This window comes from Paenibacillus marchantiophytorum, assembly GCF_014640555.1.
In the GTDB taxonomy this organism is placed as follows: Bacteria; Bacillota; Bacilli; order Paenibacillales; family NBRC-103111; genus Paenibacillus_E; species Paenibacillus_E marchantiophytorum.
The window spans coordinates 1-57,671 of the sequence record NZ_BMHE01000013.1 but is presented as its reverse complement, the minus strand read 5'-3'; the positions used below and the strand labels follow the sequence as shown (position 1 = coordinate 57,671).

Genomic DNA, 57,671 nt, shown 5'->3' with positions numbered 1-57,671 from the left:
TTTGCGAAGTGTTAGAACGCAGACCTCTCATTATGAAGAGGCGGAACGCAAAATAATCGTCACAACGAGTATGTTTATTGGTGACATTACCATTAAAAAGATAGGTTAAGGATGGAGCATGTATAAATTGCGAATGTTCAATATGAAGTGGCAGCTGCTGAATTACTTTCTGATCTCAAGCTTGCTGACGGTTTCGAGTATTTATATCGTAATTGAATACTACAAGGAAGACCTCGCTTACTGGGAGTTCCGGATGTGGTTCCTGATTGCGATTCTCGTCGTCTGCCTCTCGGTTGGCTATGTGGCAACAAGGCGCTGGCAGCGCAAAGTGGATGAATTGCATGTGGCTATGCTCGAATTGTCCAAAGGGAATTTCTCCAGTCGTATTGAGATGGAGCCTGTTGAGCCGTTCTTATATCTCTATGATGCTTTCAATAAAATGGCTTCTTCCGTTGAAGAACGTGTTCAATTGCTTCAGAAGCTGGGCGAGGCGGAAGCCATTCGCGATCAGGAGCTCACGGAGAATGCTGTCATGGAAGAAAGAAGGCGGTTGGCGAGAGATCTGCATGATACCGTCAGCCAAGAACTTTTTGCAATCCATATGTCCGCATCTTCGCTGCCCAAGATTCTGGAACGAAATCCAAGTGCTGCGCCCTCGGTCATGAATCAATTGATTGAAATGTCCCATCATGCCCAGAAGCAGATGCGCGGGCTCATTTCTCAATTAAGACCGATTGAGTTAAATGATATGAGCTTGCAAGAAGCCCTGGAGAAGTGGTTTCCGGAATATTGCCGGAATCATGAGCTGCAGGGCCAACTTGACGTCTCTCTTCATGAATCCATATCAGAAGCCATTGAGCATCAATTTTTTCTTATTATTCAAGAAGGCTTGGCCAATGTCGTTAAGCATGCGTCAGCCAAACAAGTGCGCCTGGCTATCTATGAAAGAGAACATCAATACGTACTTCAACTCCAAGACGATGGGCAAGGTTTCGAGCGAAGAGATATTCCTTCTGCCTCGCACGGTTTATCAACGATGAGGGAACGTGCGCAAAAGCTCGGAGGCGAAGTAGAGATTGACAGCAAGTTAGGTTCAGGAACACGAGTCCGTGTGCGCATTCCGCGGTTTAGCGGGCAAGCAGCTCTTCTATTGAAGGAAAGAGAGGGAGGCAGTCATGAGCAATAACATGAAAGTTATGATTGTAGATGATCACGATATGGTTCGCGTGGGGTTGCGTACTTATATATCCTTAGAACCTGGTTTGGAAGTGGTTGGGGAAGCTTCCAATGGACAAGAAGCTTTTGATAAGTTAGTGCTAGGGCTGTCGGGGCAACTGCCTGATGTGATTTTGATGGATTTGACGATGCCCGTTCTGGACGGGATTGGTGCAACCAAATTGATCTCCGCCAAGTTTCCGCAAATCAAGATTATTATGCTGACCAGCTTTCTAGAGGAAGCCAAAGTACTGGAAGCCGTAGAATCTGGGGCGATCAGCTACATGCTGAAGACAGTCTCATCGGAGCAGTTGATTCATGCGATACAAAGCGCATATCGCGGCATGCCGGTTATGAACTCGGAAGTTTCCTTGGCGCTTACAAGAGGAATCCGGCAGCGCAATGAGATGCCCGCGGAAGAAGGCTTAACTTCACGAGAGAAAGAGGTATTGCTGTTAATAGCCGAGGGGAAAAGCAATAAGGACATTTCCGAGGAACTTTTTATTAGCATCAAAACGGTTAAGACGCATGTCAGCAATCTCTTAATGAAGTGTGAGTTGGAAGATCGGACTCAATTAGCCATCTTTGCCCATCGCAAAGGTTGGGTCTAAGAAAGGAATCAATCGCACATAAAAACTACATTTTGGCACACTCTAAGCGTAAGTAAAATAATATGAGCGCTAAGGGAGTGCCTGAATGAAAACATTATCGTCAACCCTGGAACAGGTTCAAGAATCTTTTGACAGTGTGCGAGATCATTTGCATGAATTTGATTTCGCCTTAGGCGGTGGTTGGGAGTATGATCACGGCTATTTCGACCGTTTTTTGGATGAAGCCCATAAAGTCTGGCTGCGAATTCCTTTTCAAGTCGTAACTGGGAGAATCGATGGAGACACAGAAGCGACGGATGCGATTGTGGAGGTAGGAACCCCGTTCGTATTGAAACATGTTTATAATGAAGGCTTGGACCATGAAGCCGAAGCGGAAACTTACGGAGCGCTCATTGACCAATTCCAAACGCCGCTGGATCCCGATGCCGAAATTGAAGATAAATGGGTGAAAGAAGCCGCCGGACTGCTCAAAAAAGTGGAGCAAGCCTGGCTGCAATAAGAAAGCCCTTTTTTTACCTCCATTTTATTGTTTTTTAATATTCGTTTAAGGTTGTGGGTGCATGATAGAACTACAGACAACGAGAGATTATCCTTCAAGTACATGCACTTATAACTTAACTAAACAAATGGAGGTAAGACCCTATGGAAGATAACAAAAAAGACTACAGCGACTTCTTCAAGCCGCAGAACAACAATAGTACGAACCCTGAGCATGAAACTCGTCATGAAAACAGCTCGCAAGAACCACAGGATCCTAATAAAGAGAGACCTTCCTACTATTACTCCTATGGTCCTTACAAATCAGCTTTTAACGAAAATAATGAAGAAGCTTTGACAACGACTTCGGCTTCCGGTTCGGAAGGAACTTCTAGCGTGGAAGTAACGCCACCTAAGAATTTGCGGCCTTTTAGTTTCGGACCTGATATCAGCCAAGCGCAAGGGCAAGGCCCGTGGGATCCGAATCACGCCAGAAAGCGTACTTCTGTGAAAAGTGTGTTCGCAGCTTTCATGGCAGGCGCATTGGTTGTCGGCGGATTGATGTTTACCGCGGATAAGTTGAACATGTTCTCAGGCAATAATCAACCGCTTGCATCAGGCAGTTCTTCTGTAGCGGCAGCGAATAATTCGAATAGCAATGGCGGCGAAGTGAAAAATGTCGGGCTCGACGTTGTTCGTCCAGGCAATATTGCAGCTATCGCGCAAAACGCGGGTCCTGCGATCGTGAAGGTAGAATCCTTGGTGAAGGCGAAGCAATCTACGCGTAGCGGGGGAGGCAACTCACTTTTCGACGATCCATTCTTCCGTCAATTCTTCGGAGATAACGGTGGCGGCACGACGACTCCCAAGAGTAACCAACAAGATTCAGGAAGCGGTGCACTGCAGCCGGCAGGGATGGGAACGGGCTTTATTTTCGAGAAGTCCGGATATATTTTGACCAATGAGCATGTGGTGGATGGTGCGGATGAAATCCAAGTAACTGTTGAAGGTTACGACAAACCATTTAAGGCCAAATTGTTGGGTAACAGCTACGATTTGGATCTAGCGGTCCTCAAAATCGAAAATAACAAAGAACTTCCGATTCTGCCACTAGGCAAAGCTGAAGATGTGAATGTTGGTGATTGGGTTGTTGCCATTGGTAACCCTTACGGTTTTGACCACACAGTAACCGTTGGTGTGCTTAGTGCCAAAGAACGTCCAATCAGCATTCCAGATACCAAAGGAACTCGCGAATACAAGCATTTGCTTCAAACCGATGCTTCTATTAACCCTGGTAACTCCGGCGGACCTTTGCTTAACCTGAACGGTGAAGTGATTGGCATCAATACAGCAGTAAGCTCGCAAGCACAAGGTATCGGGTTCGCGATTCCTACAAGCACGATTTCTTCTGTCCTTGAGAATCTCAAAAATAATGTCCAAATTCCTAAAGAGCCAGTTCCTTACTTAGGTGTGGGTCTACAAGATATCGGCAAAGACTGGGTAAGTGAATTGAAGCTTACGAATACAGACGGAGCGCTGGTTGGAAGCGTTCAACGCAAAAGCCCAGCATTCCAAGCAGGTCTGCGTCAATATGATGTTATTATCGATATCAATGGTAGCAAAGTGAAAAACTCGCAAGAGTTGATTACCAAGGTTCAAGGTACGAAAGTTGGCGATAAAGTAACGCTCGGTCTAATTCGTGACGGCAAACGCATGGAAGTTCCGGTTACAGTTGGGGACAAAAACACATTAAAAGAGACACCGGCTGAATAAGTTTTACTTACAAAAAAAGGAAGTGGAGTCCCGCGGCCGTAAGCTTGCAGGCTCTGCTTCTTTTTGCATGTGGTTGAATTTGGTACAATGTAAGGAAAGAAGGGGGCTCACCGATGAGAGAAAATATTATGGTTATTGATGATGATGAGAAAATTACGTCCATGCTTAGGCGGGGCCTGGCTTTTGAAGGTTATTCCGTTGAGACGGCAAGCAATGGCGCCGATGGATTGAAGCAAATGCTGAGGACAGAGCCTCATTTATTGATATTAGATGTGATGATGCCTCATATCGATGGTTGGGAAGTTGTGCGCCGTATGCGGGAGGGCGGCAGCGAGGTGCCGATTCTGATGCTGACAGCCAAAGATGAAATTAGTGATCGTGTCAAAGGTTTAGATCTTGGCGCTGATGATTATTTGGTCAAGCCTTTTGCCCTTGAGGAATTGCTTGCACGCGTGCGCGTGCTTCTAAGACGGAGAATGGAGCGGCCGGAGCAGCAGACGAATCGACTGAATTATGAAGATACGATCCTGGACCTCGATACACGGGAAGTTTTTCGCGGGGAGCAGTTAATTGAGTTAACGACGAAGGAGTTTGATTTGCTGCATTTATTTATGCAGAATCCTAAGCGTGTGCTTTCCCGAGATATCATTATGGAGAAAATTTGGGGCTACGATTATAGCGGCGAATCGAATGTACTAGAGGTTTACATAGCGTTGCTGCGCCAAAAAACAGAGGAGTATGGGCATAAACGATTAATCCAAACGGTGCGGGGAGCAGGTTATGTCTTGAGAGGAGAAAATTAAGATGTCTCTTCGTTTTCGACTAACGCTTTGGTATTCAGGGATATTGGCACTGACGATGCTGCTTTTCGGCATTGTTCTTTATTTCTTCTTGAATTACTTTCTGTATGATCAAATTCGGCAGGATGTGAAGCGGGAGGCTGGGAATACGTCACAGCGTATTCAAAAGAGTTTTGCTCTTTCGCAGAAGGGGCTGGTTGTGGATTTGGAGCTGGAAAGCCGAGATTTTTATTCCACGAATACGTTTTTGCAATTATATAATGTAACGCTCAAAACGTTTAAACGATCGGCTAACTTGCAATATTATGATGTGACCTTGCCTTTGGCCGAGGATGTCGCCCCGCGCTTAGAGGATGATGAAGGCTTTTTTGAAAAGACCAAGGTACTCGGGCAAGATTTCCTTATTTATCATCAAGCAATCTTGGGCAAGGTAGATGGCCAAAACCAACTGCTCGGTATTCTGCAAGCGGCGGTGCCCATTGGCAGTTACGAAAGAACGTCTGTGACGCTGCGCAATACGCTCTTTGTGTGGGCTTTCCTGACGATTATTGTTGCGGCATCCTTAGGCTGGTTCCTGTCGCGCAAAGCGCTTCAACCGATTGAACGCGTCATTGATGCAGCCAATCAAATTGGCAGTGGAGACGATTTGGAGAAACGAATCCTGTATGAAGGGCCGCTCGATGAAATTGGCCGCCTCACCCAAACCATTAACGGGATGCTGTCACGGATTCAAATCACGTATTTGGAACTAGATGAGGCTTACCGCGCCCAACGCAGGTTCGTATCGGATGCTTCACATGAGTTGCGAACACCGCTCACGACGATCCGCGGCAATGTGGATCTGTTGGAAAAGATGTGGAAGACGACGTCGGGAAGTACGGAGCTCTCGACACCGGAGCAGATGCAAATGTCGCTGGAGGCGATGCATGATATTGCTGGAGAAGCCCAGCGAATGAGCCGACTGGTGAATGATCTCTTGGCGCTTGCTAGAGCCGATGCCGGCGTACTTATGGAGAAGAAGCCGGTTGAGATGCTGCCGCTGGTGCAAGAAGTCGTTAGAAGAGCGCAACTCCTTGAACATACGGCCGAATGGCATGTCGGCAAATTAGACGAACTCGAGAATGCTATCGTTCAGGGGAATCGAGATTATTTACAGCAACTGCTCTTCATTTTCATTGAAAATGCCTTTAAGTATACACCAGCGGGGATGGTATCGTTCGAAGTATCTCGAACCCATAACTTTATCGGTATCCAAATTGCAGATACGGGCATAGGTATGGATAAAGAAGATATCCCTCATATCTTCGACAGATTTTATCGGGCGGATTTATCGCGGGGGCTTACTGCAGGCACGGGGCTCGGCTTGTCGATCGCCAAATGGATTATTGATGAGCACGGCGGGTCTGTGGAAGTGACCACTCGCAAGGAAGAAGGCAGTACCTTCATGATTTGGTTGCCGGCTAACTTTCCTCTACCTGTGTAATCAGCTATAATAAAAGGAAATATGATTATACAGGTGGGTGGAAGACATGGAAGTACTACGTATATCTCCTAGAGGCTATTGTTATGGTGTTGTTGATGCCATGGCACTAGCGATGCAAACTGCAAAAAACTTAAATCTTCCCAGACCTATTTATATATTAGGCATGATTGTTCACAATGCGCATGTCACGGATTTCTTTAAAGAAGAAGGGGTCATTACCCTTGATGGCGAGAACCGCCTGGAAATACTCGAACAAATCGAGCAGGGAACGGTTATTTTCACCGCTCATGGTGTTTCGCCTGAAGTTCGGCGCCGCGCCCGTGACAAAGGGCTAACTGTCGTGGATGCCACGTGTCCAGATGTGACGAAAACCCATGATTTGATCCGCGAGAAGGTCGCTGATGGCTATGACATCATCTACATCGGAAAGAAAGGCCATCCTGAACCTGAAGGGGCCGTGGGTGTAGCGCCGGAGCATGTTCATCTGATTGAGAAATTAGAAGAAGCCGATGCGCTGAACATCAAAGCGCAGCGCATCATCATTACGAACCAAACAACGATGAGTCAATGGGATATCAAACATATTATGAATCGGTTGCTGGAGCTATTCCCGAAAGCAGAGATTCACAATGAAATTTGTTTGGCTACCCAAGTGAGACAAGAAGCAGTAGCCGAACAAGCGAAGGAAGTCGATCTGGTTATCGTGGTTGGAGATCCCAAAAGCAATAACTCCAATCGCCTGGCACAAGTTTCAGAAGAGATTGCCGGAGTGAGAGCGTATCGAATATCGGACATCTCCGAGCTGAATCGTCATTGGTTAACGAACGTGCGCAAAGTAGGTGTGACTTCCGGGGCTTCTACACCGACACCAATTACCAAAGAAGTCATTACTTACCTTGATGCCTATGATGCAAAAGATGAAACCACTTGGGGAATTACACGTACTATTAATATGAAGAAGCTTATTCCGGCCGTGAAGTCCAAAGCAGCTAGCCGTGAGTAATTCGCAATTATTCCACAGGGCGGGATTGAGACCAGCATGCAGAGCACTCAGAAGGTGAAAATGATGAAAACTCGCTACGATTGGAAAAGCACAAAACGCTGGTTTAGATATAAATATTTAGGTCTCCTAAGGGCCAAAGGCGGTCCATCTAAGGTAGCTCGTGGATTTTCCATTGGCTTGGCCATAGAAATGTTTACTTTGCCGACAGCAGGTTTTGCTTTTGTTCTAATCTTTCCCTTGGTCTATTTACTAAGGGCTAACTTACCAGCGGCTTTAATAGGTTTTGTATTCGGTAAGATCATCTACATTCCGTTCTCGATTCTGAATAAGCAAGTCGGAGATTGGCTGGTGCCTAAGCACTTCAAGGTATATTTGATCCATCATCTGCCGCATATGCTCTCCAATATCATTAGAAGCGGTTTGGACTTGATTGTTGGCGGGATGGTGGTTGGCGCGATTCTTGGTCTCATCGCCTATTTCCCGGTCATGCTCCTGCTCAAGTATCACTCGAATCGCCGTAAGGAAAAACGCAAAATTCGTAAAGAGCAACTCGTTGCTTCGCATACAAAAGAATAGACAATAAATTAACGCTTGACGAATATTCGTCAAGCGTTGTATATTTACTTTAGTGGTTAAAAGCGTAGAAGCATAAAAGCGAACAAGCGTTGAAGTGATACAGTGAATTAACCCATATAACAGAGGAGTGTGTAGAACATGATCGCGATTACATCCCATAACACAACTGATGAGCGTATTCAGGAAATTGTCCAAATTATTGAAAAGCAAGGCGTACAGGCGCACGTTTCCAAAGGTGAAGACCGCACAGTCATCGGCATTATCGGTCAAGCTGATCCTAAGCTTGCTGAACAGCTACGTCAATTATCAGGAGTTGAACAAGTCGTGAAAATTTCGAAGTCCTACAAATTAGCAAGCCGTGACTTTCATCCGGCTGACACAGTGATCAAGATCAAAGGCGTTGAAATCGGAGGCGAACAGCTCGTTGTCATGGGCGGCCCTTGTGCGGTGGAGACTCCCGAGCAAATCGATGAAATCGCACGTTTGGTGAAAGCGGCAGGCGGTCAGGTTCTGCGCGGCGGTGCTTTCAAACCAAGAACAGGTCCTTACAGCTTCCAAGGAGTCGGCGTTGAAGGCTTAATTATGATGGCAGAGGCAGGTAAGAAACATGGCTTGCTGACGATTACTGAAGTCATGACTCCAGAGTACGTAGATGTATGTGCACAATACGCGGATATTCTCCAAGTTGGTACACGGAATATGCAGAACTTCGATCTGCTTCGCAAACTTGGGACTATCCAGACACCTGTCCTTCTGAAACGCGGTTTCAGCTCCACCTACGATGAGTTCCTGAATGCAGCTGAGTATATCCTTGCTGGCGGCAATCCCAATGTGATGCTTTGTGAGCGCGGAATCCGAACATTCGAAACTTACACACGGAATACGTTGGATTTATCGGCGATCCCGGTTCTTAAGCAATTGAGCCATCTTCCTGTCATCTCTGATCCAAGTCACGGCACAGGGCGCAGAGAGCTGGTAGTGCCAATGACCAAAGCATCTGTTGCGGCTGGAGCAGACGGTCTTATTATCGAAATGCATACAGATCCGGATAATTCCATGACAGGCGACGGCGTGCAATCCTTGTTCCCAGACCAATTCGCCAACCTGCTTGTAGACCTTGAGAAGCTGGCACCGCTGCTTGGGAAAAAGTTTGATACGCCGAAAGAAGTTAGTATAGCTTAATAGGAAAATGTTAGAAATAGACTGGTTTCTTCTTAATAGAAGAAACCAGTCTTCCTATTTTTGGATATGCGGCAAGTATGTGAAATAGTGTAAGATTAGCTTACACATAAATAAAAAATACCTGACATAAGTATTGACTGTGTAAGCTGTATCGCTATATAATATGTGCAAGATAACAAGCAAAAGTTGAACATTAATCATGTAAAGTACGTTGAATGTACGGAAATGGGAGGGTTTTTTAAATGTCAGTTCAAAACGTGTTGAACCTTATCAAGGAAAAAAACATCGAGTGGGTAGATTTTCGTTTCGTAGGTCTTTCCGGTAAAGCACAGCATATTTCTTTGCCTGCTACTGAAGTAGACGAAGATACTTTCGTAAATGGGGTAGCTTTTGACGGTTCATCCATCCCAGGATTCCGTGGTATTGAACAATCTGACATGGTCATGATGCCAGATACAGAAACTGCCTACGTTGATCCTTTTACAGCTCATCCAACTTTGATTATCATGAGTAACATCCATACGCCTGAAGGCGAGCGTTATGATCGCGATCCGCGCAGCATTGCTCAAAAAGCAGAAGAATATTTGCAAACAACAGGTGTTGGTACAACAGCATTCTTCGCACCAGAATCCGAGTTCTTCATTTTCGACGACGTTCGTTTCGAAAATGGCATGAACAAATCCTACTTCGAAGTTGATTCCGAAGAAGCAGGTTGGAACACGGGCCGCAAAGAAGAAGGCGGCAACCTTGGTTACAAAGTTCCAGTTAAAGGCGGCTATGTTCCAGTAGCTCCAATGGATTCCCAACAAGACATTCGTTCCGAAATGTGTAACAAGCTTGCTGAAGCAGGTCTTCGCATTGAACGTCATCACCATGAAGTAGCTACAGCTGGTCAAGCTGAAATTAACTTCCGTTTTGACACATTGACGAAAACAGCAGACAACTTGCTCAAATACAAATATATCGTTGCTAACACAGCTAGAGAATATGGTAAAGTAGCAACATTCATGCCTAAACCACTGTTTGGTGACAATGGTAGCGGTATGCACGTTCACATGTCCATTTTCGACGGAAGCGAGCCTTTGTTCTATGAAAAAGGAGCATATGCGAACTTGAGTGAAATGGCAATCAACTATATCGGTGGTATTCTTTACCACGCACCAGCTTTGATCGCTTTGACGAACCCAAGCACAAACTCCTTCAAACGTCTGGTTCCTGGTTACGAAGCGCCGGTTAACCTTGTATTCTCCAAAGGTAACCGTTCCGCAGCAGTTCGTATTCCAATCGCAGCTGTGACACCAAAAGGTTGTCGTATTGAATTCCGTACACCGGACAGCACAGCTAACCCATACCTTGCTTTCGCGGCAATGTTGATGGCTGGTCTTGACGGTATCAAAAAGAAAATCGATCCACGTGCTCTTGGATACGGTCCTTTCGATACAAACATTTATGAAATGTCCGATTCTGAGAAAGCTGAAATCCGCAGCGTTCCAGGTACATTGGATGAGGCGTTGGATGCACTTGCAGCTGATTCCGACTTCTTAATCGAAGGCGGCGTATTCACACAAGATTTCATCGATAACTACATCGAATTGAAACGTGGCGAAGCGAAAGCTGTTGCTATCCGTATTCACCCGCACGAGTACAACCTTTACTTCGATTGCTAATTTTTAGCACTTATACGTAAATAAACAATAAGCTACTTCTTTCATAGATATCTATGGAGGGGGTAGCTTTTTAATAAGAAGGGATGATTCAAGTTGAAAATAACGATCGTTGCAGGAAGTAATCAAAAACTAGCGACAAGCACGAAGCTGGCCCAGTATGTTCAACATCTGGCTGAGCAAGAAGGACATCAAGTGAAGTTCGTTGATTTGTACCAATCTCCGATTCCTTTCTACTCACCGGATGATGCGCATGGTGGTCATGAGGCCCTGGAATCCTTCAAACAAGCTCTTCATGAAGCTGAGGGCATTGTACTTGCAACCCCGGAATATCACAGCGGAATTTCTGGCGTCCTGAAAAATGCGCTTGATCATGTTGGGCAAGATTATTTTAAAAATAAAGCTGTTCTATCGGTAAGCTCGGCAGGCGGGGCTATTGCTGTTAGTTCTTTGACGCAGCTGCAAGCGATTGTGCGCAATCTTCACGGAATTAATTGTCCAGAATGGCTATCTATCGGCGGCGATCAACGGAATAGCTTTCAAACAGGCGCAGCACATAGTGATATCCACCCAGATGTGGATAAGCGGGTTCGCCGTGTCGTAAGTTCATTCCTCGATCTGACCAAACAATTAACGGTAAAGCAATAAAATTATGATCTGACAAAGATAATTGGAATGACAAAGGAGCTAAGCGGCTTACACGCTTAGCTCCTTTTTGTGTGGCATCTACTGCCGCTTTGTAGATTTTCAGGCTTTGAGACAATCTCTTTTTTTGTTTACAGAGTGGTCTTCATCTGTTAATCTATTGTCAACCTAAATTAATAATTTAAGTTGACAATAAAAGCGGGATGGTGAACATTTGTGTCAACACAATACGAACGCCTTGCTGCGATGAATACTTCGCACTTATGGCATCCTTTTACGCAGATGAAAGACTACAACAACGCAGCCCCACTTATTATAGAACGCGGCGAAGGCATTCTGCTCTATGACGTTCAAGGCAAAGCTTATTATGACGGATTCTCGTCCGTTTGGCTCAATGTGCATGGTCATAATGTGCCTGAGCTTAATCAAGCCATTGTCGATCAGTTGGGGCGTGTCGCCCACTCCACACTCCTGGGAATGGCCAATATACCGGCAATTGAACTTGCCGAGAAGCTGGTAGAAATCGCTCCGCAGGGATTAGCCAAAGTGTTTTATTCCGATTCAGGGGCAACGGGCGTTGAGATTGCGCTCAAAATGGCATTTCAATACTGGCACAACCAGGGAGCGAAGAAGAAAACGACGTTTATTACGATGAATCAGGCGTACCACGGCGATACAATTGGTGCGGTTAGTGTCGGCGCTATCCCCCTGTATCATGATGTGTTCCGTCCAATGCTGTTTCCTTCACACACCATTCCATATCCCTATGCCTATCGGCATGAAGGGGGCGCGTTGGCAGCGAAGGAAGCTACGCTAACGGCATTGCGTAATTTGCTAGAAGCGCGGGCGGACGAGATAGCGGCGCTCATTGTCGAGCCCATTGTGCAGGGCGCCAGCGGGATCATCGTTATGCCGCAAGGCTGTTTAAGCGAGATGGCAGCGCTGTGCCGCGAGCATGATGTACTGCTCATCGCGGACGAGGTAGCGACGGGCTTCGGACGAACAGGGGCGATGTTCGCCTGTGATCTCGAGGATGTGTCACCGGATTTGATGGTGATTGGGAAGGGCTTAACCGGCGGTTATTTGCCTGTGGCGGCTACACTGGCAACGAATGCGGTTTACGAGGCATTTTATGCGGATTATCATGAGCAGAAAACTTTTTTTCATGGTCATTCCTATACGGGAAACCCCCTTGGCTGTGCTGTTGCTTTGGCAAGTTTGAAGCTGTTCGACGAGCGAAATATCCTTGAAGGCGTTAAGCGCAAGGCTTCATACGTGGAGAATAAGCTAGCAGCGCTTAAAGAACGGCCGCATGTCGGAGATATCAGGCAGCAAGGACTGATGTTCGGGATCGAGTTGGTACGCGATAAAGCTACGCGCGAGCCGTACGATTGGGCGGAGCGGATTGGCGTTCGCACAAGCCTAAGAGCCAGAGAGCTTGGCATGTTAACCAGGCCGCTTGGCAATGTGATCGTCTTCATTCCCCCGCTTGTTAGCACAGAAGCTGAGCTTGAAGCGATGATCCATATTTTGAGGGATTCAATTATACATGTCACAGAAGGCAGAGATTCATGATGCATCAAGCCAATTTGGAATCAATTCCAGGATTATTTGTAACTGGGACAGACACCAGTGTAGGGAAGACCATCGTGACGGCAGCTATTACGGCTGCACTTCGAGCGGAGGGATTGCATGCAGGTGTTTGGAAGCCAGTGCAATCGGGTGCACGACTGGGCAGTGGCGTAACGGACGCTGAGAGGCTGCTGCAAAGTACGGGAATTGATGAGAAACCGGAGGCGGTGGCGCCTTTTACTTTTGAAGCTCCGCTTACGCCAATGCTTGCCGCAAAGCATGTCGGCGTAACGTTGACTATCCAGGACATTATCGCGGCGGGTGAACCGCTCGCTAAGCGATATGAAGCGCTGCTCATTGAAGGAGCAGGAGGCGTCGCTGTTCCGCTTAACGATCATGCGCTTGTGGTAGATTTGATTGCGGAGCTTCATAGGCCAGTGCTCATTGTTGCCCGTTCCGGCCTCGGGACGATTAACCATACGCTTCTGACGGAAGCCTATCTAAGACAACACGGCATTCCCATTATTGGCGTCATCTTGAATGATGGTGAACGAACGATGCTGCGGGATGACCCGAGCGTTGCAATGAACGCGGAACTTATTGAGCAGTATAGCGGGCTAAAAGTCCTTGGACGTTTTCCCAGCCTGCAAGTCAATGCCAACTCAGATACCCTGATACATACTGTACGAAAAACAATAGATCTGACACCAATTCGGCAGGCTTTGCAGTTCAACCTAAGGTGAACGAAAGAAAGCTCTTTTATAGTAGAAAGATTCAGAGAGGATGAATGAAATGAGTACAATGGCAGCTCATATGGAGTGGCAAACATTGACGAATAAAGCGTTGACAGGCGAGATTATAACCGTAGAGGAAGGTATGGCAGTGCTTGAAGCCGATAACGAGGAAGTCATGCCGTTGCTGCAGGCTGCGTTTCAAGTGAGAAAGCATTACTATGGTAAAAAAGTGAAGCTGAATATGATTATTAATGCTAAAAGCGGCCTTTGTCCCGAGGACTGCGGCTATTGCTCGCAATCGATTGTTTCGACGGCGCCGGTACGTACTTATACTATGCTTGATAAGGATTCGCTGCTTGCTGGCGCACGTGAAGCCATGGCACGCAAAGCGGGGACCTACTGCATAGTGGCTTCCGGAAAAGGGCCGACAGACAAGGAATTGGATCAAGTGGTGAATGCCGTCAGCGAAATTCGTGAAACGATGCCGCTTAAAATTTGCGCATGCTTGGGCATTCTCAAGGATGAGCAAGCTGAACGGCTGGCCAAAGCGGGTGTGCATCGCTATAACCACAATTTAAATACCAGTAAAGCCAACTATCCATCCATTACTACCACACATACCTATGAGCAGCGTATTGATACCGTGGAAAAAGTAAAGCTGCACGGCATGTCTCCCTGCTCTGGTGTCGTTATCGGCATGGGCGAGACGAATCAAGAAATTGTTGAAATGGCTTATGCACTCCGCAGACTTGATGCGGATTCGATTCCAATTAATTTCCTGAATGCCATTCCCGGAACACCACTGGAACATGCAGGCCGCACGTCGTCGATGAAAGCTTTGAAGGTGCTGGCTTTGTTTCGTTTCATTTGTCCATCCAAGGAAATCCGTGTGGCTGGTGGTCGTGAGGTCAATCTACGCAGTCTGCAGCCGCTCGCGTTGTTCGCAGCGAATTCACTATTTGTTGGTGATTACTTGACAACAGCAGGTCAAGATGTTTCGGCAGATCACCAGATGATCGAAGATTTGGGATTTGAAATTGAAATCAATGCTCTCTAAGATGGTGCCGACTATGAATTGGATGGAAGATGAGCTTGAGGCTATGGATAGAGCTTCGATACTGCGTTCCATGCGCGCCAGCAGTCCAGTTCCTGAACGTCCTGGTTATACGATTCGCGGAAATCGCCCGCTGCTTAATCTATCATCCAATGATTATCTGGGACTTTCCCAACATCCCGCCATTATCGCAGTGATGCAAGAGGCATTGCTGACCGAGGGGTGTGGATCAGGGGCATCACGTCTTGTGACTGGCAATCGGGCGGTTTATGAGCGGCTTGAAGAAGCCCTCTCTGAGTGGCAGAACTCGGAAGCAGCCCTTGTTTTTGCGAATGGCTATATGGCGAATACGGGTGTTATCAGTGCAATCGCAGGGCGCGGTGATGTTGTTTTCAGTGATCAGCTCAATCATGCAAGTATCGTGGATGGCATTCAGATGAGCCGTGCAGAACATGCTCGATATCGTCATAACGATATGGCCCATCTGCGCAAGTTATTGAGTAAGTTTCGTGATAGAAGGAGAAAGCTGATCGTGACAGATGCCGTATTTTCCATGGATGGAGATCTTGCGCCCTTACAGGAACTCGTACTGCTCAAGGAGGAGTATGGAGCGATACTGATGGTCGATGAGGCGCACAGCGGAGGGATATACGGGGAGAAGGGCAAGGGATTGTGCCATGCGCTCGGGTTGCAGGACGAAGTGGATATCCATGTTGGAACGTTTAGTAAAGCATTCGGTTTGTACGGAGCCTATGTTTGCGGCAATCGCACGTTGATTCGTTGGCTGACGAATAAGGCCAGGCCGCTCATCTATTCGACAGCGCTGCCGCCATCTCTTGTAGCTGGTATTTCCAAAGCATTGGACATGCTGCAGTCGGAGAATTGGCGCCGTGAACAGCTTCATGAGGCTAATAAACTTTTTCGCGCCTCACTTCACGCGGCGGGTTTCGCTGTAGGTGGCAGCAGTTCGCCAATTGTACCGATAATCGTTGGTGAGAATGACAAGGCTGTGCGATTCAGTGCGGCTCTGGAAGAAAAAGGGATCGCCGCGGTTGCTATACGACCACCTACAGTGCTTGAGGGGACGGCACGAATCCGCTTTTCTCTAACAGCCGCACATACGAAGAAGGAATTAATCGATGCGGCTGTATGCATCCGAAACGTCGGAATTCGATTAGGTGATCTGAGGCAATGATGGTATCGACGAGAGGCACCATTGTATGGCTTGGCGGTTGGAGCATGCCAGTGACAATTTTCGATCGCCTTCGCGAGCTCCTGCCAGAATATCAGCATGTTTCTGTTGATTTTAACGATATAGATTCGCCTGAAAAGATGCTACTGCTTACCGAAACAACGGCTCATCGCTGGAAAGCTGCGGTTGGAGCAACGGATGGAGACCGCGGTTCGCTGTTGGTCGGAGGCTGGTCGTTGGGCGGATTACTGGCGTTGAGGCTAGCCGTGGAAGGGGATGTGGATGGACTCCTGTTGTTTGCAGCTACAGCTCGTTTCACCCGTTCTTATGAAGAGAGGGGCAAGGGATGGCCGGATGCTTATTTGAAGCAAATGATGAAGCAGCTCCTGAGGGACCCTCAAAGTGTTGAAAGCAGCTTTCGCCAGATGTTGTTTACAGAGGCCGAACAGAAGGCTGGTCTTGATCGAAACTTTCCTCCCATTGGCAGCTGGACAACCCCTGCGTTAATTGCTGGTCTTCAAATTCTGCGAAGCGAGGAAGTTCTATCTCGGATGTCGGAGATTACATGTCCGGTTCTGCTGGTTCATGGGCTGGAAGATAAGATTTGTCCCTACAACGCTGCCGCAGAGCTTGCTGCTCAATGGCCGCAAGTAGAATTATTATCACTGCCAGGTTGCGGGCATGCGCCGTTTTGGGGAAGAGAAGTGATGATATCTGAGGAACTGAGGCGTTGGTGGGATGAGCATAAGAACATTGGATATTGAGCGTCAATTTCATCGGAGTGCAGCAGGATCGTATGATGCGCACGCCAAGGTTCAGCGCATTATGGCGGAGCAGCTTGCTTCGTCGCTCCGCGTTAAGGTCGAAGGTAATCTAGAGCCGACAAGCATGCTTGAGATTGGCTGCGGCACGGGCACACTGACCAAGATGCTAGTTGACGAGTGGCCCCGAGCGTCGATTACCGCCATCGATATGGCGCCAGGGATGATCGAAGCGGCGAAGCAGCGGATCTCTGCAAGTCGGTTGGTTAACGGCGGCGGCCAGCCGGATCAAGTGAGTTTTATTCATGCAGATGTAGAAAAATGGTCGGTGGATACCCAAGAAAGTTCGTTCGACCTTATTGTTTCTTGTGCTTGTTTTCAATGGCTTCGCGCTCCAAGACAAACATTAAACCATCTTCGAAGGTTGCTTCGTCCTGGAGGGTTGCTGGTCTTCACAACATTCGGACCGAGAACATTTGACGAGCTGCATCAGTCATTTAATCAAGCGTATCGAGATGGGGGCGTCGAGCCACAAAGGCATGGGCTCACTTTTCAAACGGATACACAGTGGAAAAACTTGCTCTTAGATGCCGGATTTTCAAGTATTCAACAAACAGGAGCGATTCAAAAAGAAACGTATCCATCCGTAAGAGATTTTCTGCTTGCGGTTAAAGCCATGGGGGCTAGCGCTTCGGAAGCAGCCACTGCAACTGGCCTCAGCTCGCGACGGCTGTTCGCCAATATGTATAAGGAATACGAGGAAAGATTCAGCGTGCAAGGAGGCATCTCCGCTACTTACGATCTAATAGGGTTCCAAGCTGGAGTTTCTCAGAGATAATCTGAGAACTCTTTTTTCGTTTCCTCACACTTTTGACATATTTATGTGGTACAGTTTGGAAATTAGGGAGTGGGGAGGGAAATCATGGGCTTACCATGGACGAACAAGGAAGTTGTTCATTTATTGCTTCGTGCCGGATTCGGCGCCACACAAGAAGAGATTGCTGCATGTGTTTCGCATGGCCCCGAGGAGACCGTCCGTCGGTTGATTGCGGGTGAGTCGGTACTTGCTCAAACAACGGCTTTGATCCCCTTCGATCAATTGACCGCAGATGGGAAGAAAGCGCTAGACCCCTTGCAATTGGCCGATCAGCAAATGTATTGGCTTTACCGAATGGTCTATTCGGAGGCTCCGCTTGTTGAGAAGATGACATTGTTCTGGCATGGCCATTTTGCCACAGCGAATTATAAGGTTAATGATGTCACTTTAATGGTTCAGCAGAATACGCTGCTGCGCAAGTATGCTATGGGTAAATTTCAGGAGCTGCTGCTTGCCATTAGTCAGGATCCCGCCATGATGATCTGGTTGGATGTGAACCGGAATAAAAAAGGCAAACCCAATGAAAATTACGCCCGAGAGGTGATGGAGTTATTCACACTCGGTATCGGTCACTATACAGAAAATGATGTTAAAGAAGCAGCGCGCGCCTTTACAGGGTGGACGTACGATAAGAAGGAGAACAAAGTAGCTTTTAATCCTAAGCAGCACGATAATGATGCGAAACAACTGCTGGGTGAGAAGGGGAATTTGGATTCAGCGGATGCCGTGGACATTATTGTCCATCAGAAGACGCTGTCCACTTTCCTTGCAACCAAGCTGCTTAAATACTTTGCGACAGATATACCATCAGAAAGTTGGGTTCAACAAATCGCAGCGCACATTGTCAACAAGGCAACGATTGGAGAGGTACTGCACGAGCTGTTCTTATCCGCTGAATTTTATGAGGAGAAGTATCGAATGGCCTTGATTAAAACACCGGCAGACTATGTGGCTGGCATTCTGAAGGCTCTTCAGCTCAGCGTTTCCAAAGGCCATGCGCAAGCGCTGCGTAAAATGGGGCAGGAACTGTATTCGCCGCCGGACGTTGCAGGCTGGAGAGGCGGAACATCCTGGCTCAACACCAACACCTTATTAGCGCGGTATCAGTTCGCTGAGTCCATTGCCAAGCAGATGAATCTCAAGCTGCTTACTGCGCCAGCATTTACACCGGAGCAAGCGAGCCATCCAGATGAGTGGGTTAAGCTGTGGAGTCAACGACTGGCTATTGCCAATTTGTCAGATAAGACCTTGCAGGGACTTAGTTCTTATGCGGACGATACGATTGTACATACCAAACAAAAAAATACAGGCCTCAGAGGCTTGCTCCAATTAGTATTAATTAGCCCAGAGGCTCAAATGAAGTAATGGGGGTGAAAATATGAAGCTGTCGAGAAGGGATTTTCTAATCAAGGGAACAGCCTTGTTCGCTTCATTAGGGTTGGGTGGCGCCTTATTCACGGAGACCGGCAAGTCCATTCTGGCAACGGGCTTGGATGAGGGGGTCGATGATCCCGTCCTAGTTGTTGTGCAATTAAGCGGGGGAAATGATGGGATCAATACGTTAATTCCTTATGGGCAAGGGGTTTATTACGATTCCAGGCCGACGCTGGCTTATCAGCAGAAGGATGTTTTGGCCTTGGATAATCACGTTGGCCTGCATCCAAGTCTGGTTGGCTTGTCTGCGCTGTATAAGCTTGGCAAATTGGCGGTTATTCAGGGGGTTGGGTACCCAGAGCCGGATCACTCCCATTTCCGATCGATGGAAATTTGGCAAACGGCGGAGCCGCAGAAAATTAGCCGCAGCGGCTGGCTGGCGCGCTATGTAGATTCTTCGCTGCGTGGCAATAATAACCCGCTTAAGGCGGTTCAGATCGGGGCATCCGGAAGCAAGGCTTTTGCATCGGAGAAGGTTAGTTTTCCCGTTATTCAATCGCTTGAAACGTACAACCTCATTGATCCCAAAACGGCGATGCTCGACAAGAATCGGTTAACGAAAGCCTTTTTGGACATGTACAGTACCCAGAATCAAGTGGAACAACTGCGCGTTGTTTCGGGACGCGGCAGCGAGGCTTACAAAAGTGTTGAGGCGATTCAAGCGTTAACGGCAACTTACGCCAATAAAGTAGAATATCCAAAAACGAACTTTGCAAAAGATCTTCAATTAGTTTCCAAACTGTTGGCAGGCAAATCGGGAACCCGAGTTTTTAATGTTCAAATTGGTGGTTTCGATGATCACGCCGATGAAAAAGTGCAGCACGCCAAGGTTTTGACGCAAGTAGACGAAGGGTTGGCAGCTTTCTACAAAGATTTGGAGGCTCAAGGGCTTCAGGATCGTGTGATGGTGATGATGTTTTCGGAATTTGGTCGCCGTGTTAAGGAAAACGGGAGCGGGGGGACCGACCATGGTACTGCGGCTCCCATGTTTGTGATGGGCGGCAAGGTGAATGGCGGTATGTACGGTGCTTACCCAAGTCTAAGCAACCTGGATAATGGTGATCTGAAATATGAGGTAGATTTCCGCTCTGTCTATAGTACGCTGGTTGATAAATGGCTGAAAGGCGATGTTTCCGCCGTACTTGGCCATACCTATGAAACTATGAAATTTATTTGAAACGAAGCCGGGGCGATGCCTCGGTTTTTTGAAATCTAAGAGTTTATATGTTTTGGAGTGAGCGCGGAGTTACTCCAGCCGCCTTGTGCGAACAGGGGGAACTACAGTCCGCTATTCTAGCCAAAAGTAACCATATCGCGGGGGTGAGGGAACTACAGTCCGCTATTTTGCTGTTTCAAGGCAAATTCAGCGTTTTTCGTGGAAATAAGACCCTGTAGTTCCGCTAATACCCTAGCATCCCTGCTAGTTGCCTATATAGCGTCCTCTAGTTCCCTTAACAGGTTTTGTCGCTACTAAGAGGCTGATCTCTCAAGGCGGCGAAGCCGTTTTTCTTTGACCTGAGCTCGGGAAAAGGCAGAGTCTTTTTTTTTGTTTTTTCCTATATAATGGTAAGCTATATAGAGACAATTGGCTTAGGAGGTGCAGCGCTAATGGGCATAGAACCAATCTCGGATCATCTGGCAGAGCATATGCGAATTTTATTTGTCGGGTATAATCCAAGTCTTCGATCTGGAGAAACCGGTCATCACTATGCGAGCGCAAGCAATCGCTTCTATCGCATTCTGGATCAGGCCGGCATCACACCTAGGCTTTATAAGCCCCAGGAAGATCAGGATTTGCTGCAGCTTGGTTACGGTTTTACGAATATTGTGGCACGTCCGACGTTGACAGCGGCAGAAATCACGCCGGAGGAGTACCGGGAAGGACGACTTATTTTGCGGCAAAAGATCGTGACGTATCGACCAAGTGTTGTCTGTTTCGTAGGCAAAGGTGTGTATGAACAGTATAGCGGTCGCAGGGGGATGTCGTGGGGCGTGCAGCCGGAGCCTGTCGTTGAAGGCGTTATCGAATATGTATGCCCCTCTTCCAGCGGACTCGTTCGAATGAAGCTTGAGGAGATGGTCGATATTTATCGGGGAATCAAAGATTATAGCGGAACGGAGATGGGGAACTGATGCATATCCCATGGCTGGATTGGGCGAAAGAGATTCAAGCGATCAGTCAAGCTGGACTTACCTACGGGGAGAATGGCTATGATCTAGAACGTTATGAGGCGCTGCGCAAAATTAGTGTCGAGATGATGAGCTATTTTACAGATACACCTATTGATAAAGTGACGGATTTATTTGCCAATGAGCAAGGATATCAAACCCCAAAGGTCGATATTCGGGCCGTAGTCCTGCAGGATAATAAGCTATTATTAGTGAGGGAAAGAGCAGATGGCGCTTGGGCACTGCCTGGAGGCTGGGCCGACATTGGTCTTACACCTTCTGAGGTGGCTGCCAAAGAGACTTACGAAGAAGCGGGATACGAGGTCAAGCCACTGCGATTGTTGGCGGTCTTGGACAAAAAACGACACGCTCATCCTCCCTCAGCGAACCATGTGTACAAGATGTTCATCTTATGCGAGCTGACGGGCGGCCAAGCGCTGGAAGAAGCCGGTTTGGAAACGACCGGCGTGGGTTTCTTTGGCGCGAGCGAGCTTCCGCCGCTTTCTTTGGAACGCAACACTGCGGAGCAGTTGCTGCGCATGTTGGAGCTAGCGCGCAGCGAGACTTTGGAAGTGCTGCTGGACTGACGGGGATCCGGGGCAATTAGTCTGGCAGTGCAGCTCGCGGCCGATGGCGGATAGCGAAAGTCAATTGAGCACCGCCCTCCCCTGCGCAATCAATCTGCCTTTCTAATGAACTGCAGGATGCTTATAGACGAGAAAATGGCATGTTTGGCGATCTAATGAACTGAATTGGCGTTATCGAGTCGTTTATGGGCGGAATGGTGATCATTTGGTTGGGATAGCGCTTCGGGAATTCATTAGATTTTCAAAGTGGACGATTTTGATCAAATAAAGGTTATTGAGTTCGTAAGGAGGTTAGGCTCACGATTCATTTACTTTTGGGTTAACCCCCGCCCTTACATAAAGAAATACCAATTGTATGCCATTGTTTGTAAATGAGGGGAAAGTTATGCGGAATGTAGAAAATCATGCCAGCGTAGATATCGGGGAACGCGATTACGCTCTTCCCTGCGTTGCCAATGAAGGTTTTACTTGATGCAGGAGGAGAATATTGCTATCATAGCCATAATACAAAAGCAAAGGTGTGGTCACTCATGGGAAATAGGGCCTATAACTTTAACGCAGGGCCTGCAGCATTACCGCTCGAAGTACTCCAAAAAGCACAAGAAGAACTTGTCGAATTTAAAGGCATCGGCATGTCGATCATGGAAATATCTCACCGCAGCGCTGAATATGAGCAAGTACATAATGAAACACAGCAATTATTGAAACAAATTTACAGCATTCCGGATGGTTACCAAATTCAATTCCTACAAGGCGGCGCGAGTACTCAATTCGCGATGATCCCGCTTAACTTCTTAAAGCCAGGCAAAGTTGGCAGCTACGTGCTGACAGGCGCTTGGGCAGAGAAAGCGATTCAAGAAGCAAAGCTGTTCGGAGAAGTGGCGATTGCGGCTAGCTCCCAGGAACAGAAATTCATGAAAATTCCGGATCTGAGTGAAATTAACATTCACCCGGATTCCGCTTACCTGCATCTGACTTCCAATGAAACAATTGAAGGCGCTCAGTTCCCAAGTTACCCGGATACAGGGAACGTGCCTTTGATCGGTGACATGTCCAGCGATATTTTGAGCCGACCTGTGGATGTCTCCAAATTCGGCATGATCTATGCCGGGGCACAGAAGAATCTTGGTCCGTCCGGTGTGACAGTGGTCATTGTCAAAGAAGATCTTCTTCAGGATCTGCCGAAAACAATCCCGACGATGCTTCGTTATGAAACGCATGGCAAAAACAATTCTCTATACAATACACCTCCGGTTTACTCCATCTACATGGTGAACCTCGTATTGAAATGGATTCAAGAGCAAGGTGGACTAGCTGTTATTGAGAAGAATAATTTGGAGAAATCAGGGCTTATTTATAGCACGATTGACCAAAGCGGTGGTTTCTACCGGGGTCCCGTTGATCAAGGCAGCCGTTCTGCGATGAACATTACGTTCCGTTTGCAAGATGAAGAGCTGGAGAAAAAGTTCATCAAAGAAACAGAACAACATGGATTCGTCGGCTTGAAAGGCCATCGCAGTGTTGGCGGTCTGAGAGCTTCCACGTATAATGCAGTTCCATATGCATCTTGCAAAGCACTCGCTGACTTTATGAGCGATTTCCAAAAACGCAACGGCTAAGTTGGCGATCCAAGCTACTCAGGCACATCCTCGTGTGCGCCTGAGTAGCTTTTTTTGTTTCAGGATAGAAGTGTGGCTTGTTCGGTTTTGATGTCCTTAGAGGGACGCTGAGGCGCTCTAAGGAGCTTGTGTTTGGGTGTGGGTTTGATCTATATCTAGTAGGCTATATGTGTAGATAACAGTTTCGAGAAATCTGAAATTTCAAGTCTTTTTCGAAAAAATATTTTTGAAACCGTCCGAGCCACGCCCAGTCTAGGTTTAGGTATTTTGCTAGTTAAAAGACACAATTTCGAGCGTTGACAAACACAATATATTGATATAAATTTGAATCTATCAACTAGATGTCGTGAAAAAAAGCGAATCTGCGAGGTTGATAGGTCTATAGGAAAATAGTCGCAGAAGCCATGCTGGGCGGCACTTTGATGGATTATTAGCAGCGAAATACACGGTCTGAAGGCTCGATATCTTGTCGATAAGGCGAGTTCGTTTCCTGGATTTAGCATAAATTGGTTTTTGAATAATTTACTAGATATAGGGTTATATACATAAGAAACACAAGATAGAGATTGATGGATAGGAGACGGTTCTGATGCTGATTGCTTACGATTCGAAGACGGGGAATGTTCGCCGATTTATTGCCAAGCTCAAAATGCCGGCGATTCAAATTGAGGAAGCGATGAAGATGGACGAGCCATTCGTGCTCGTTACGTATACAACGGGGTTTGGTCAAATCCCCCCGAAGGTCGCTTCCTTTCTGGAAAGCAATTCCTCTCGAATGATCGGTGTAGCAGCAAGCGGCAATCGGAATTGGGGAGACGGTTTTGCCAAAAGCGCAGACACGATCTCACAATTGTACGACGTGCCTGTGTTAACCAAGTTTGAGTTATCCGGCACCAAAAATGACGTAGAACGATTTGTTCAGGGGGTACAAGCAATTGCGGCACATTGAGCTAAATAATTTATTGATGCAACGCGGAGCGGATGGCTTTTTTCAACTAGAGAAGGATAAGGAAGCCGTTGAAGTTTTTATGAAGGATGTCCATAGCAAAAGCCTCTCTTTCCCCGATACCTCATCCAAGGTTCGCTATATGATCGAGCACAATTACTACGAGAACGTCTATGAGCATTACACACCCGAAGAAGTTAATTCTGTGTACCAAGTGGCCCACGACAATGAATTCGAGTTCGCTTCTTATATGGCAGCTTCGAAATTTTATACGGATTATGCATTGCGCAGTGATGACAAGACCTTATATCTGGAGCATTTCCCGGATCGCGTAGCGATTGTAGCTTTATATTTGGGACGCGGTAACGCAGAAACAGCTCGCGTGTTGGCCGTCTCTATGATGGAGCAGCGTTTGCAGCCCGCAACGCCGACGTTCCTCAATGCAGGCAAAAGCCGTCGCGGTGAAATGGTTTCCTGCTTCCTGCTGGAAATGGATGACTCGCTTAACTCAATCAACTATGTTCTGGCGACTTGCATGCAGCTGTCCAAAATTGGCGGCGGTGTAGCTGTCAACTTGTCCAAGCTTCGTGGTCGCGGTGAATCCATTAAAGGCGTAGAACGCGCTGCAAAAGGAATTATGCCAGTACTTAAGCTCATGGAGGATGCTTTCTCTTATGCCGACCAAATGGGTCAGCGCAAAGGCTCAGGAGCAGCGTACTACAATATTTTTGGCTGGGACGTTATGGAGTTCCTGGACAGCAAGAAAATTAATGCGGATGAGAAATCCCGCTTGAAAACACTTTCGATCGGTCTCATTGTACCGAATAAATTTTATAAATTAGCGGAAGAGAACAAGCCGCTGCATGTTTTTGCGCCATACACCGTCCTGCAGGCTTACGGCAAGCATATGGATGATTTGGATATGGATGCAATGTACGATGAGCTTCTGGCGAATCCTAAGGTGAAGAAGAAAGTTGTGATGAGCGCGCGCGACATGCTGGTCAAAATTGCGACAACACAACTGGAATCCGGCTATCCCTATATGATGAATCGGACGAATGCCAATCGTGATCATGCGCTGAAAGGTATCGGAACGATTAAAATGTCCAACCTGTGCACGGAAATTTTCCAATTGCAGGAGACTTCGGAAATCAATGATTATGGGCAAGATGATACCATTTTAAGAGATATTAGCTGTAATTTGGCTTCCATGAACATTGCCAATGTGATGGACCGCAAGAAGCTGCGTGAGACTGTGCATGAAGGCATGATTGCTTTGACTTCGGTAAGCGACATGACTACGATCTGCAATGCGCCAGGCGTTGCCAAAGCCAATCGCGAGCTGCATTCCGTTGGTTTGGGAGTTATGAATCTTCACGGTTATTTGTCGAAGAACAAGATCAGCTATGAGAGCGACGAAGCCAAAGATTTCGTTCGTACGTTCTTCATGGCGATGAATTTTTATTCCATTGAGAAGAGTATGGAGATCGCCAAAGCGTCCGGCCAAACGTTCGAAGGCTTTGAGCTTTCCGAATACGCGAGTGGCGCTTATTTCAACCGCTACACAGAGACGGATTATCGTCCGCTCACGGATAAAGTGCAGGCTTTGTTCGAAGGCATGCCAATTCCATCACCGAGCGACTGGGCGAAGCTGAAAGAAGACGTGAAAACCCATGGTTTATATCACGCCTATCGATTGGCCGTTGCTCCAACGCAAAGTATTTCCTATATTCAAAACGCAACTTCCAGCGTGATGCCGATCGTAGAGCCTATTGAGACTCGCACATATGCCAATTCAACAACGTACTATCCGATGCCGTTCATGGCGCGTGATAATTTCTTCTACTATAAATCGGCTTATCAAATGGACCAATTCAAGATTCTTGACCTCATTTCGGAAATTCAAACGCATGTGGATCAAGGGATCTCGACCATTTTACATGTCAATAGTGACGTTTCGACCAGACAGCTTGCTAAATTATACCTCTATGCGGCACATAAAGGACTTAAATCGCTTTACTACACGCGAACAAATCAGCTATCCGTTGAGGAATGTGTCAGCTGCTCGGTGTAATTTGGAAGGGGACACGACAATCAATGACTAGTGCAACGACTACGAATCAAGCCATCGTCAAAAAAGCGGTGAACTGGAATCGGCCCGATGATGACTTTACCATTACATTCTGGAATCAGAATATTATGCAATTCTGGACGGACGAAGAAATTCCATTATCTGATGATAAAATGTCATGGATTACGCTGAGCGGTGCTGAGCGAGAACTATATATGAAAGTGCTGGGCGGACTGACCCTGCTCGATACAATGCAAGGCGGCGTTGGGATGCCTAAGATTCTTGAGCATGTCGACGGGCTGCAGCGCAAAGCCGTACTGAGCTTTATGGGGATGATGGAGCAAATCCATGCCAAATCGTACAGCAGTATTTTCACAACGTTGTCTACGACAGAAGAAATTAATGAGCTGTTCCTTTGGGTAGAGCGGAATCCGTATTTGCAGTTCAAAGCTGCGAAGATTTCTCACTATTATGAGAACATTCACACAACCAAAGATCTCTATCTGGCTATGGCTGCATCTGTTTTGCTGGAAAGCTATTTATTCTATAGCGGTTTCTATTACCCGCTTTATTTGGCTGGACAAGGTAAAATGACGAGCAGCGGCGAAATCATTGATTTAATTTTGCGTGATGAGAGTATTCACGGATTGTATATCGGTGTACTGGCGCAAGAGGTTTATGCGGAGCTCAGTCCTGCGGAGCAGGGTGAAGTGTACGAAACGTTGAGCGCTCTGCTCAGAGAGCTTCATGCGAATGAGGAGAAATATACAGAAAGCCTCTATGGTACGCTCGGTTTGGCGGAAGAAGTGAAAGCTTTCTTACGCTACAACGCGAACAAAGCCTTCATGAACCTTGGGGTGGAGCCGATTTTCGAAGAAGAGGATATTAATCCGATTGTTCTGAACGGTTTGAGCACGAAGACGAAACAGCATGACTTTTTCTCGAAAAAAGGGAATGGTTATGTGCGCACGATTCATGTTGAAGCATTGACGGATGATGATTTCCTTTTTGGGGATTAAGATAATAGGCTGTCTCAGAAGGTGAAAACCTGGCGAGCAGCCTTTTTTATTTAGCAGCTATTCCATTCTGTTTTTCGGTATAATGGTGGTGAAAGCAGTTACAACTGGGAAATGAAGGAGTTATGCCTCATGAATCTTGCTAGAATCCGTTTCCACAAACGCAGTGTCATTGTCACTTGGCTGGTATCGTATGTTTCCGTTCTGCTTATTCCCATCATGATTAGTGGTATTCTGTATGCGGCGACATGGCATGTGGTGGAATCGGAAATGAATCGTGCCAACACTTCGGCTCTGCAGCAGATGGAACAAGCCATCGATAATAGTCTTCGCGGTATCGAAAGAATTAGTTTGGAAATTGCTTTGAGTAAATTGGTAACCGGTTTCATTCATACAGCGAAGCCCTTAACGGATAATGACTATTATGATCTGGTCAGTATTTCCAGTGACTTGCGGTTGTATCAGACAGCGAATGATTTCATTGAGCAAATATATATTTACTATCGGAACAGTGATACGGTAATCTCTACGCGCGATCATACGAACAGCCGAATATTGTATGAGAAGACACGTGAGCAGGAGACGATGAGCTATGAGGAATGGGCGAAGTTTTTTGCAAAGCCTTACATGCAGGAGTATACCCCGATTACGTTTAGGGAGGACGGTCAAGCGTTGAAGGCAGTGATGTATGCCAAATCCGTCATTCTGGCTAATCCGGACCAACCAGGTGCCGTCATTTTATTCGTAATTAAGGATTCGAAGCTGCTTGCAAATATTCCATCTACATCCACTAAAACGTCGATTGCGGTTCTGGATAAGGAGAATCGCTTAGTGGCTTCCACAGGGTTCGAAGCGAGATCAGCCTTCTTGGACTACGGCAAGCTCACGGGCAAAAATGGCATGTTCATGAGCGACGATGGTGATCAGCGTGTCGCTGTTTCGTATATTACTTCGGATAGTAACGGGTGGAAGTATATTTACGCAATTCCCGCCGAATTATTTGACGATAAGATGGCCTACATGAAGAAGCTGATCTATGCCAGTGTAATTTTGAGTTTGCTCATGGGGGGAGTGGTTACTTATCTCTTCTTGCGCAAAAATTATATCCCAATCAACGTGCTGATTCGCAGTTTTTCCATGAAATCAGGCGTATCTTTTCATGAAGGCTCGAATGAATATGGCTATTTGCAGGATGCGCTGAATAATACATTTGCCGAGAAAGAACAGGTCGACCGCCGGCTGCATCAGCATCGGGATGCGATTCGCTCGCATTTCTTGCAAGGACTGCTGAAAGGCCGTTTGGAGCAAAATGTGCCGATCCACGAATCGCTTGCGGCTCACGATATTCGCTTGGCCTCACCGCATTTTGCCGTGCTGCTGTTCTATGTTGAACATTATGGCAAATTTGATCTGGGCGAACATGCGCCGCCTGAGAAGGTGAGAATGCTGCATTTCCTCATTATGAATGTCGCGGAGGAAGTGATTGGTGACGCTAATCAAGCATTCATCACAGAAATTGATAATATGCTGGCATGCATCGTTAATTTCGGGTCAGATCCGGATGCAGATGAGTTGAAACGCATTGCTGAACAGGTGAAAACGTTCTTGTTGGACCATTTCCATGTTCATTTGACCGTGGCGATTAGCGAGATCCATCAGGAGTTGTACGGGATTCCTCCGGCGTACCAGATGACCTTGGCTGCCTTGGAATACCGTCTGGTTATGGGCAGCGGTGAAATTATTCGGTATCAGGATTTGCCGAGTTCCGAGACGGCGGGGCCATCGAGAAGCTACTACTATCCATTGACAGTAGAACATCAGTTAATCAATTTGGTCAAAGCCGGCGATTTCGAAAAATCGAATGCGATTATTAACGAAATTATCGAAATCAACATTTCCGATGCTTCCCTATCGGTGCCGCTGGCCAAATGCCTCATGTTCGATTTGACCAGTACGCTGCTCAAAACAATGGATGAAATCGGGACGAGCAGTCATCATCGGGCATTCGTCGTCAATACGGACCAGATTGATCGGTTAATAACCAGCTCTACGATCAAGGAGATGAAGGGGCAAATTCGGGAAGTGCTGGCTGAAGTGTGCCAGTTCATTCAAGAGGGCCGGGAGCAGGATTACAACACGCTCAGTCAGCAGGTGATTGACTATGTGAAAGGTCATTATGCCGACGTGAATCTCAATATTTCGATGGTAGGCGAGAAGTTCGAGTTGACACCATCCTATTTGTCCAAACAGTTCAAAGCGCAAACGGGGGAAGCACTGCTTGATTTCATTAGCAGAACCCGGCTAGAAGAAGCCAAAAGGCTGCTCTCCCTTCAGCAGCTATCCGTTTCTGACATTGCCAAGCAAGTCGGGTATTCCGATATCAATACGTTTAATCGGATATTCAAGAAATTCGAGGGCATTACACCAGGGAAGTACAAAGATATTCAATGACCAATAAGAAGCCGTTCAAGCAAGGATGCTTGCGCGGCTTTTCCGTTTTTATACAGCAAGTGTCTATATTGAAGGTTGCTTTCTAGCGATTTTGAAGATGAAGTTCACGTTTTGACGATATTCGGGAGGAGTGTTTCGAGGCATACTGAAACCACGGCGCAACAAGGTGCCAGGGACCAAACATTTGAGGGGGATTTACATGGGGAAATATGTGAACAAGAAGTCTTATGGTATGGCCTTAAGCTTCGTAGTAGCTTCCAGTGTTATTGTAGGGTGTTCCACGCAAGAGACGGGCAAGAGCTCAGCTTCTCCCAAAGCTTCTGCGGCACCAACAGCCGCTGGCGCTGTGTATCCGATTAGTACGCAACAATCATTAACATCATGGGAAGGTATCGATACGAATCTGGCTTCTTTTGTACCGAACTTGGCGGAATCGCCATTTGGACAGCAGCTTGAAAAAGAAACAGGGGTGAAGGTCAAGTACACCCACCCGGCCGACGGCCAATCGAAGGAACAGTTCAACCTGCTGATCGCCTCCAATAAATTGCCGGATGTGATTGAGTACAACTGGGGCGGCGGCGGAGCGGCAGCTTATCCAGGCGGGCCGGAGAAAGCCATTGCTGATAAAGTCATTCTTCCGCTGAATGCGTTGATCGACAAACAGGCGCCGAACCTCAAGAAGCTGCTGCAGCAAGATAAAGAATTAGATAAGATGATCAAAACGGATAGCGGCAATTACTATGCCTTTCCGATGATCCGTCCCGATAACGGACTCGTTTTCCGAGGGCCGATGATTCGCAAAGACTGGCTGGATGAGCTGAATCTCAAGGTTCCCCAAACCATCGATGAGTGGTATACCGTATTGAAAGCGTTTAAAGAGAAGAAAGGCGCGAGTGCGCCATTTACGGCCCTATATAGCAATGAGTTGAACATTCAGGATGCCTTCATCGGTGCTTTTAAAACAGCGAACCGGTTCTATATCGACGATCAAGGGAAAGTGAAATATGGACCTATCGATCCACAATTCAAGGACGCGCTAACCCTGCTGCGCAAATGGTATGCCGAAGGCTTGTTGGACAAAGATTTTGCTCTCAACACAGATTCCAAAGCACTGGATAATAAATTGATGAGTGATAGTGCCGGGGCAACTATTGGTCTGCTAAGCGGCGGGATGGGCAGATGGATGGATACGGGCAAGAAGAAAAACCCGAAATTTCAGTTGGTAGCCGCGCCGTACCCGACACTCAAACAAGGGGAACGTGCTTTTATCGGTCAGCGAGATTTCAAGTACAATCCGGCTGCCAGCAAAGCTGTAAGCGGCGATTCGAAGAATGCGGAGCTTGCGGTGAAATGGCTTGATTACGCTTATGGTGAAAAAGGAAGCCTGCTTTTCAACTTCGGTATTGAAGGCGATAGCTACAAAATGGTTAACAATGTGCCAACCTTTACTGAGAAAATTACCAAAAATGAGAAATTTAATTTACAGCAAATGGTCTCTCAGTATACGAAGCCTAATGGTCCTTTCCTGGGCGATGCACGTAAAAGCTTCAACACGTTCAAGGAGCAGGATGAGGCAATCAAAATTTGGGGTGAAACCGATGCAGTTAAGCATGTCTTGCCGCTTTTCATCACACCGACTGTAGAGGAAAGTAAGGAATTAGCCAAATTGAATACGGCGATTAGCAGTTATAAAGAAGAAATGTTCGTGAAATTCGTGATGGGCAAAGAGCCGATTGAGAAATTCGATGAGTATGTGAGCCGTATCAAGGAAATGGGCATCGACAAAGTTGTGAAAATAAATCAAGACGCGCTTGACCGCTATAACAAACGATAACACCTATTTGGCATCTTGCAGGTGAATACGAAGCCCTTCCCGTAAGCGGCTTGTTTTCACCTGCAACAAAATAGCCATAGATCGAGGGGAGTACTGGCCATGCCTACATTCGGGATATTCCGCGATATCCGTAAAAATAAATTGCTTTATGTAATGCTTTTCCCTGTATTGCTCTACTATGTGGTTTTCCATTATGGGCCCATGTATGGAGCGATTATCGCCTTTAAGGATTTTTCACCGAGGCTTGGCATTTGGGGGAGCGACTGGGTAGGCTTCGAGCATTTCCAGACCTTTTTTACGGGTCCCTATTTCTGGAGAACGATCAAAAATACGCTGCTCATCAGCTTGTATCAGCTGGTATTCGGATTCCCGGCACCTATCTTGCTGGCGCTGCTGCTGAACGAAGTGAAACAGGCTCTATTCAAGCGCACCGTGCAGACCATCACGTATATGCCTCACTTTATTTCCCTTGTTGTCATTTGCGGCATCATCAAAGATTTTACGGTCAGCGATGGAGTCGTGAATGATGTGATTGCTTTTTTTGGCGGCGAGCGAACGACATTTTTGTTGGAACCGAGCTTCTTCCGTTCTGTCTATATCTCTACGGGAGTCTGGCAGCATATTGGTTGGGGGACGATTATTTTTCTTGCAGCTTTAACCGGAATCGATCAGGAACAGTATGAGGCGGCCAAAATAGACGGCGCAGGCAGATGGAAGCAGATGACGAATGTGACGATTCCCGGCATCATGCCGACGATTATCATTCTGCTTATTTTGGATATCGGGCGAATGATGAATGTCGGGTTCGAGAAAATTATTTTGCTGTATAATCCGGGGACTTACGAAACGGCAGATGTCATTTCATCCTATGTGTACCGGGTAGGCTTGCAGGACTTTAATTACAGCTTCAGCTCGGCGGTTGGGCTGTTTAACTCAGTGATCAATTTCATTCTGTTGATTTGTTCCAATTGGTTAAGCCGCAAATTCAATGACACCAGCTTATGGTAGGAAGGAGGCAGACACATGTTGAATCGGACGACGCTGTCAGAAAAAAGTTTTGATTGGATCAATGCCATTTTCTTGCTGTTACTGATGCTGATAACGGTGTATCCGTTGGTATATGTGGCTTTCGCTTCTGTGAGCGATGCCGGGTCGCTGATGAGCCACAAAGGTGTACTATGGCGTCCACTCGGATTTTCATTCGATGCTTATACCAATGTATTTCGCAACCCGATGATTCTCAAAGGCTATGGGAACACGTTCTTCGTCGTACTTGCAGGGCTGTTCCTCAATATTATTCTTACCGCTTTCGGAGCGTATGCCTTATCTAGAAAAAGCTTGGCTTATCGGAAGTCGCTCCTGCTGTTTATCGTGTTTACGATGTTTTTCAGCGGCGGGTTGATCCCTCTCTATCTGACGGTCAAAGGTGTTGGATTAGTTGACTCGCTTTGGGCCCTCATCATTCCTCAGGCGGTCAATACCTTTAATCTGATCCTGATGAAAACAGCGTTCGAAGCGATACCAGATGCGTTAGAGGAGTCGGCCAAAATAGACGGGGCGAACGACTTTGTCATTCTGTTCCGGATCGTGCTTCCGTTATCCATGCCGGTTATTGCCGTAATGCTCTTGTATTATGGCGTCAGCCATTGGAATTCCTGGTTCAATGCAATGATCTTCTTGCAGGATCGTTCGCTCTATCCGCTGCAATTAGTGCTGCGTGAAGTACTGCTGCAAGGGGAAGCCAGCTCCAATCTGGGGGCTTCAGACGGCGCCTCAGCCATGCTTACGGTGACGTTAAAGTATGCAACGATTATGGTGGCTACGGTACCGATTCTGCTGGTGTATCCGTTCCTTCAGAAATATTTCGTGAAAGGCGCGCTTATCGGGGCGATTAAGGGTTAGGAGGTTGTAAGCAATGAACAGATGAAGGGGGACCTAGCGCCTCATAAAATAAAGAGGCTGCCTCAAGGTTAAAAACCGTGAGCGCAGCCTCTTCCGTGTTGTCGATTAGCCGATGGATTCTTTGACTGCCGGCTCTGTCAGCTTGTAGCCGACATTGCGAATCGTCATGATATACTCGGGATTGCGCGCATTATGCTCGATTTTATCCCGCAGATGCGAGATATGCACATCGACAATCCGCGTATCGCCGAGAAAATGATAGTCCCATACACCATGCAGAAGTTGTTGCCTGCTGAGGACCTTGCCGCGATGCTTGCAAAGGAAGAGCAGCAGTTCAAATTCCTTGGGAGTAAGCTCAATCGGGGAGCCGTTCACAGTCACTTCACGTTGATCCGCTTTGATTGCGATCTGGCCAATGGTAATCGGCGCGTGTTCCGTTATGGAAGGCAGGGTTTGAATCCGGCGATGAATCGCTTGGATCCGGGATATGAGCTCCTGCGGCGAGAAGGGCTTGGTCATGTAATCATCAGCGCCGTTATCCAGTCCGGCAATTTTGTCCGTGAGATCCTGCATGGCCGTTAACATAATAATCGGAACGAGGTTATTCTGGTTTCTAAGTTTACGACATACTTGAAAGCCGTCCATCTTAGGCAGCATGAGATCAAGAACAATGAGATCAGGGCGAAAGGTTTGAATAGCATCAAAGACAGCTTCGCCATCGAACACGCAATGGACTTCGAAGCCGACGAGCTTCAGGTTGAATTCGATAAGCATGGAGATGGAAGGTTCGTCATCTACAACTAGGATCTTCTTTTTCATTAAGGTTTGGCTCCTTTTATCGAAGGATATCTCTATTATGACAGGGCTCTATCATCGAGATATTAAGATTAAGTTAACCCTGTGTAAAATTGCATTCCGGTTTCGCATATAATAGGATAGAGAATGAGGTGAATTTGACAGAGATGGCTTTTCATATTGTACTAGTAGAACCAGAGATTCCTGCGAATACAGGAAATATTTCACGAACTTGCGCAGCTACCGGCACGCATCTTCACTTAGTAAGACCCCTTGGCTTTCAGACGGACGACAAGACACTCAAAAGGGCAGGATTGGATTACTGGCATTCTGTTAAACTAGAGTATCACGATTCCTTTGATGAAGTGCTAGAGCAGTATCAAGGGCACCGGTTTTTCTTCGCGACAACGAAGGCTCAGAAACGTTACACAGATTTTACGTTTCAGGATGGCGATTTCTTTGTCTTCGGCAAAGAGACGAGAGGTCTTCCAGAGGAGCTATTGGCTCAACATCCCGAAACACTGCTCCGCTTGCCGATGTCAGATGCGGTTAGATCCTTGAATCTATCCAACTCTGCCGCGATTATGCTGTACGAAGGTTTGCGGCAAACCGGCTTCACAGGCCTGGATTAAGCACTGATTTTATGTGTAAAGAAGTCGGGTTCGACATTTTTCACAAGAAAAGAAAGTTTCGGCATGATCTTAGAAGGAGTTTCCTGAAAAACGGCGAATAGTAATCGGTATCAAGTTGTATAGATATGTTGGGGGAAGTTAACCAGCATGGAAACCGAGAGCGGAAGAGAGGTGAAGTCCTATGATGAAGCCAGCCGGAGTCGTTCGGAAAGTCGATCAGTTGGGACGTATTGTACTACCTAAATCATTGCGTAAACGTTATCAAATGAATGAAGGAGATCCTGTAGAAATTTTGGTACAGGGTGACCATATCATTCTAGAAAGATACCGTCCAAAGTGTGTATTCTGTGGTAGCATGGAAAGTGTGAGTGAATTCAAAGAGCGTTACATTTGCGGAGTTTGTGTAGCTGAAATGAATGTGCTCAAAGTTAGAGCTTAGATGAAAAAATAAAAGGACTGGTCTGAAGGTTTATTTACCTTTGGACAGTCTTTTTTTCATGAATGGGGAAAGCTTGGCTCGAAGCGTCAAATAAGGCACAAAAAAACCTCAATACCCTTCTTCAGGGCATTGAGGTTCTTCGTGTCTTATAGACCTGATGTTTTGTCCTCGTTATAGGAAGCCGTCATCATAGCGACGATAAATAGCACAAAAACGGTGTTAACGAGCCAAAATGTTGTTGATAAACCAAACATTGCTGCACCTCCTATAGGATCGAAACGGATTGACAAACTCACATATAGTTAAGGCTTATTATACCCAACCAGCTCAAAAAAAGAAACGAAAAATGTGTGAATAATTTCAATTACTTGAAAAACAAAAAGTTTGTCGCCAGCGGCCGCAGTTTTCCATCGGAAGGACGATTGATGACGCTGCCGTTCATAACGAGGGTAGTCGATCCGCCACCATCCAGGTTATAGGCATCAACAATGCCTAACTGCTGCATCTTGTCCTGCAGCTCGGCAAGCGTGGCGCCCGAATTCCCGCTCTCATTCACGCCATCTGTGATGATGAACAAGAGCTGATCGTTCTTGTAATTGGCCATCACGGTCCGTGCCGCGCGCGCGGGGGAGCTCTGCCATTGAGACGGGATAGACGTCTTGCTGCCGTTTTTCAGAAGCACAGGTACGAAGGTTGAACCCATCAGCGGATTCAACTTGTCCAGCTCCGATTGTGAACTGAATTTGCCGCCGATCAGTTGGCGATCTTTGTTCAGCCCAATGAAGGTGGTATCGTTATTGGTTGGGAAAAATCCATTCACATATTTGCCGTTCATGATCGTAGTGTCCAAAGGATACCGCTTGCCCTTGTTATCATCGGCAAATCCGCCCGCATTTACACCTGCGACAGCGCCATAACGGGACACAGCCTCCAAGGTGGTTTCACTTGATCCCATTTTATCCTTGCCCAGAACGAGCTTAATGGCTTTGTCGCTTTTGAGATTAACTTTAAGCGCATAGCCTTTGTAGTTGCTTTCGCTCAAAGCGAATAACTTGAGATCGATATTGCCTGAGGAAGCTTGCCGAATGGGGCTTCCGAGCTTAGCTGTAATTCGCGTGTCATAAATAAGACCGGGCTTTGCTGCTTGCGCAGCCGCATTCTGGAGCAGGGCAGTGACTTCAATCGTGCTTTTCGCATAGACATCGAAATATTGCTGAATGACGGATTTGGTTTGCAAGGCATCATTGTTTGCTTTGGTTAGCTTAGAATCGAGTGAAAGCGTCTCTTGGTGAAAATTGAAAGTTGTCGAAAGCGTGGTTGCTAGCGGTCCCATGGGGATCTTCACCGTGATGAACAGCAGACAAATCAGCATGCCAAGGAAAGGTGCGCAAGCTAAAAGAAAAACGCGATTAATTTGTTGGATGGCTGTCATTATTTTAACACATCCAGGTTCTTCTGAAGATCGTCCAGCTTCTTTTTCACTTCAGCAAGCTGTGTGTAGAGTTGGTTGCTGCTATCGGTTTTGCTGTTGGCGCTGTCCTTCGTGAAAGCGAGCAGTTCATTCAGGGAATCTACTTTGGTCTGCAAAGCTTTCATGTCGGTTGTCATACTGTCTTTGAGCCCAGTTATTTGCTTTTGATAGTCTTGTTGAATTACTTGCAATTGCTGCTGGGTTTGCTGTGCGATATCGGTTGCCATTTGTTGCTTCAAATGCTGTGTGTACATCATAGCTGCTGCCACTCCGATTGCGATCAGCATGACCCAGCCCACAAACAAGTAGACGTACGTTTTCTTCCCTGCTTTTGCGGCTTTGGAAGCTCGCGGGAATGAATTCGCAGTTGCCGTTTCGATGGGCATGTTCATGAAAATCACCTCTGTCTAATAGTATAGCATATTCCATATTTTTTACAGAATTTTAGCTGGAATTCGCGCTTTTTCGATATTCATTCGGCGTCATGCCTTCTGATTTCTTGAAAACTTTGCTGAAATATTTCTCATCTTGATACCCGACCATCTCAGCGACTTGCGATATGCGCAGGTGGGGGTTGCGCAGCAGCACCTTGGCTTTGCTCATGCGGATTTGGCCCAAATAATCCGAGAGATTGACCTCGAATTCCTGCTTGAATTTCCGCGAGATGTATTCGCGGCTCAGATAGAAGCGACTTGCGATATCTTGCAGTGTCACATCTTCGTGATAATGCTTTTCCAGAAACTCGGCAATTTCAAAAATAACATTCTTGTCCTTGTGCTGACTTTCAAGCATGAGCTTGGACAGATGGACGATGCTGCGAGTCAGCTCCTGCTGCCACACAGAGAGAGAGAGGATGCCATGCTCATCAAGTGGAACGATGAGGCTTGCAGGCTCATCAAGCAGCATTTCTTTGACCTTTTCTTCACTGATGCCCTTGAAAAATTGCTGAATCCAACGGCGTTTCATCACACCGTATTCTCGCCACCAATGATCAAGCTGCTCAAGTGTAATGGTATCGCTTTGTTTGACAGCATCCATCCAATGTTGAATGGCTTGCTCAATCTGAGCGATATTGCCGCTGCGAATGGCTAATTGAATACGTTCTTCATAATGGCTGAAAGTGAGCGTAAGCTGCGGCGCGGCGGCTGGCTTCAAAGTGCTGTGAATCCACGTTTCCTTGGCTTTGAGATTGCGTTGCCGCAAGGCAATGCGCGCTTCCTGATAGGACAAGGTTAAGTCAGCAGGAAAGGCGTGCGAACTGCCAATGCCGAAATCTACACGGGTATGCAGGGCGGTGCGCATGCCTTCATTTATTTTGGCCAGAAAAGCTTCAGCCCCAGGCTGATCTTTCCAGAGCAGCAAGACGATCTCGTTGTCGCTGTTCCAATAACGGAAGGCGTATCCTCGCTTGTCATTGACGAGAAATTCATTGCAAATATTAATCAGGGAGAAGAGCAGCAGATCCATATTCTGGCTGAATTTATTTTTGACACTGCGTTCCATCGTATCGAGGGATAAAATCGCTACGCGGCAGTTGCTTAATGGACGGGTCAAATGAAGTTCCTTCTCCAATGGCTCCGCGGCCTGCTCATAAGAGGACGGTTCGGCAATTAAGTTGGAGAGCAGTTTGTCCCAGTACATGGGCTTAATTTGATTCATTTCAATATTCAGTTCACGATTGGTTTGGCGCAGCTCCTCGTCCTTCTGCCAAGCTTGAATAGCTTTGGCTAAAGCTTCATTCAGCTGATCGGGATCAACAGGCTTCAAGATATAATCCGTTCCCCCGTATTTGAGGGTATGCCTGAGCAAAGAGAAATCGTCATGGCCGCTGATCACAATGGTTTTCGAATCAGGCGCATAAGCTTGCAGCCACTCCAGCAGCTTGACACCATTCATGATCGGCATCATCATGTCCGTCATAATGATTTCGGGATGGTGCTGCGTGATCATCTCTGTCGCAGACTCACCGTCTTGAGCTTCCAAGATCGTCTCTATGCCATGCTCTTGCCAGTTCACGAGCAACCGAATGGCATCTCGTACATGCTTTTCATCATCGACTAATAAAACTTTCATTCAATAGCTCCCTTTTTCATGGGTATATGGATAGTAATCCTTAGACCTTGGGGCTCAGCATGTGTAATAGCCAGACTAGCGTCATCCGTGAAATATAACCGGACTCTAGTTAACACATTGCTCAGTCCAATACAGGCCGCTTCCGTGATGGAAGGGGTATTCAGTCTGTTGGTGACCTCGCGAAGCCGCTCCTCGGAAATGCCGATGCCGTTGTCCTCGACAACCAGTTTGAGGAATTCATCTTCACCTTCTATATACTTCGCAGCTTCGATGCGCAATAAGCCTGTCGTTTCGGCGCTAGGCTTGAAGCCGTGCTTGAAATAGTTTTCCACCAAAGGCTGCAGGATCATTTTGGGTACGGGGACCATCTTGGTGCTTTCCTCTACCTCGTAGATAATTTCAAATTGATGTTCGAACCTCTGCTTCTGCAATTCCAGATAGGATTTGATATGATCGATCTCTTTACGCAAAGGAACGACGGATTCATTGGTATTCATACTGTAATGCATCATTTTGGCCAGTGAAGAAATCAGGGCATAGACTTTGGGCGCATCATGCTGCAAAGCCAAGGTCCCGATGGATTGAAGCGCATTATTGAGAAAATGCGGATTGATTTGGGCCTGCAAGGCCATCAGCTGATTGGATTTATTAGCAAGCTCCAGCCGATACTCACGCATAACCATTTGATTCAAATCCTGCAGGAGAGTATGAAAGCGATTGGCTAGAATGCCCATTTCATCCGTGCGGGTCAATTCAATATCGGTCGTCAACTGGTTTAATTGAACTTGTCCGGCCTGGATACGGGTAATGTAACGAATTAATTGCTTGATCGGTTCTGTAAACCGGATACTGATATAGATCGTCCCGGCAATTACGATCAGCATCGAGAAAGTTAAAATAAGTGAATTGATAAGTGTTAATTGTCTGGCATTTTTGGTTAATTGTTCGTAAGGCAGACGTTTGACGATCGTCCAATCGACAAAGTCGGTTTTCATTTTCTCATATACGTTAATGCCGGCGTAGGCCCCTTTGCTCCATTCATAGCTGCCTTTATCAAGTTTGCTGTAGATGGCTTCGTTGCCCCAGCTTCCTTCGAGCGGAAGCCCCCACTTGGCGGTGTCGGGACCGAAGACGATAAGCCCATTTTCATCCAGAATGTACAATTCTTCTTCATCGTGCGTGTATAAGCTTTGGGATATTTCAGAAACTAGGTCAAGTTGGAAATCGATAATGAGCTCTCCGATGGACGTATTGTTCGGGGAGTACAACAGTTTGCGATGCATAGACAGGACAGGTGTTGGAGCAGAATACACATTAAGTGCAATATTGTAATCGTTACTTTCGTGTGTAGTTTCGAAATAAATGCTTCGGTTATCTGGAAACGGCAGCAGCCCCTCATATTTGCCAAGCCGGCTGCCTTGGAAGTCATTGCTGGACAAGAAGGAGCGATCACTGACAGAAGCATACAGATACACTTGCTTAAACTCTTTGATGGAGTGAGACATGACCTGCAGTCCGCTTTTGATCACTTTATCGCTCATGTAATCAATGTCGCGCTCTCTTTCCAGAATATCATAAAGCTGTCCAAGTTCGGATAGATGCTGGCCGGTGTAAATGGTGGCGGAAGCTTGGACAATCCCGTTCAAGTAATTGAGCAAGTTCATTTTGGCTTGAGAAATGAGGGCTGAATTCGTGCGGATCGTGTCTTCCGTGACTTTCTCCTTGGTGAATAAATAGGATACCACGATCGAGGTTACGAAGGGGACTAGGGTCGCTATGAGCAAAAAAAGGATCAATTTATTGCGCATACTGTGACGGATCAATGGGTATCAACTCGGTTTCTTATTGGAGTTTTTCCCCTACATTGTAGCAGGAGAGGTCAACAAATTCCACCTAATGCATCACGATAATCTGTGTTTTCGAGTGAATTAGAAATTTATAATGAAAGAAAGTTACATAAACGTAAGGGGGAATATTCCCATGAAAACTAATAAAGGCATCTCGGGAGTTATGCAGCAGTGGGTCTTTGTGGGCCCAGCACTCGTCTTTTTTACCCTGATCGTCTTAATTCCATTTTTCATGAGCATCTATTATTCATTCACCGAATGGAACGGCGTTACGACAAACGTGAAATTCAATGGCTTAGATAATTTCAAGCACATTCTTTTTGATGACAAAGATTATCGCAACGCCTTCTGGTTTACAACTCGCATGACAGTTACCAACGTGATTCTCACGAACCTTGTAGGTTTCTTATTGGCTTTGCTGCTGACGCAGGCTTTGAAGAGCCGTAATATTCTGCGGACGATCTTCTTCATGCCCAACGTGATTGGCGGATTGCTGCTAGGGTTCATCTGGCAGTTCATCTTCGTTAAAGGTTTTGCGACGCTGGGCAGTCTTACGCATATCGGATTTTTTGAACTTCCTTGGTTGGGTGATGCAACAACATCCTTCTGGGCAATCGTTATCGTAAGTGTGTGGCAAGGTGCTGGATATCTCATGATTATCTACATTGCAGCACTGTCCAATGTGCCCAAGGATATGATTGAGGCCGCGTATATTGATGGGGCGAGTCGTGTGCAGGTGCTTCGCAGCATCATTGTTCCTCTGATCATGCCTGCGGTTACTGTCTGTCTGTTCCTTACCATCTCATGGTCATTCAAAATGTTTGACTTGAACTTCTCCTTGACTAGAGGAGGCCCGTTCAACTCTACGGAATCACTGGCGATCAACATTTATCAAGAAGCGTTCCGGAATAATCGCTATGGTTTGGGAACGGCTAAAGCGTTCATCTTCTTCGTCGTCGTTGCCATTATTTCAACCATCCAAGTGATGTATACGAAACGCAAGGAGGTTGAAGTCTAATGGATTCTGTTAAAAAATACTCCGGTCGGCTGTTTACACTCGAGGTACTGGGTATCGTGATTGCCCTGCTGTTCTTGGTTCCGTTTTACTTCGTTATCGTAAACTCACTCAAGACGTTCCCGGAACTGGCCGCTAATACGGCGAAATTGCCGAAAAGCCTATTCTTAGACAACTATACGAAAGTATGGACGATCATGAAGTTCCCTACAGTTTTCATGAACTCGTTGATCATTACCGTGCTTAGCAACCTTGGGCTTGTTATTATCAGTTCCATGGCAGCTTACCGCATGGTGCGCAAAGCAAGCAAATTCAACAATCTCGTCTTTCTTGCCTTCGTGGCTGCTATGGTGATCCCTTTCCAATCGATTATGATCCCATTGGTGCGCGTAGCAAGTCAAGTTGGACTGATGGACAGCAAGCTGGGCTTGGTCGTTTGTTATTTTGGATTCGGTGTCTCGCTTAACGTATTCTTATACCATGGTTTCATCAAATCGATTCCTCTGGAGATCGAGGAGTCCGCTACCGTTGATGGTTGTTCACCGTATGGCGTGTTCTGGCGGATTGTGTTCCCTTTATTGAAGCCGATGTCGACCACGATTATCATTCTGAACAGCTTATGGATTTGGAATGACTACTTGCTGCCGTCACTGGTGCTCAACAACCCGGATCTTAGAACGATTCCGCTGGCTACATTCTCCTTCTTTGGACAGTATACGAAACAATGGGATTTGGCTCTGGCTGGCTTGACACTAGGTGTACTGCCTATCGTTCTCTTCTTCTTGGCGATGCAGAAACATATTGTGGAAGGGATTACAGCAGGTTCCGTAAAAGGTTAACAGATTTGCTATTAAGTTCAAAATCTTCCACCTTTATGTTCAATATTGTCCGTGTTAAGGGTTTAAGAAAGTGTTTACAATACAAATATAAGCTGATAACGAGCTAATAAAACAATCGTCATCAGGGTAAGCTGAGTACACACAAAAAAGGGAGGCTTTACCTCAATGAAAAAATTAACGATGATCAGTATGGCTGCTGTATTATCACTTTCCGTGGTTGTTGCAGGCTGCGGCAAGAAAACAGAAACAACACCTTCACCATCTGCTTCCACGGGTGCTGCTGCAACTACAACTCCAGCTGCTGGCAAACCAGTAACGATTAAAATGTTCCAATTTAAAGTGGAAATCGCTGACCAATTGGGCAAATTAGTGCAAGAATATCAAAAATTGAACCCTAACGTGAAAATTCAAGTTGACACAGTTGGCGGTGGCGCGGATTACGGCGCAGCTTTGCTGGCGAAGTTCAACTCCGGCGACAAACCGGATATTTTCAACAACGGTGGTTTCAGCGACCTCGACAAATGGATTGACAACTTGGAAGATCTATCCGATCAACCATGGGTGAAGGATCTTGTTGATGTAGCCAAAGAGCCAATGACCAAAAACGGTAAATTGTATGGTCAACCGCTGAACCTTGAAGGTTATGGTTTCCAATACAATAAAGATCTGTTCACAAAAGCGGGCATTACGGAGCTGCCAAAAACGATCACACAACTCGAAGATGCGGCTAAAAAGCTCCAAGCCAAAGGAATCACTCCTTTTGAAACAGGCTATGGCGAGTGGTGGGTACTAGGGAATCACTTCGTGAACCTTCCGTTTGCTTATCAGAAAGATCCGAATGCTTTCATTGATGGTTTGAATAAAGGCACAGCGAAAATTCCTGGTAACGAAGTGTTCAACCAATGGGCGAAACTGTTTGATTTGCAGTTGCAATACGGCAATAAAAACCCGCTGCAAACAGATTACAATACCCAAGTTACTGACTTTGCAACAGGCAAAGCCGCTATGACGCAACAAGGCAACTGGACACAAGTTCAAATTTCCAAAACAAATCCGGACATCAAAATTGGCTTCTTGCCAATGCCAATCAACGATGATGCTGCTTCCAATGATAAATTGTTCGTTGGCGTTCCAAACAACTGGGTTATCAACAAAAACTCGGCTGTGAAAGACGAAGCGAAGAAGTTCCTGAACTGGATGGTAAGCTCCGATATCGGTAAAAAATACATCACAGATGAATTCAAATTCATCCCAGCCTTCAAAACAATTCCTGCTGACGAAAAAGTTCTTGGACCTTTAGCAGCTGATATCATCGCTTACAGCAAAGCTGGCAAAACACTTAGCTGGAACTGGTTCAAATTCCCAGGCGGCGAAGCGTCCAGTAAAAAATTCGGCGATATCATGCAAGGATATGTAGCGAAGAAGTATACGAAGGACCAAATGCTTGATGAATTCCAGAAAACATGGGATAGCCTCAAGAAGTAAGCTGTTAACGAGCGGTAACAAAGCCTCAGCGCCAATGCTGAGGCTTTTTGCTGTTTAACAGGAGCGGGGATGGCTGTTACAATAGAAAGGACGACTGGGGGTCTACGATGAACATAAGAATTAGGAATTGGCTGCAAAGTAGAGGGAATGCGCTTCCACCAGAAAAACAACTATCACCAGAGGCAGTAATTTCTCTCATTATCCATTCTACCTTTCAATTTGGCGCTTCCATGTCGGGCGTTTTTTTGAATTTGTATTTATGGAGGTTGACACATAGTGTTGTAGTCAATGGTACATACAGCATGATTGTTTACATTCTGACGCCGATCGGCTTTGCGCTTGGCGGTTGGATGATCAAGAAGAAAGATCGTATGGTTTCTTATCGGCTTGGCATTATGCTGGTGGGCTTATTTTATTTGAGCGTCATTATTGCCCAAGAACGATTAGTCGAATATTATGTGCTTTTTGCGATATTCAACGGTCTGGCCGCCGCGTTTTATTGGGTAGGCTACCTAACTTTAATGTACGATGTGTCTACGGAGCAGAATCGGATTCGTTATCTGGCCTTTAACATGATCTTTTTTACAGTCGCGACGCTGGCAGGACCGGCACTCGCCGGATTCATAATTCGTTTAAAAGACGGTCTTAGCGGATATACGATTGTGTTCGGTATTGCTTTTGTGATGTTCTTGCTCGCGGCGTTGATCTCTTTGAAAATAAAAGCCTCAAGCGGACATCATAGAGTCTATTATTTGAAGCTAACCGGACTCATTATGAAAAAAGAACGGGCGTGGCTCAAGGCTTTGCTAGGATTTTTTGGTATTGGATTGCTGCAGGGCACGATGCTTTTCTTGCCGAATATTCTTCTGTTTAAAGTCATGCCACGGGAAGATATTGTCGGTTACTTAGGAGTGCTGTATTCAAGTTTAAGCATCGTTACCGGAATCTTCATCTCCAAATATGCGAATGCGAGTAAAGCGCGCTTTTATCTCATTATATCGACTGCTGGCTACTTGGTCGGCGTTTCTTTACTGCTTGGCAGCATCAATGTTTGGTCAGTCGTTGGCTTTATGATTTTATATTCCATTTTTTCACCGCTGCAAGGGAATACCATGACGGGGTATTACTATGGCCTTATTGCCAAACTGCCGCTAAAGGGAGAATTAAAGGTTGAAAGTGTGGTTGTTCGCGAATTTTTCTTAAATGTCGGCCGCGTTATTTCAATTATTTGTTTAATCACTTTTGGGAGCGATTTGGATGGCGGTTTGATTCCGTGGATTCTCATGTTGGCTTCGCTGACACAAATTGCCTTGGTTTGGACCATCAAGAATAGGTAGATAAGCATGAAAGCGTCCTAACACGGATATCCTAGTACTAGTTGATAGGAGAGAAGGGACGCAGGTTTATGGAACAATACGACAGTCTGATCGTAGGTGGAGGCATAGCGGGTCTGCAAGCGGCTATTCAGCTTGGCAGATATGAACATCGTGTTCTCGTGATTGACGCCGGATATGGACGCTCTACGCTTTGTCAAAGCTATCATAATCTATTGGGTTGGCCAGACGGCATATCGGGGAATGAGCTTCGCCGATTGGGCAGGCTTCAAGCAGAGAAGCTCGGTGTCGCTTTTATCCAAGATGAAGTCGTTCAAGCTGTAAAGAAAGGGAAACCTGGCGACGGTTTTGAACTATGGGGGAAGTCCGGCAAAGGGTACGAGGCGCCGACCGTACTGCTGGCAACAGGGCTGATGGATCCTCTGCCTGAGCTGCCAAAGCTGAAGGAATGCCTTGGTTTAACGGTCTATGTGTGTCCCGATTGCGATGGCTATGAGATCAAAAATAAGCAAACGATCATTATGGGTTCAGGCGACGTGGGCGCGGGAATGGCCTTGAAACTGAGTTCGCGGACGGACAAGCTGGTTTATGTGAACCATGGGCAGCGCGTGGTTCAGAAAGAGCTGCTTGAACAGATGGAGCAACATGGAATTGCTTATTGGGCCGAGGATATTCAAGAAGTGATTGCCGCGGGAAAAGGCATTTTTGGCGGTGTTGTCTTGGCTAGTGGGCAAAGTCTTGCAGCGGAACGTGGGTTTGTCGCGTTTGGCGGCAATGAAGTGAAGTCTGATCTCGCACGTCAGCTTGGGGCAGAACGCATGGAAAATCGCCATATTATCACAGATTCGCGGAGCAAAATGACAAGTGTGCCTTTCGTATGGGCAGCAGGTGATGTGGGTGTTCATGCTGAACAAGTGACTATTGCGATGGGGGAAGGCGCACAGGCCGCGATATGGATGAATAAAGCGCTGCTGATGATGAAAGAAGAAGCGAACGCGCACCGTGTCATCGTTCACTCCTAAAGGGTTGAATCGCTGGTTGTTGAATTGCAAAGGCTGTCAGCACATGCGCATATTCGCTCAAGGCTTGTTCTCCGCTCGGCGTGAGATGATAGATGCCGCGGCTTTGCCGAATAAACCAGCGGTAATAGTTTTTTTGCAGCAAGGAACTTACCGCTTTATTGCTGGTGAAGTCACGCAATTGCCGTGGACTTAGCGGACCGTGCTCTCGCATGAGGTAGGCGCAGTGCAAGGATTTCTCGCGGTAGGCGGTCATGAGCTTCATCTTGGAACTGCCGCCAACATTGTAATCGCCGCTGCGTTCATGAAACTCATTCACGACTCGCAGCGCAGCTCGCTTGTTCGAGCGCAGCATATAGGGAGTAGGCTCGCAGACGAGGTCAACTGCGGGCTTTTTGCGTTTGTAGAATTGGACGGTTAAGACGCCCAGACCGAGCATCCGGCAAAGCCGACGGACATCTTCCCATTGCAGCCGATGGGGCGCGCGCCCTTTGTTGGGAAGCTCAAAAGCGACATAAACTTGGTCGGTCAAACGCAGGCGTTCAATCCCTTGCACCAGCAGAGGAATGTTGAAGCTTTTTTTGAGTTCGACGATGAGAGGCGGTTCATCGCCGCGGATAGCAACCAAGTCGCAATGCTTAATTTCTGCGCGAACGGTGTAACCTTGTTGTTCGAAGTATTGTTTAATCGGAGCGTAGAGCTCCGTTTCTGTTTGGATAGGCAATGTAAACGTCTCCTCTTACTGCGAATAAGCAGTCAGAATGTTTATCATTATAGCATGTATTTTGCTGGAATAGGGATAGATTTAGTTGTACGTACATGTTGGAAGAGGGAGGTGCTGTCATGGCCGAGCAGGACATTGCCGAGCAGGACATCGCCGAGAACTTCCCGGCGCATGGCAAGGGCAGCGTGCGGAGGCGCGGAGGCGCTGCAGGCGCGCATCGTGCAGAAGTGGGGCGATGTGCAAGCCATCGCCCGGGCGGTCCCGGCACCCGAGCAACTGAGCGCATGGCTCGCGGCAGTGCAAGGACCGCTGACAACAGACCAGCTCGGCGTAGAACCCGAGCTGGTGGCAGCCTCGCTGCAGGATGCGCTGTTCGTGCGCAACCGCTTCACGATTTTGCGCTTGCAGCGTTTGCTGTAGGTACTTATTTCATGAATATTTGGCTATGAATGGCCCTTTGCTTTCAGGAACCTGTGTTCCTCGGAGCAAAGGGCTTTTTTGCTAGAATATAGAGGTTTGGGAGTGAACGCGGAGTTACTCCAGTACCTCGCGCGGCGGGGGGGAGGGAACTACAGGGCGCTATTCCAGCCCAAAGTGCCCTTATCGAGCGGTTGAGGGAACTAAAGGGCGCTATTTGGCTGCTCGCGGGGAAATTTCAGCGCTTTTCTTGGAAATAATACCCTGTAGTTCCGGTACTACCCTCGCATGCTTACTTTTTGCCAAAATAGCGTCCCACAGTTCACTTAATCGGTTTCGTTGTCACCCTGATGAATGAGGATATTAAATCAGGATTAGCATATGTTACAGCAGATTATGAAATTATCTATCATGCTAAAGAACTATATGCTCAAAATAGAAACTGGAGATGACTTAGTTTATGAATCCAAGTGTACTTAAATGTTTTGCGTGTGGATATGGTACTGAAATAGAACTAGATCAACCCTTTATTAATGTACAAGTTGAGCCTAATGATTCTCACGCTCGTTTTACGACCAAGGAAAATTCACGCAAAATAACAGTTGAACTTTATGGATGCCCCAAATGCGGAACCATTCAAATGAAAAAAAGACTGCAATCATCTAAGGGAGGAACCCCTAGTGTTTGTAGTCTTTTTTTCTTTCTCCTACAGAAGACAGAACAATTAACTAACTTATAACTGAGTTCCTTATTTGTTTTTGTGGAATACAACACTGATTAATCGCTGGTCCCATTGTTTTCCGGGATTTATAGCGATTAAAAAATTGGATAAAATGGTAGTTAATTATACTGTCGTAGTTTTTTGGCTCAACCTTAAAATCAGTGCTTAATCACGTGCTGCACCGACAGGCAGATCGGGCGGCTTTGAAGATGGGCGACGGGAGTGGCGTCGATATGAAGTTCATTGTGATCGACAAACAGAATCTGGCTTACGTGTAACTCTGGTATGTTGAGAAGTTCGTTGATATACTGGGTTTGCATCTGCTTATTCCTTTTGTTGTGGTTGGGGAATTACAACAATACAAGAGTAACAGGAATCAAGTAGACCGATGAATTCCCGGATCGGCTTTCGTCTAAATATACGAAGGCATCAATGACAACAAACCAATCTGACGATGAGGTGTTTAAAAATGGCATTAATGTCCACATTCACGAGCTTCAATCTGCCTGTAAACAACGTAGAACAATCGAAGGCGTTCTTCACCGGACTCGGATTCGAGCTCAACCCGCAATTCCCCGAGAATGAGAAGTCGGTAGCCATCGTGATCGGCGACAACCTGCAGGTTATGCTGCTCACCAAAGAACTTTTAAAGTCGCTCACGCAGAAGGAAACTGTTGATACGGAAAAGTATGCGCAAATGACGATCGCATTGGCCTTCGAGAGCCGAGAAAAGGTGGATGAAATCGTGAATACTGCGGTCTCCTTGGGCGGGAAATCGTACGAAGAACCTGAGGATTATGGATTCATGTATCATTGGGCCTTCGAGGACTTGGACGGCCATATGTGGGCAATCAACTACATGAACACGGATGCAGCTCAAGGTTAAGGATAACGGAGAGCGCACTCATACTTGGATTAACAAGGGAAGACGCAGGGCACCTTACCCGGCGTCTTCTTCGCGATGATTAGTTTTGTTCGGTATAGGCTTTGAAATTGTCCATGATCGACGAAAGTAATGTCTCGGTATTCTACTGGAGTGCAATCGGCATCGCATGGGGACTTAGCCGTCAAGCACTGATTTTAAGATTGAGCCAGTTTTTTTGATTAAAATCGTAAAAAATGACATGCCAGCTTAATTTTATCCTATCTGACTGATCGAATAATTCCTATAATGAAGGCAACAAAGCGATGGAGAGGTAAGTATCTCTATGGCAAGGGAGGTAATTTGTCCATGAAGGCTATATTGGTTGGTTTGGGCTCTGCAGGATTCAGCTGGTACAAGCGTCTGCGAGATACAGGATTATTGGCAGCTGTTGTTGAGGTGGATCCTACAATGAAGGCGAAGATGAATGACGATCCGTTCCCTTTCTACACATCACTCGAAGAAGCCTTGCAACAGGACTGAATTTCTGGCGTCTCTTCAGGAGGGGCGCGAAGCAGAAACGAGCGGCAGGGATTATTTGAAAACCCAAGCGCTTGTCCACTACGCAAAGCTGGCTAGTGAAACCAATCAAACGCAAGTAATTAAGGTTCCGACGCTATAAGAAGAAAGGAGATTTCGACATGGATACTAAGACATGGCAGTTATCAGCACCAGGCGTATGGCGCCTGACGATCAAGAAACCGCAGTCGATCACTCCACTATCGTGGATGAATGTTTCGCCGCAAGAAAAAGCTTTGCAACAAATGCCACAGGTGGCGCCACCGTTCGATTGGGACCGTATTCAGCTTGAGGAAGCTGGGGACAGTCTTATTCTGTCCTTTCCGTTGGACCGCACCGAGAAGTTATATGGGACAGGCCTTCAGTTACTGCGGATGAATCAACGAGGAAGAAACCGTTATTTGCGCGTGAACAGCGATCCTAAGCAGGATACGGGTGAGACGCATGCTCCGGTTCCCTTCTATATCAGCGATCTTGGATATGGCGTTTGGGTGGATACTGCGCGGATCGTTACGATGTATTGCGGGTCCACGATGAAGCAGGAGGACACGCAGAGCGAAGAGATTCGCGATCGCAATAGCGATCTTGGATGGCGGGCAACGCTGGTCGCTTCACGTGTGGAAATCAGACTTCCAGCCGAAGGCGCAGATGTCTATGTGTTTGGTGGACCTACGCTTGCCGACGTGGTGTCCAGGTATAATTTATTTTGTGGCGGCGGCGTACTGCCTCCGTTGTGGGGGCTGGGCTTCTGGCACCGCGTTCCGACGCTATATAACGAGCAGCAGGTCATGGAGGAGGCGGAGCAGTTCCGTCTTCATGATTTCCCGTGCGATGTGATCGGACTGGAACCAGGCTGGCACAGCCAAAGCTATCCAGTCACTTATGAATGGGAGAAGAGCAGGTTCCCTGAGCCTGAGCAATTTGTGAAAAAAATGGAGCAAAACGGCTTTCGCGTGAATCTGTGGGAGCATCCCTTCGTATCTCCAAAGAGTGAGCTGTATGCAGATCTGAAGCCGCTTTCGGGCAGTCATACGGTTTGGGGAGGGCTTGCGCCTGACTACTCCCTGACGGAGGCGGCAAATCTGTACACAAAGCAGCATGAGCAGCAGCATGTGAACATCGGGGTGTCCGGTTACAAACTGGATGAATGCGACGGCAGTGAATTGACTAACAATTCCTGGATGTTCCCAGGACATGCCAAGTTCCCATCGGGTCTGGACGGCGAACAGATGCGGCAAATGTATGGGTTAATGTTTCAGAAAATGACACACGATCTGTTTCGCAGTAAAAATCGCAGAACCTACGGACTGGTGAGGGCTTCGAATGCTGCGGCATCCACGATGCCTTACGTACTTTACTCGGATCTTTATGAGCATAAGCAATATATTCGGGCGCTTTGCAATTCCTCGTTCAGCGGTCATCTGTGGACACCGGAAGTGCGCAGAGCGAGGAATGCTGAAGACTGGGTACGTCGTATGCAAACCGTCTGCTTCTCCCCTCTGGCCATGCTGAATGCTTGGGGCGATGGTACGAAGCCATGGTCATTCCCGGAAGTGGAGGGCGTTGTGCGCCACTATATCAAGCTGCGGATGAGGCTGCTGCCCTATTTATATACAGCTTTCGCCAGATATCGTGAACTAGGCATTCCTCCTTTCCAAGCTATGCCATTCGTGATCTCTCCTTCTGAGATTGCTCAGGCCGAAGCGAGCGCTGTCGAAGCGGTGCAACAGTTGAATACGACAGATGCGGCTTACGGCAAGAAGAAAGTGAGAGAATGGGATGACCAGTATATGGTCGGCGACGCGTTGTTGGTAGCTCCGCTGGTAGAAGGGGAAGATGAACGAGAGGTGCTGCTGCCAGCAGGCATCTGGTATGGGCTGGAGACCGGGGAGCGCTATACCGGGGGCTGCATCATTCGCGTTCAAGCTGGTTTAGAGCGAATTCCTGTTTTTGTTAAAAGCGGATCTGTCATCCCAATGACGCCTGCTTTGCCGCATGTTCCGGCATCCGGAACACGAGTTCCGCTAGAGCTTGTTCATTTCGGAGCGGAGCCTGGCGAGGGACTATTGTACGAGGATGATGGGGAATCCTTCGATTATGAAGCAGGGAAATACACATGGCGGAAGCTGACGGTTACCCAAAATTCAGATGGCGAGTATGCTGGAGAACTGACAGGAGACAGTGAAGAATGGATATCCTACAATTCTATCACTTGGCGTTTCTCCCAAACTCGGTTGGAAACGATATAGAGATTATAGAAGGTGTACGAAAAGCGTGAGGAGGGGCTGGACATGCATGTATTGATCGTAGATGATGAACCTGTCATTCGCAGAGGGTTGCTGAAGATGGCGGAATTATACGCACCGGCTTTCTCCAAAATTCAGACGGCCGAGAACGGCGAGGCTGCTTTGGAGCGAATTCGTGCTTCAGAGCCTGATCTTGTGTTGACGGATGTTCGCATGCCGAAAATGGACGGACTGGAGCTATGCAAAATCTTTTATGAGGAATTCCCTCATATTAAAACCGTTGTGATTTCCGGCTACAGTGACTTTGAATATGCGCTTATGGACTAAGGATAGAAAGCTGGCCAGAGCAGGGAACCAAAATGATTATGAGGATGCCTTCAATGACGTGAAGGAACATCCTTGCGATCTCTTCCGTTTATTTCCAAATCCAATTCTCTTGAAAATTTCGGGCAAGTTATGTTCTTTGAGTGCATAGGATTGTAGTACACAATTCACCATCACGAGCTGACCTATATTTTAAAGGCAGCAGTGAAAGGAGGTACCCATGGACATATTCAAAAGAATTTCGGAGCATCGTACGGAGAAGGATTCATTGAGCTGGACCGGTACGTTCGCGGAGTACATAGAATTGCTTCGCACAAATCCTGGGCTCGCCAGAACCGCGCATTCCAGAGTCTATGATATGATTGCATCGCAAGGTATCAATGACCAGTCTGGGCACAAATCCTACAGCTTTTTCAACCAGGAAATTTTCGGTCTGGATCGTTCGATTGAGAAGCTCGTAGAAGAATATTTCCATTCCGCAGCCCGTCGATTGGATGTTCGTAAGCGTATATTGCTGTTAATGGGTCCTGTAAGCGGTGGTAAATCAACCATTGTGACCATGCTGAAGCGGGGGCTAGAGCAATTTGCCAAAACAGACTTAGGGGCTGTCTATGCAATTAAAGGCTGTCCGATGCACGAGGAACCGTTGCATCTCATTCCGCTGGAGCTTCGTCCCGAAATCGAACGTGAGCTTGGGGTGAAAATTGAGGGAAGCTTATGCCCGTCCTGCCAGATGCGTTTGAAAACAGAGTATAACGGCTGCATTGAAGACGTCTTGGTCGAACGTGTCTTTATCTCAGAAGAAGGCCGTGTCGGGATTGGAACATTCAGTCCTTCCGATCCTAAATCGCAAGATATCGCTGATCTGACAGGCAGCATTGATTTCTCTACCATCACTGAGTTCGGGTCTGAATCGGACCCGCGTGCCTATCGTTTCGACGGCGAACTGAATAAGGCTAACAGGGGTATCATGGAGTTTCAGGAAATGTTGAAATGCGATGAAAAGTTCCTCTGGAACTTGCTGTCGCTCACCCAGGAGGGCAATTTTAAAGCAGGCAGGTTCGCATTGATTAGCGCTGATGAATTGATCATTGCCCATACCAATGAAACGGAATATAAGTCATTTATTTCGAATAAGAAAAATGAGGCGCTGCAGTCACGGATGATCGTCATGCCGATTCCTTATAATTTAAGGGTCACAGATGAAGAGAAAATCTACGCCAAGCTGATCAGTCAAAGCGATATGTCGCACATTCACATCGCTCCTCATGCGTTAAGGGATGCAGCGATTTTCTCCATCCTTACGCGATTGAAAGAAACGAAGAAACAAGGCATGGATCTGGTCAAAAAAATGCGGATGTACGACGGAGAGATCGTCGAAGGCTACAAAGAGGCCGATCTGAAAGAAATGCAAAATGAGTTCCAGGAAGAAGGCATGAGCGGCATTGATCCGCGCTACGTCATTAACCGGATTTCGAGTGCTTTGATTCGGCAAGATCTTCAGTGCATTAACGCATTAGATGTTCTGCGGGCGCTCAAAGATGGCTTAGACCAGCATCCGTCGATTACCAAAGATGAGCGGGAACGTTACCTGAACTTCATTTCGGTGGCGCGCAAAGAGTATGATGATATTGCGAAGAAAGAAGTGCAGAAAGCCTTCGTCTATTCCTTCGAGGAATCAGCCAGAACGATTTTCGACAACTACCTCGATAATATCGAAGCTTACTGTAATTGGGGGAAAATCAAGGACCCGCTGACTGGCGAGGAAATGGATCCGGATGAGCGCCTGATGCGCTCAATCGAAGAACAAATTGGCATTTCTGAAAATGCGAAGAAAGCTTTCCGCGAAGAAATACTCATTCGTATTTCCTCTTACTCCCGCAAGGGACGGAAGTTTGATTACAGCAGTCACGAGCGGCTGCGGGAAGCGATTGAGAAGAAGCTTTTCGCTGATTTGAAGGATATTGTAAAGATCACAACGTCCTCGAAAACGCCGGATGAGAAGCAGTTGAAGAAAATTAATGATGTGACGAAGCAATTGATTGATGAGCATGGGTACTGCCCTGTGTGTGCGAATGAATTGCTCCGTTATGTGGGCAGCTTGCTGAACCGATAAGCCAAGTCATTGGAGAATGAATAAGAGCCTTTGGAGTCTTCTATCTGCGGATTTTCGCAGAATAAGAGGCTCGAAAGGCTCTTATCTCTGGTTGCAGCGGGAACCAAATCTATCAATCTTTCATATACTAACTTAACGACAAGTAGAGGAGGTGGATAAGATTATGATAGGAAACTCAATGAAAAAAACAGGTTCGTATCTATTGTTTCTAGTGAGTTTTCTAGCTCTAATCATGACATGGGAGATGAAGCTGCTGTCCAATCTGGGAGGGATTTTCGTAGCTGTCTTTAGCTTCGTTGTAGCCATTCTGATGTGGCTGGACGCTCATGAGTCATTGCAAGGAGTTGGGCGAAGAGATGCAAGACGGACAGAAGCCGAGTGATAATCGGCAAGTGGATCCATCCTCCCAGAAAAAATCCAATGAATCCTCACGTTGGTCAGACATCTTTGGATTCGGCAAGCTATTGGACAAACTCCCCCTCCACAAACTGTCAGCCCGTATGGCCTATTGTATGTTTTTCGATTTGGTGATTCTTTTATTTGTATTAGTTCTGCGTTCCTCAGGAACGCAAATGAATGATTTTCCGAATGCTTGGGATCTAAGGTTTATTATGTTGACGACGGTTTTGATCTTTCTGGTGGGCCTTTGTGATGTTTGGAAATTCAAAAGGAAATAACGCGGGAAGTAAGGAAGGCGAATGCCCATTTTCTTTAAAACCATTCACCAACTAGGCATTCGCACACATACAGTGTATTAGGCAAATAACCTATACAAGAATGTGAGTGATTCCAGCAATGAAGAAATCGAACGAACAAGAATTTCGTCCACCCGTACATGGTGGCGGCCCTGGACACGGTGGACCGGGAGGTCTAGGACACGGCGGTCCAGGGGGACTGGGTCATGGTCCAGGAGGTCTTGGTGGCCCAGGCTTTGGTCATGGCTTTGGTGGCCCAGGCTTTGGTGGCCCTGGATTTCATGGAGGCCCTGGATTTGGTCCAGGACATGGACCAGGTTGGTTTCCACATAATGGCTTCGATGGCGTAAATAATTTATTGCCATGGGTTGTAGCTCCTTATGTGTGGAGTGCCACCCAGCCCTATTATCCATATCCGCCTTACTCGACATATCCATATCCATATCCATATCCATATCCACCTACTCCTTATTATCCGCCCTATGCTCCAGGATATCCCGTCGTATAATTGCAATGCGCTCGAAATGACATCAAGAATTTCCCTTGAAAAGGGAGGGTCTTGATGTTTTTCTATATGCTGTAAATTTAAGGTTAAAAACATAAAAAAAATTTTATCTAATCTTAATCTAATTTTAATATTATGGTAGGAATTGCCTGAAAATCATGCTACAATTTAGGGTAGACAGCGTTTACATATGATGTACTTTCGTTCACAACTCCCCCACTATGCTCCCCATTTTGTTTCGAAAATCTCGTTTATTTCGTAATAATTACGATTATTTTAAAAATGAGCTTGATGTCCATGTTGATATTGTCTATTTAGGGGGGAATTGACTTGAGCCATCAGCCGGTAAGGATCCTGCATCAGATTAATCATATGAATCAGGATACCGCGCAAAGCTTTATTATGAAAGTGTATCGGCATATCGATCGTTCCAAAATTCAATTCGATTTCATTGTTCATACCCATAACCCCTCCGATTATGATGAAGAGATACGGGCTCTGGGCGGTAGAATTTTCAACCTGCAAAAGCCTTACAAAACAGGCTGGATAGGCTACATTTATGATCTAAAAGCGATTATACAATTACATGGCCCATTTCATGCGATACATACACATGCTATGGATATGAGCGGCTTCATTTTATTCATGGCCAGATGGCTGGGTATTCCCATTCGCATTGCTCATAGTCACAGTCTAAGTGAAGTTGCCTTCTCGTTGTCCCCTGGCAAAATGTCACGTTGGTTGAGACGGAAACTGATCCGTCACAACGCGACCAACTGGCTCGGTAGTTCCTCATCAGCCAATCAAGCCTCCCTTGGTTTCCAAGCTGGGCATGACCAGCGAAGTAAAATGCTGCGCAATGGCATTGATCTTAGTCAGTATGCAAAGTCTGATGCAAAGTCTGCTGCGAAGCACACAGCGCTGCGAGAGCAACTGCTTATCGAGACAGATGAGCCGATTGTGGGTCATATTGGAAGGTTCAGCGCTGTGAAAAACCATCGATTCTTGATTGAGATTTTTGAAGAACTTCTGTACCGGATGCCGAATGCGCGTCTTGTATTAATCGGAGACGGTCCATTGCGACCTCAAATTGAAGAAATCATCGAGCAAAAAGGGATTAAGAATCGCGTCCATTTGTTGGGTCGGCAAGAAGATATTGCCGCGTTTTTTCAGGAGCTGGATGTCTTGGTGCTTCCTACGTTTCAGGATGGTTTACCGATGGTCCTGGTGGAAGCGCAGGCTGCTGGAGTTCCATGTGTCGTCTCGGATACACTGCCGGGAGAAGCCAATCTGAAGGCAGGCTTTTTCACATACGTGAGTTTGGAACAGGAAGCTGCCATCTGGGCGCAATGGTTGATGAAGGCAATACAGAGTGATCCCGTACCGGAAGAGACAAGAATTCGTGCTGTTCAACAAGCCGGTTATGATATCAAAGAAACTGTTCTGAAGTTGGAAGATGTGTACAACGCACAAATTAGCTAGCGCGAGCTGCCCTGGGAAGTCTGACGACTTTTTGGGGCAGTTTGTTTATGCTGCGCATGCAGCTTAGAGGAAAGTAGCTGAGAACTTAGGCGATGCTGAATCTCTGGTCCATGCGACAGCCCTTCGTCTGTTGGAGTAACTACGATTCGTTATTTGTGACAAAACGGTTTATTACTCACTCTCGCGGAACTCAGGGGCGCTATTCTGCGTAGATCCCCCCATTTCGGAGGTGTAAAGACGAAATAGAGGAACCACGTTCCGCGGAAGGCCGCTTTTACCAGAAGCTTTGCAAAATATATGACATGATAAGGCATTGTGCTCCTTAGCGGCTGATTCACCTTTACGGAGCACATGCCGACTAGGAGAAAATTCAAAAAAATTTATAATAAGGTTTATATTTACA

General features: G+C 46.7%; 53 protein-coding genes (1 of these 53 running past the window's edge). 47 read left to right on the top strand and 6 right to left on the bottom strand.

All coding sequences use genetic code 11. The annotated features are described in order from the left end of the window. The 30 genes from liaF to IEY34_RS14570 all read left to right on the top strand — a co-directional run. Nucleotides 1-109, top strand: partial view of a cell wall-active antibiotics response protein LiaF gene (liaF, locus tag IEY34_RS14715; protein ID WP_189012631.1) — the 3' end only. It extends 1,010 nt beyond the left edge of the window; only the last 109 of its 1,119 coding nucleotides appear in the window; its start codon lies off the left edge, out of view; the stop codon is at nt 107-109. 9 nt (nt 110-118) lie between these two features. Further along, on the top strand, nt 119-1,186 hold the full coding sequence (locus tag IEY34_RS14710; protein WP_189012630.1) for a HAMP domain-containing sensor histidine kinase: 1,068 nt from the start codon (nt 119-121) through the stop codon (nt 1,184-1,186). Beyond that, nucleotides 1,176-1,826, top strand: a complete 651-nt coding sequence (locus tag IEY34_RS14705) for a response regulator (protein ID WP_189012629.1) — start codon at nt 1,176-1,178, stop codon at nt 1,824-1,826. The genes IEY34_RS14710 and IEY34_RS14705 overlap by 11 nt, the downstream gene beginning before the upstream one ends. An 85-nt stretch (nt 1,827-1,911) precedes the next feature. Beyond that, nucleotides 1,912-2,325, top strand: coding sequence for a YugN family protein (locus IEY34_RS14700; RefSeq protein WP_189012628.1), 414 nt, complete (start codon nt 1,912-1,914; stop codon nt 2,323-2,325). A gap of 143 nt (nt 2,326-2,468) precedes the next feature. Next, nucleotides 2,469-4,076 carry a S1C family serine protease gene (locus IEY34_RS14695; RefSeq protein WP_189012627.1) on the top strand — a complete coding sequence of 536 codons (1,608 nt, stop codon included), beginning with the start codon at nt 2,469-2,471 and terminating at the stop codon, nt 4,074-4,076. Between the two features lie 113 nt (nt 4,077-4,189). Beyond that, nucleotides 4,190-4,879, top strand: a complete 690-nt coding sequence (locus IEY34_RS14690; RefSeq protein ID WP_189012626.1) for a response regulator transcription factor — start codon at nt 4,190-4,192, stop codon at nt 4,877-4,879. A 1-nt stretch (nt 4,880) separates the two neighbouring features. Continuing rightward, nucleotides 4,881-6,359, top strand: a complete 1,479-nt coding sequence (locus tag IEY34_RS14685; protein WP_189012625.1) for a sensor histidine kinase — start codon at nt 4,881-4,883, stop codon at nt 6,357-6,359. A 46-nt stretch (nt 6,360-6,405) separates the two neighbouring features. Then, a complete protein-coding gene (locus IEY34_RS14680) occupies nt 6,406-7,362 on the top strand; it encodes a 4-hydroxy-3-methylbut-2-enyl diphosphate reductase (protein WP_189012624.1) in 957 nt (318 codons plus the stop codon). A 60-nt stretch (nt 7,363-7,422) separates the two neighbouring features. Then, complete coding sequence (locus tag IEY34_RS14675) at nt 7,423-7,938, top strand: DUF2062 domain-containing protein (RefSeq protein WP_229757647.1); 516 nt, start codon at nt 7,423-7,425, stop codon at nt 7,936-7,938. Nucleotides 7,939-8,076: 138 nt separating this feature from the next. Further along, complete coding sequence (gene aroF, locus IEY34_RS14670; protein ID WP_189012622.1) at nt 8,077-9,120, top strand: 3-deoxy-7-phosphoheptulonate synthase; 1,044 nt, start codon at nt 8,077-8,079, stop codon at nt 9,118-9,120. A 242-nt stretch (nt 9,121-9,362) separates the two neighbouring features. Beyond that, nucleotides 9,363-10,787 (top strand): type I glutamate--ammonia ligase, encoded by a 1,425-nt coding sequence (glnA, locus tag IEY34_RS14665; protein WP_189012621.1) that lies wholly within the window; start codon nt 9,363-9,365, stop codon nt 10,785-10,787. Between the two features lie 93 nt (nt 10,788-10,880). Beyond that, nucleotides 10,881-11,432, top strand: coding sequence for an NADPH-dependent FMN reductase (locus IEY34_RS14660; protein WP_189012620.1), 552 nt, complete (start codon nt 10,881-10,883; stop codon nt 11,430-11,432). Between the two features lie 243 nt (nt 11,433-11,675). Next, nucleotides 11,676-13,004: an adenosylmethionine--8-amino-7-oxononanoate transaminase gene (gene bioA, locus IEY34_RS14655; protein WP_229757651.1), complete on the top strand. Its 1,329-nt coding sequence runs from the start codon at nt 11,676-11,678 to the stop codon at nt 13,002-13,004. Then, on the top strand, nt 13,001-13,744 hold the full coding sequence (bioD, locus tag IEY34_RS14650; protein ID WP_229757646.1) for a dethiobiotin synthase: 744 nt from the start codon (nt 13,001-13,003) through the stop codon (nt 13,742-13,744). Before bioA ends, bioD begins: the two co-directional genes overlap by 4 nt. Before the next feature lie 58 nt (nt 13,745-13,802). After that, nucleotides 13,803-14,792: a biotin synthase BioB gene (bioB, locus tag IEY34_RS14645; RefSeq protein WP_189012713.1), complete on the top strand. Its 990-nt coding sequence runs from the start codon at nt 13,803-13,805 to the stop codon at nt 14,790-14,792. Between the two features lie 13 nt (nt 14,793-14,805). After that, on the top strand, nt 14,806-15,984 hold the full coding sequence (gene bioF / locus IEY34_RS14640) for an 8-amino-7-oxononanoate synthase (protein WP_189012618.1): 1,179 nt from the start codon (nt 14,806-14,808) through the stop codon (nt 15,982-15,984). Further along, the gene (locus IEY34_RS14635) at nt 15,981-16,745 is read left to right on the top strand and encodes an alpha/beta hydrolase (protein WP_189012617.1); all 765 of its coding nucleotides are present in this window, start codon (nt 15,981-15,983) and stop codon (nt 16,743-16,745) included. Before bioF ends, IEY34_RS14635 begins: the two co-directional genes overlap by 4 nt. Beyond that, a complete protein-coding gene (gene bioC / locus IEY34_RS14630; RefSeq protein ID WP_189012616.1) occupies nt 16,720-17,580 on the top strand; it encodes a malonyl-ACP O-methyltransferase BioC in 861 nt (286 codons plus the stop codon). The genes IEY34_RS14635 and bioC overlap by 26 nt, the downstream gene beginning before the upstream one ends. 84 nt (nt 17,581-17,664) lie before the next feature. Further along, nucleotides 17,665-18,984 (top strand): DUF1800 domain-containing protein, encoded by a 1,320-nt coding sequence (locus IEY34_RS14625; RefSeq protein ID WP_189012615.1) that lies wholly within the window; start codon nt 17,665-17,667, stop codon nt 18,982-18,984. A gap of 13 nt (nt 18,985-18,997) precedes the next feature. Then, nucleotides 18,998-20,230, top strand: a complete 1,233-nt coding sequence (locus IEY34_RS14620; protein ID WP_189012614.1) for a DUF1501 domain-containing protein — start codon at nt 18,998-19,000, stop codon at nt 20,228-20,230. 437 nt (nt 20,231-20,667) lie between these two features. Then, nucleotides 20,668-21,186 (top strand): mismatch-specific DNA-glycosylase, encoded by a 519-nt coding sequence (locus IEY34_RS14615; protein ID WP_189012712.1) that lies wholly within the window; start codon nt 20,668-20,670, stop codon nt 21,184-21,186. Next, nucleotides 21,186-21,809 carry an NUDIX hydrolase gene (locus IEY34_RS14610; RefSeq protein WP_189012613.1) on the top strand — a complete coding sequence of 208 codons (624 nt, stop codon included), beginning with the start codon at nt 21,186-21,188 and terminating at the stop codon, nt 21,807-21,809. The genes IEY34_RS14615 and IEY34_RS14610 overlap by 1 nt, the downstream gene beginning before the upstream one ends. 530 nt (nt 21,810-22,339) lie before the next feature. Then, complete coding sequence (gene serC / locus IEY34_RS14605; protein ID WP_189012612.1) at nt 22,340-23,428, top strand: 3-phosphoserine/phosphohydroxythreonine transaminase; 1,089 nt, start codon at nt 22,340-22,342, stop codon at nt 23,426-23,428. A gap of 589 nt (nt 23,429-24,017) precedes the next feature. Beyond that, a complete protein-coding gene (nrdI, locus tag IEY34_RS14600; RefSeq protein WP_189012611.1) occupies nt 24,018-24,377 on the top strand; it encodes a class Ib ribonucleoside-diphosphate reductase assembly flavoprotein NrdI in 360 nt (119 codons plus the stop codon). Next, nucleotides 24,364-26,448, top strand: a complete 2,085-nt coding sequence (gene nrdE / locus IEY34_RS14595) for a class 1b ribonucleoside-diphosphate reductase subunit alpha (RefSeq protein ID WP_189012610.1) — start codon at nt 24,364-24,366, stop codon at nt 26,446-26,448. The genes nrdI and nrdE overlap by 14 nt, the downstream gene beginning before the upstream one ends. A 23-nt stretch (nt 26,449-26,471) precedes the next feature. Then, nucleotides 26,472-27,464, top strand: a complete 993-nt coding sequence (gene nrdF / locus IEY34_RS14590) for a class 1b ribonucleoside-diphosphate reductase subunit beta (protein WP_189012609.1) — start codon at nt 26,472-26,474, stop codon at nt 27,462-27,464. 129 nt (nt 27,465-27,593) lie between these two features. After that, on the top strand, nt 27,594-29,912 hold the full coding sequence (locus tag IEY34_RS14585) for a helix-turn-helix domain-containing protein (RefSeq protein WP_229757645.1): 2,319 nt from the start codon (nt 27,594-27,596) through the stop codon (nt 29,910-29,912). Nucleotides 29,913-30,111: 199 nt separating this feature from the next. Continuing rightward, complete coding sequence (locus IEY34_RS14580; protein ID WP_229757644.1) at nt 30,112-31,746, top strand: type 2 periplasmic-binding domain-containing protein; 1,635 nt, start codon at nt 30,112-30,114, stop codon at nt 31,744-31,746. Nucleotides 31,747-31,845: 99 nt separating this feature from the next. Next, complete coding sequence (locus tag IEY34_RS14575) at nt 31,846-32,754, top strand: ABC transporter permease (protein ID WP_189012607.1); 909 nt, start codon at nt 31,846-31,848, stop codon at nt 32,752-32,754. A 15-nt stretch (nt 32,755-32,769) separates the two neighbouring features. Continuing rightward, complete coding sequence (locus IEY34_RS14570) at nt 32,770-33,648, top strand: carbohydrate ABC transporter permease (protein WP_189012606.1); 879 nt, start codon at nt 32,770-32,772, stop codon at nt 33,646-33,648. A 105-nt stretch (nt 33,649-33,753) separates the two neighbouring features. Here the strand turns inward: IEY34_RS14570 and IEY34_RS14565 are convergent, their stop codons facing one another. Further along, nucleotides 33,754-34,467 carry a response regulator gene (locus IEY34_RS14565; protein ID WP_189012605.1) on the bottom strand — a complete coding sequence of 238 codons (714 nt, stop codon included), beginning with the start codon at nt 34,465-34,467 and terminating at the stop codon, nt 33,754-33,756. Nucleotides 34,468-34,610: 143 nt separating this feature from the next. Here IEY34_RS14565 and trmL point away from each other — a divergent pair, with 143 nt between their 5' ends. Next, nucleotides 34,611-35,075 carry a tRNA (uridine(34)/cytosine(34)/5-carboxymethylaminomethyluridine(34)-2'-O)-methyltransferase TrmL gene (gene trmL / locus IEY34_RS14560; RefSeq protein ID WP_189012710.1) on the top strand — a complete coding sequence of 155 codons (465 nt, stop codon included), beginning with the start codon at nt 34,611-34,613 and terminating at the stop codon, nt 35,073-35,075. A 184-nt stretch (nt 35,076-35,259) separates the two neighbouring features. Further along, entirely contained in the window at nt 35,260-35,514 is a 255-nt protein-coding gene (locus tag IEY34_RS14555; protein ID WP_189012709.1) for an AbrB/MazE/SpoVT family DNA-binding domain-containing protein, read from the top strand. A gap of 364 nt (nt 35,515-35,878) precedes the next feature. Here the strand turns inward: IEY34_RS14555 and IEY34_RS14550 are convergent, their stop codons facing one another. The 4 genes from IEY34_RS14550 to IEY34_RS14535 are packed head-to-tail and all read right to left on the bottom strand — an operon-like array spanning nt 35,879 to nt 40,881. Then, a complete protein-coding gene (locus IEY34_RS14550; RefSeq protein WP_189012604.1) occupies nt 35,879-36,946 on the bottom strand; it encodes a phosphodiester glycosidase family protein in 1,068 nt (355 codons plus the stop codon). Beyond that, on the bottom strand, nt 36,946-37,377 hold the full coding sequence (locus IEY34_RS14545; protein ID WP_189012603.1) for a hypothetical protein: 432 nt from the start codon (nt 37,375-37,377) through the stop codon (nt 36,946-36,948). The genes IEY34_RS14550 and IEY34_RS14545 overlap by 1 nt, the downstream gene beginning before the upstream one ends. 52 nt (nt 37,378-37,429) lie before the next feature. Continuing rightward, nucleotides 37,430-39,058 (bottom strand): response regulator, encoded by a 1,629-nt coding sequence (locus tag IEY34_RS14540; protein ID WP_189012602.1) that lies wholly within the window; start codon nt 39,056-39,058, stop codon nt 37,430-37,432. Then, nucleotides 39,055-40,881 (bottom strand): sensor histidine kinase, encoded by a 1,827-nt coding sequence (locus IEY34_RS14535; RefSeq protein ID WP_189012601.1) that lies wholly within the window; start codon nt 40,879-40,881, stop codon nt 39,055-39,057. The genes IEY34_RS14540 and IEY34_RS14535 overlap by 4 nt, the downstream gene beginning before the upstream one ends. A 157-nt stretch (nt 40,882-41,038) precedes the next feature. Between IEY34_RS14535 and IEY34_RS14530 the strand changes: the two genes are divergently transcribed. The 5 genes from IEY34_RS14530 to IEY34_RS14510 all read left to right on the top strand — a co-directional run bounded on the left by IEY34_RS14530 (nt 41,039) and on the right by IEY34_RS14510 (nt 46,600). Further along, nucleotides 41,039-41,923: a carbohydrate ABC transporter permease gene (locus IEY34_RS14530; protein WP_189012600.1), complete on the top strand. Its 885-nt coding sequence runs from the start codon at nt 41,039-41,041 to the stop codon at nt 41,921-41,923. Then, nucleotides 41,923-42,759 (top strand): carbohydrate ABC transporter permease, encoded by an 837-nt coding sequence (locus IEY34_RS14525; RefSeq protein ID WP_189012599.1) that lies wholly within the window; start codon nt 41,923-41,925, stop codon nt 42,757-42,759. The genes IEY34_RS14530 and IEY34_RS14525 overlap by 1 nt, the downstream gene beginning before the upstream one ends. Before the next feature lie 165 nt (nt 42,760-42,924). Next, nucleotides 42,925-44,244, top strand: coding sequence for an ABC transporter substrate-binding protein (locus IEY34_RS14520; RefSeq protein ID WP_189012598.1), 1,320 nt, complete (start codon nt 42,925-42,927; stop codon nt 44,242-44,244). Nucleotides 44,245-44,351: 107 nt separating this feature from the next. Then, nucleotides 44,352-45,581 (top strand): MFS transporter, encoded by a 1,230-nt coding sequence (locus IEY34_RS14515; RefSeq protein WP_189012597.1) that lies wholly within the window; start codon nt 44,352-44,354, stop codon nt 45,579-45,581. A 68-nt stretch (nt 45,582-45,649) separates the two neighbouring features. After that, the gene (locus IEY34_RS14510; RefSeq protein WP_189012596.1) at nt 45,650-46,600 is read left to right on the top strand and encodes an NAD(P)/FAD-dependent oxidoreductase; all 951 of its coding nucleotides are present in this window, start codon (nt 45,650-45,652) and stop codon (nt 46,598-46,600) included. On the opposite strand, the gene IEY34_RS14505 is transcribed toward IEY34_RS14510, so the two are convergent. Beyond that, nucleotides 46,584-47,321, bottom strand: coding sequence for a DUF2161 domain-containing phosphodiesterase (locus IEY34_RS14505; RefSeq protein WP_189012595.1), 738 nt, complete (start codon nt 47,319-47,321; stop codon nt 46,584-46,586). The genes IEY34_RS14510 and IEY34_RS14505 overlap by 17 nt on opposite strands. A 219-nt stretch (nt 47,322-47,540) precedes the next feature. Between IEY34_RS14505 and IEY34_RS14500 the strand changes: the two genes are divergently transcribed. The 10 genes from IEY34_RS14500 to IEY34_RS14455 all read left to right on the top strand — a co-directional run bounded on the left by IEY34_RS14500 (nt 47,541) and on the right by IEY34_RS14455 (nt 57,268). Next, complete coding sequence (locus tag IEY34_RS14500) at nt 47,541-47,741, top strand: hypothetical protein (RefSeq protein WP_189012594.1); 201 nt, start codon at nt 47,541-47,543, stop codon at nt 47,739-47,741. A 457-nt stretch (nt 47,742-48,198) separates the two neighbouring features. Beyond that, on the top strand, nt 48,199-48,477 hold the full coding sequence (locus IEY34_RS14495; protein ID WP_189012593.1) for a hypothetical protein: 279 nt from the start codon (nt 48,199-48,201) through the stop codon (nt 48,475-48,477). Between the two features lie 451 nt (nt 48,478-48,928). Further along, nucleotides 48,929-49,345 carry a VOC family protein gene (locus tag IEY34_RS14490; protein WP_119149554.1) on the top strand — a complete coding sequence of 139 codons (417 nt, stop codon included), beginning with the start codon at nt 48,929-48,931 and terminating at the stop codon, nt 49,343-49,345. A gap of 345 nt (nt 49,346-49,690) precedes the next feature. After that, nucleotides 49,691-49,864, top strand: coding sequence for a hypothetical protein (locus IEY34_RS14485; RefSeq protein ID WP_189012592.1), 174 nt, complete (start codon nt 49,691-49,693; stop codon nt 49,862-49,864). 158 nt (nt 49,865-50,022) lie between these two features. After that, nucleotides 50,023-52,149: a TIM-barrel domain-containing protein gene (locus IEY34_RS14480; protein ID WP_189012591.1), complete on the top strand. Its 2,127-nt coding sequence runs from the start codon at nt 50,023-50,025 to the stop codon at nt 52,147-52,149. A 42-nt stretch (nt 52,150-52,191) separates the two neighbouring features. Then, the gene (locus IEY34_RS14475; RefSeq protein ID WP_189012590.1) at nt 52,192-52,473 is read left to right on the top strand and encodes a response regulator; all 282 of its coding nucleotides are present in this window, start codon (nt 52,192-52,194) and stop codon (nt 52,471-52,473) included. Between the two features lie 217 nt (nt 52,474-52,690). Then, nucleotides 52,691-54,586: a PrkA family serine protein kinase gene (locus tag IEY34_RS14470; protein WP_189012589.1), complete on the top strand. Its 1,896-nt coding sequence runs from the start codon at nt 52,691-52,693 to the stop codon at nt 54,584-54,586. Nucleotides 54,587-54,749: 163 nt separating this feature from the next. After that, entirely contained in the window at nt 54,750-54,968 is a 219-nt protein-coding gene (locus IEY34_RS14465) for a hypothetical protein (RefSeq protein ID WP_189012588.1), read from the top strand. Nucleotides 54,969-55,381: 413 nt separating this feature from the next. Next, on the top strand, nt 55,382-55,789 hold the full coding sequence (locus IEY34_RS14460) for a hypothetical protein (protein ID WP_189012587.1): 408 nt from the start codon (nt 55,382-55,384) through the stop codon (nt 55,787-55,789). A 327-nt stretch (nt 55,790-56,116) separates the two neighbouring features. Then, nucleotides 56,117-57,268: a glycosyltransferase gene (locus IEY34_RS14455; protein WP_189012586.1), complete on the top strand. Its 1,152-nt coding sequence runs from the start codon at nt 56,117-56,119 to the stop codon at nt 57,266-57,268. Nucleotides 57,269-57,671 lie beyond the last annotated feature (403 nt).

Excerpts from the sequence above, each read along its gene's own strand:
- bioA (WP_229757651.1), top strand. The coding sequence starts at position 11,676 with ATGAATACTTCGCACTTATGGCATCCTTTTACGCAGATGAAAGACTAC.
- nrdF (WP_189012609.1), top strand. The coding sequence starts at position 26,472 with ATGACTAGTGCAACGACTACGAATCAAGCCATCGTCAAAAAAGCGGTG.
- IEY34_RS14465 (WP_189012588.1), top strand. The coding sequence starts at position 54,750 with ATGATAGGAAACTCAATGAAAAAAACAGGTTCGTATCTATTGTTTCTA.
- IEY34_RS14565 (WP_189012605.1), bottom strand. The coding sequence starts at position 34,467 with ATGAAAAAGAAGATCCTAGTTGTAGATGACGAACCTTCCATCTCCATG.
- IEY34_RS14540 (WP_189012602.1), bottom strand. The coding sequence starts at position 39,058 with ATGAAAGTTTTATTAGTCGATGATGAAAAGCATGTACGAGATGCCATT.
- bioF (WP_189012618.1), top strand. The coding sequence starts at position 14,806 with ATGAATTGGATGGAAGATGAGCTTGAGGCTATGGATAGAGCTTCGATA.
- IEY34_RS14520 (WP_189012598.1), top strand. The coding sequence starts at position 42,925 with ATGAAAAAATTAACGATGATCAGTATGGCTGCTGTATTATCACTTTCC.
- IEY34_RS14610 (WP_189012613.1), top strand. The coding sequence starts at position 21,186 with ATGCATATCCCATGGCTGGATTGGGCGAAAGAGATTCAAGCGATCAGT.
- glnA (WP_189012621.1), top strand. The coding sequence starts at position 9,363 with ATGTCAGTTCAAAACGTGTTGAACCTTATCAAGGAAAAAAACATCGAG.
- IEY34_RS14525 (WP_189012599.1), top strand. The coding sequence starts at position 41,923 with ATGGATTCTGTTAAAAAATACTCCGGTCGGCTGTTTACACTCGAGGTA.
- IEY34_RS14495 (WP_189012593.1), top strand. The coding sequence starts at position 48,199 with ATGAATCCAAGTGTACTTAAATGTTTTGCGTGTGGATATGGTACTGAA.
- IEY34_RS14570 (WP_189012606.1), top strand. The coding sequence starts at position 32,770 with ATGTTGAATCGGACGACGCTGTCAGAAAAAAGTTTTGATTGGATCAAT.
- IEY34_RS14675 (WP_229757647.1), top strand. The coding sequence starts at position 7,423 with ATGATGAAAACTCGCTACGATTGGAAAAGCACAAAACGCTGGTTTAGA.
- IEY34_RS14680 (WP_189012624.1), top strand. The coding sequence starts at position 6,406 with ATGGAAGTACTACGTATATCTCCTAGAGGCTATTGTTATGGTGTTGTT.
- IEY34_RS14690 (WP_189012626.1), top strand. The coding sequence starts at position 4,190 with ATGAGAGAAAATATTATGGTTATTGATGATGATGAGAAAATTACGTCC.
- serC (WP_189012612.1), top strand. The coding sequence starts at position 22,340 with ATGGGAAATAGGGCCTATAACTTTAACGCAGGGCCTGCAGCATTACCG.
- IEY34_RS14530 (WP_189012600.1), top strand. The coding sequence starts at position 41,039 with ATGAAAACTAATAAAGGCATCTCGGGAGTTATGCAGCAGTGGGTCTTT.
- IEY34_RS14620 (WP_189012614.1), top strand. The coding sequence starts at position 18,998 with ATGAAGCTGTCGAGAAGGGATTTTCTAATCAAGGGAACAGCCTTGTTC.
- IEY34_RS14580 (WP_229757644.1), top strand. The coding sequence starts at position 30,112 with ATGGGGAAATATGTGAACAAGAAGTCTTATGGTATGGCCTTAAGCTTC.
- bioB (WP_189012713.1), top strand. The coding sequence starts at position 13,803 with ATGGCAGCTCATATGGAGTGGCAAACATTGACGAATAAAGCGTTGACA.
- trmL (WP_189012710.1), top strand. The coding sequence starts at position 34,611 with ATGGCTTTTCATATTGTACTAGTAGAACCAGAGATTCCTGCGAATACA.
- aroF (WP_189012622.1), top strand. The coding sequence starts at position 8,077 with ATGATCGCGATTACATCCCATAACACAACTGATGAGCGTATTCAGGAA.
- IEY34_RS14485 (WP_189012592.1), top strand. The coding sequence starts at position 49,691 with ATGAAGGCTATATTGGTTGGTTTGGGCTCTGCAGGATTCAGCTGGTAC.
- IEY34_RS14705 (WP_189012629.1), top strand. The coding sequence starts at position 1,176 with ATGAGCAATAACATGAAAGTTATGATTGTAGATGATCACGATATGGTT.
- IEY34_RS14575 (WP_189012607.1), top strand. The coding sequence starts at position 31,846 with ATGCCTACATTCGGGATATTCCGCGATATCCGTAAAAATAAATTGCTT.
- IEY34_RS14700 (WP_189012628.1), top strand. The coding sequence starts at position 1,912 with ATGAAAACATTATCGTCAACCCTGGAACAGGTTCAAGAATCTTTTGAC.
- IEY34_RS14585 (WP_229757645.1), top strand. The coding sequence starts at position 27,594 with ATGAATCTTGCTAGAATCCGTTTCCACAAACGCAGTGTCATTGTCACT.
- IEY34_RS14695 (WP_189012627.1), top strand. The coding sequence starts at position 2,469 with ATGGAAGATAACAAAAAAGACTACAGCGACTTCTTCAAGCCGCAGAAC.
- IEY34_RS14555 (WP_189012709.1), top strand. The coding sequence starts at position 35,260 with ATGAAGCCAGCCGGAGTCGTTCGGAAAGTCGATCAGTTGGGACGTATT.
- IEY34_RS14470 (WP_189012589.1), top strand. The coding sequence starts at position 52,691 with ATGGACATATTCAAAAGAATTTCGGAGCATCGTACGGAGAAGGATTCA.
- IEY34_RS14710 (WP_189012630.1), top strand. The coding sequence starts at position 119 with ATGTATAAATTGCGAATGTTCAATATGAAGTGGCAGCTGCTGAATTAC.
- bioD (WP_229757646.1), top strand. The coding sequence starts at position 13,001 with ATGATGCATCAAGCCAATTTGGAATCAATTCCAGGATTATTTGTAACT.
- IEY34_RS14545 (WP_189012603.1), bottom strand. The coding sequence starts at position 37,377 with ATGAACATGCCCATCGAAACGGCAACTGCGAATTCATTCCCGCGAGCT.
- IEY34_RS14475 (WP_189012590.1), top strand. The coding sequence starts at position 52,192 with ATGCATGTATTGATCGTAGATGATGAACCTGTCATTCGCAGAGGGTTG.
- IEY34_RS14515 (WP_189012597.1), top strand. The coding sequence starts at position 44,352 with ATGAACATAAGAATTAGGAATTGGCTGCAAAGTAGAGGGAATGCGCTT.
- IEY34_RS14625 (WP_189012615.1), top strand. The coding sequence starts at position 17,665 with ATGGGCTTACCATGGACGAACAAGGAAGTTGTTCATTTATTGCTTCGT.
- IEY34_RS14550 (WP_189012604.1), bottom strand. The coding sequence starts at position 36,946 with ATGACAGCCATCCAACAAATTAATCGCGTTTTTCTTTTAGCTTGCGCA.
- IEY34_RS14635 (WP_189012617.1), top strand. The coding sequence starts at position 15,981 with ATGATGGTATCGACGAGAGGCACCATTGTATGGCTTGGCGGTTGGAGC.
- IEY34_RS14510 (WP_189012596.1), top strand. The coding sequence starts at position 45,650 with ATGGAACAATACGACAGTCTGATCGTAGGTGGAGGCATAGCGGGTCTG.
- nrdI (WP_189012611.1), top strand. The coding sequence starts at position 24,018 with ATGCTGATTGCTTACGATTCGAAGACGGGGAATGTTCGCCGATTTATT.
- IEY34_RS14685 (WP_189012625.1), top strand. The coding sequence starts at position 4,881 with ATGTCTCTTCGTTTTCGACTAACGCTTTGGTATTCAGGGATATTGGCA.
- IEY34_RS14460 (WP_189012587.1), top strand. The coding sequence starts at position 55,382 with ATGAAGAAATCGAACGAACAAGAATTTCGTCCACCCGTACATGGTGGC.
- IEY34_RS14480 (WP_189012591.1), top strand. The coding sequence starts at position 50,023 with ATGGATACTAAGACATGGCAGTTATCAGCACCAGGCGTATGGCGCCTG.
- IEY34_RS14490 (WP_119149554.1), top strand. The coding sequence starts at position 48,929 with ATGGCATTAATGTCCACATTCACGAGCTTCAATCTGCCTGTAAACAAC.
- bioC (WP_189012616.1), top strand. The coding sequence starts at position 16,720 with ATGAGCATAAGAACATTGGATATTGAGCGTCAATTTCATCGGAGTGCA.